The 57,671-nt window shown below is 43.6% G+C and carries 62 protein-coding genes and 3 tRNA genes (2 of these 65 running past the window's edge); 25 read left to right on the top strand and 40 right to left on the bottom strand.

The window, feature by feature from the left end:
* Positions 1 to 650, top strand: the final stretch of a protein-coding gene (locus tag DFP76_RS09310; RefSeq protein WP_113874367.1) for a hypothetical protein. Its footprint begins 667 nt before the window's first position; only the last 650 of its 1,317 coding nucleotides appear in the window; its start codon lies beyond the left edge, outside the window; it ends in the stop codon at positions 648 to 650.
* A 34-nt stretch (positions 651 to 684) separates the two neighbouring features.
* On the opposite strand, the gene DFP76_RS09305 is transcribed toward DFP76_RS09310, so the two are convergent.
* Positions 685 to 1,254, bottom strand: coding sequence for a KilA-N domain-containing protein (locus DFP76_RS09305; RefSeq protein WP_113874366.1), 570 nt, complete (start codon positions 1,252 to 1,254; stop codon positions 685 to 687).
* Between the two features lie 350 nt (positions 1,255 to 1,604).
* Between DFP76_RS09305 and DFP76_RS18105 the strand changes: the two genes are divergently transcribed.
* Positions 1,605 to 1,754, top strand: coding sequence for a hypothetical protein (locus DFP76_RS18105; RefSeq protein ID WP_181799817.1), 150 nt, complete (start codon positions 1,605 to 1,607; stop codon positions 1,752 to 1,754).
* Here DFP76_RS18105 and DFP76_RS09300 read toward each other — a convergent pair.
* The 10 genes from DFP76_RS09300 to DFP76_RS09255 form a co-directional block, all read right to left on the bottom strand.
* Positions 1,715 to 2,008 (bottom strand): hypothetical protein, encoded by a 294-nt coding sequence (locus tag DFP76_RS09300; protein ID WP_113874365.1) that lies wholly within the window; start codon positions 2,006 to 2,008, stop codon positions 1,715 to 1,717. The genes DFP76_RS18105 and DFP76_RS09300 overlap by 40 nt on opposite strands.
* 12 nt (positions 2,009 to 2,020) lie before the next feature.
* Positions 2,021 to 2,257 carry a hypothetical protein gene (locus DFP76_RS09295; RefSeq protein WP_113874364.1) on the bottom strand — a complete coding sequence of 79 codons (237 nt, stop codon included), beginning with the start codon at positions 2,255 to 2,257 and terminating at the stop codon, positions 2,021 to 2,023.
* Between the two features lie 54 nt (positions 2,258 to 2,311).
* Positions 2,312 to 2,698, bottom strand: a complete 387-nt coding sequence (locus DFP76_RS09290; RefSeq protein ID WP_113874363.1) for a hypothetical protein — start codon at positions 2,696 to 2,698, stop codon at positions 2,312 to 2,314.
* A gap of 2 nt (positions 2,699 to 2,700) precedes the next feature.
* Positions 2,701 to 2,955, bottom strand: a complete 255-nt coding sequence (locus DFP76_RS09285; RefSeq protein WP_181799816.1) for an ogr/Delta-like zinc finger family protein — start codon at positions 2,953 to 2,955, stop codon at positions 2,701 to 2,703.
* Positions 2,939 to 4,744: a replication endonuclease gene (locus tag DFP76_RS09280; protein WP_113874361.1), complete on the bottom strand. Its 1,806-nt coding sequence runs from the start codon at positions 4,742 to 4,744 to the stop codon at positions 2,939 to 2,941. Before DFP76_RS09280 ends, DFP76_RS09285 begins: the two co-directional genes overlap by 17 nt.
* Positions 4,741 to 5,289, bottom strand: a complete 549-nt coding sequence (locus DFP76_RS09275) for a hypothetical protein (protein ID WP_113874360.1) — start codon at positions 5,287 to 5,289, stop codon at positions 4,741 to 4,743. The genes DFP76_RS09280 and DFP76_RS09275 overlap by 4 nt, the downstream gene beginning before the upstream one ends.
* Positions 5,255 to 5,425, bottom strand: a complete 171-nt coding sequence (locus DFP76_RS18100) for a hypothetical protein (protein ID WP_181799815.1) — start codon at positions 5,423 to 5,425, stop codon at positions 5,255 to 5,257. The genes DFP76_RS09275 and DFP76_RS18100 overlap by 35 nt, the downstream gene beginning before the upstream one ends.
* 183 nt (positions 5,426 to 5,608) lie before the next feature.
* Positions 5,609 to 5,902: a hypothetical protein gene (locus tag DFP76_RS09265; RefSeq protein WP_113874358.1), complete on the bottom strand. Its 294-nt coding sequence runs from the start codon at positions 5,900 to 5,902 to the stop codon at positions 5,609 to 5,611.
* Positions 5,903 to 5,912: 10 nt separating this feature from the next.
* The gene (locus DFP76_RS09260; RefSeq protein WP_181799814.1) at positions 5,913 to 6,341 is read right to left on the bottom strand and encodes a phage regulatory CII family protein; all 429 of its coding nucleotides are present in this window, start codon (positions 6,339 to 6,341) and stop codon (positions 5,913 to 5,915) included.
* A gap of 37 nt (positions 6,342 to 6,378) precedes the next feature.
* The gene (locus DFP76_RS09255; RefSeq protein ID WP_113874356.1) at positions 6,379 to 6,609 is read right to left on the bottom strand and encodes a DNA-binding protein; all 231 of its coding nucleotides are present in this window, start codon (positions 6,607 to 6,609) and stop codon (positions 6,379 to 6,381) included.
* 107 nt (positions 6,610 to 6,716) lie between these two features.
* Here DFP76_RS09255 and DFP76_RS09250 point away from each other — a divergent pair, with 107 nt between their 5' ends.
* A complete protein-coding gene (locus DFP76_RS09250) occupies positions 6,717 to 7,433 on the top strand; it encodes a S24 family peptidase (protein ID WP_147084188.1) in 717 nt (238 codons plus the stop codon).
* 154 nt (positions 7,434 to 7,587) lie between these two features.
* Positions 7,588 to 7,884: a helix-turn-helix transcriptional regulator gene (locus DFP76_RS09245; RefSeq protein WP_113874354.1), complete on the top strand. Its 297-nt coding sequence runs from the start codon at positions 7,588 to 7,590 to the stop codon at positions 7,882 to 7,884.
* A gap of 214 nt (positions 7,885 to 8,098) precedes the next feature.
* Here the strand turns inward: DFP76_RS09245 and DFP76_RS09240 are convergent, their stop codons facing one another.
* The 12 genes from DFP76_RS09240 to DFP76_RS09185 form a co-directional block, all read right to left on the bottom strand.
* A complete protein-coding gene (locus tag DFP76_RS09240; protein ID WP_113874353.1) occupies positions 8,099 to 10,075 on the bottom strand; it encodes a hypothetical protein in 1,977 nt (658 codons plus the stop codon).
* A 78-nt stretch (positions 10,076 to 10,153) separates the two neighbouring features.
* Positions 10,154 to 11,032 (bottom strand): YDG/SRA domain-containing protein, encoded by an 879-nt coding sequence (locus DFP76_RS09235; RefSeq protein ID WP_113874352.1) that lies wholly within the window; start codon positions 11,030 to 11,032, stop codon positions 10,154 to 10,156.
* 234 nt (positions 11,033 to 11,266) lie between these two features.
* On the bottom strand, positions 11,267 to 12,169 hold the full coding sequence (locus DFP76_RS09230; RefSeq protein WP_113874351.1) for a pentapeptide repeat-containing protein: 903 nt from the start codon (positions 12,167 to 12,169) through the stop codon (positions 11,267 to 11,269).
* An 85-nt stretch (positions 12,170 to 12,254) separates the two neighbouring features.
* Positions 12,255 to 13,268 carry a site-specific integrase gene (locus DFP76_RS09225; RefSeq protein ID WP_113874350.1) on the bottom strand — a complete coding sequence of 338 codons (1,014 nt, stop codon included), beginning with the start codon at positions 13,266 to 13,268 and terminating at the stop codon, positions 12,255 to 12,257.
* 179 nt (positions 13,269 to 13,447) lie between these two features.
* Positions 13,448 to 13,534: transfer RNA gene (locus DFP76_RS09220), tRNA-Leu, on the bottom strand.
* Between the two features lie 10 nt (positions 13,535 to 13,544).
* Positions 13,545 to 13,618, bottom strand: a tRNA-Cys gene (locus tag DFP76_RS09215).
* Between the two features lie 21 nt (positions 13,619 to 13,639).
* Positions 13,640 to 13,714, bottom strand: a tRNA-Gly gene (locus tag DFP76_RS09210).
* A 96-nt stretch (positions 13,715 to 13,810) separates the two neighbouring features.
* The gene (gene pgsA, locus DFP76_RS09205; protein WP_113874349.1) at positions 13,811 to 14,371 is read right to left on the bottom strand and encodes a CDP-diacylglycerol--glycerol-3-phosphate 3-phosphatidyltransferase; all 561 of its coding nucleotides are present in this window, start codon (positions 14,369 to 14,371) and stop codon (positions 13,811 to 13,813) included.
* A gap of 87 nt (positions 14,372 to 14,458) precedes the next feature.
* Positions 14,459 to 16,282: an excinuclease ABC subunit UvrC gene (uvrC, locus tag DFP76_RS09200; RefSeq protein ID WP_113874348.1), complete on the bottom strand. Its 1,824-nt coding sequence runs from the start codon at positions 16,280 to 16,282 to the stop codon at positions 14,459 to 14,461.
* 12 nt (positions 16,283 to 16,294) lie between these two features.
* A complete protein-coding gene (locus DFP76_RS09195; RefSeq protein WP_113874347.1) occupies positions 16,295 to 16,936 on the bottom strand; it encodes a response regulator in 642 nt (213 codons plus the stop codon).
* Between the two features lie 113 nt (positions 16,937 to 17,049).
* Positions 17,050 to 17,871, bottom strand: a complete 822-nt coding sequence (locus DFP76_RS09190; RefSeq protein ID WP_245931908.1) for a replication protein P — start codon at positions 17,869 to 17,871, stop codon at positions 17,050 to 17,052.
* Positions 17,780 to 18,583: a DnaT-like ssDNA-binding domain-containing protein gene (locus tag DFP76_RS09185; protein ID WP_113874345.1), complete on the bottom strand. Its 804-nt coding sequence runs from the start codon at positions 18,581 to 18,583 to the stop codon at positions 17,780 to 17,782. Before DFP76_RS09185 ends, DFP76_RS09190 begins: the two co-directional genes overlap by 92 nt.
* Positions 18,584 to 18,805: 222 nt before the next feature.
* Between DFP76_RS09185 and DFP76_RS09180 the strand changes: the two genes are divergently transcribed.
* From DFP76_RS09180 to DFP76_RS09160, 5 genes are all read left to right on the top strand, one after another.
* Positions 18,806 to 19,465: a Bax inhibitor-1/YccA family protein gene (locus tag DFP76_RS09180; RefSeq protein WP_113874344.1), complete on the top strand. Its 660-nt coding sequence runs from the start codon at positions 18,806 to 18,808 to the stop codon at positions 19,463 to 19,465.
* 87 nt (positions 19,466 to 19,552) lie between these two features.
* On the top strand, positions 19,553 to 19,945 hold the full coding sequence (gene tusD, locus DFP76_RS09175) for a sulfurtransferase complex subunit TusD (protein WP_113874343.1): 393 nt from the start codon (positions 19,553 to 19,555) through the stop codon (positions 19,943 to 19,945).
* Positions 19,946 to 19,949: 4 nt separating this feature from the next.
* Complete coding sequence (locus DFP76_RS09170) at positions 19,950 to 20,297, top strand: DsrE family protein (protein ID WP_113874342.1); 348 nt, start codon at positions 19,950 to 19,952, stop codon at positions 20,295 to 20,297.
* Positions 20,298 to 20,299: 2 nt separating this feature from the next.
* The gene (locus tag DFP76_RS09165) at positions 20,300 to 20,587 is read left to right on the top strand and encodes a DsrH/TusB family sulfur metabolism protein (RefSeq protein WP_113874341.1); all 288 of its coding nucleotides are present in this window, start codon (positions 20,300 to 20,302) and stop codon (positions 20,585 to 20,587) included.
* Between the two features lie 5 nt (positions 20,588 to 20,592).
* Complete coding sequence (locus tag DFP76_RS09160; protein ID WP_113874340.1) at positions 20,593 to 20,910, top strand: TusE/DsrC/DsvC family sulfur relay protein; 318 nt, start codon at positions 20,593 to 20,595, stop codon at positions 20,908 to 20,910.
* Between the two features lie 144 nt (positions 20,911 to 21,054).
* Here the strand turns inward: DFP76_RS09160 and cobA are convergent, their stop codons facing one another.
* The 7 genes from cobA to DFP76_RS09125 all read right to left on the bottom strand — a co-directional run bounded on the left by cobA (position 21,055) and on the right by DFP76_RS09125 (position 29,402).
* Positions 21,055 to 21,798, bottom strand: coding sequence for a uroporphyrinogen-III C-methyltransferase (gene cobA / locus DFP76_RS09155; protein ID WP_113874339.1), 744 nt, complete (start codon positions 21,796 to 21,798; stop codon positions 21,055 to 21,057).
* A gap of 57 nt (positions 21,799 to 21,855) precedes the next feature.
* On the bottom strand, positions 21,856 to 23,157 hold the full coding sequence (gene serS, locus DFP76_RS09150) for a serine--tRNA ligase (protein WP_113874338.1): 1,302 nt from the start codon (positions 23,155 to 23,157) through the stop codon (positions 21,856 to 21,858).
* 56 nt (positions 23,158 to 23,213) lie between these two features.
* Entirely contained in the window at positions 23,214 to 23,585 is a 372-nt protein-coding gene (gene crcB, locus DFP76_RS09145; protein ID WP_181799813.1) for a fluoride efflux transporter CrcB, read from the bottom strand.
* Complete coding sequence (locus DFP76_RS09140) at positions 23,582 to 24,940, bottom strand: replication-associated recombination protein A (RefSeq protein WP_113874336.1); 1,359 nt, start codon at positions 24,938 to 24,940, stop codon at positions 23,582 to 23,584. Before DFP76_RS09140 ends, crcB begins: the two co-directional genes overlap by 4 nt.
* Positions 24,940 to 25,566 (bottom strand): outer membrane lipoprotein periplasmic chaperone LolA, encoded by a 627-nt coding sequence (gene lolA, locus DFP76_RS09135; RefSeq protein ID WP_113874335.1) that lies wholly within the window; start codon positions 25,564 to 25,566, stop codon positions 24,940 to 24,942. Before lolA ends, DFP76_RS09140 begins: the two co-directional genes overlap by 1 nt.
* A 31-nt stretch (positions 25,567 to 25,597) precedes the next feature.
* Complete coding sequence (locus DFP76_RS09130; protein WP_113874334.1) at positions 25,598 to 28,345, bottom strand: DNA translocase FtsK; 2,748 nt, start codon at positions 28,343 to 28,345, stop codon at positions 25,598 to 25,600.
* A gap of 148 nt (positions 28,346 to 28,493) precedes the next feature.
* Positions 28,494 to 29,402 (bottom strand): hypothetical protein, encoded by a 909-nt coding sequence (locus tag DFP76_RS09125; protein WP_113874333.1) that lies wholly within the window; start codon positions 29,400 to 29,402, stop codon positions 28,494 to 28,496.
* A 580-nt stretch (positions 29,403 to 29,982) separates the two neighbouring features.
* Here DFP76_RS09125 and aat point away from each other — a divergent pair.
* The gene (aat, locus tag DFP76_RS09120; RefSeq protein ID WP_113874332.1) at positions 29,983 to 30,732 is read left to right on the top strand and encodes a leucyl/phenylalanyl-tRNA--protein transferase; all 750 of its coding nucleotides are present in this window, start codon (positions 29,983 to 29,985) and stop codon (positions 30,730 to 30,732) included.
* A 229-nt stretch (positions 30,733 to 30,961) separates the two neighbouring features.
* Positions 30,962 to 31,180, top strand: a complete 219-nt coding sequence (infA, locus tag DFP76_RS09115; protein WP_013795500.1) for a translation initiation factor IF-1 — start codon at positions 30,962 to 30,964, stop codon at positions 31,178 to 31,180.
* A gap of 96 nt (positions 31,181 to 31,276) precedes the next feature.
* On the opposite strand, the gene clpA is transcribed toward infA, so the two are convergent.
* Together clpA and clpS are read right to left on the bottom strand one after the other, a co-directional pair.
* Positions 31,277 to 33,529: an ATP-dependent Clp protease ATP-binding subunit ClpA gene (gene clpA / locus DFP76_RS09110; protein WP_113874331.1), complete on the bottom strand. Its 2,253-nt coding sequence runs from the start codon at positions 33,527 to 33,529 to the stop codon at positions 31,277 to 31,279.
* 20 nt (positions 33,530 to 33,549) lie between these two features.
* Positions 33,550 to 33,897 (bottom strand): ATP-dependent Clp protease adapter ClpS, encoded by a 348-nt coding sequence (gene clpS, locus DFP76_RS09105; RefSeq protein WP_013795498.1) that lies wholly within the window; start codon positions 33,895 to 33,897, stop codon positions 33,550 to 33,552.
* A 313-nt stretch (positions 33,898 to 34,210) separates the two neighbouring features.
* Between clpS and DFP76_RS09100 the strand changes: the two genes are divergently transcribed.
* From DFP76_RS09100 to DFP76_RS09060, 9 genes are all read left to right on the top strand, one after another.
* The gene (locus DFP76_RS09100) at positions 34,211 to 34,489 is read left to right on the top strand and encodes a cold shock domain-containing protein (RefSeq protein ID WP_113874330.1); all 279 of its coding nucleotides are present in this window, start codon (positions 34,211 to 34,213) and stop codon (positions 34,487 to 34,489) included.
* Between the two features lie 124 nt (positions 34,490 to 34,613).
* A complete protein-coding gene (locus tag DFP76_RS09095) occupies positions 34,614 to 35,324 on the top strand; it encodes a pseudouridine synthase (protein WP_113874329.1) in 711 nt (236 codons plus the stop codon).
* Entirely contained in the window at positions 35,260 to 35,655 is a 396-nt protein-coding gene (locus tag DFP76_RS09090; protein WP_113874328.1) for an NUDIX domain-containing protein, read from the top strand. The genes DFP76_RS09095 and DFP76_RS09090 overlap by 65 nt, the downstream gene beginning before the upstream one ends.
* A gap of 123 nt (positions 35,656 to 35,778) precedes the next feature.
* Positions 35,779 to 36,900 (top strand): tRNA 2-thiouridine(34) synthase MnmA, encoded by a 1,122-nt coding sequence (mnmA, locus tag DFP76_RS09085; RefSeq protein ID WP_113874327.1) that lies wholly within the window; start codon positions 35,779 to 35,781, stop codon positions 36,898 to 36,900.
* A 66-nt stretch (positions 36,901 to 36,966) separates the two neighbouring features.
* Positions 36,967 to 37,596: a high frequency lysogenization protein HflD gene (gene hflD / locus DFP76_RS09080; RefSeq protein ID WP_113874326.1), complete on the top strand. Its 630-nt coding sequence runs from the start codon at positions 36,967 to 36,969 to the stop codon at positions 37,594 to 37,596.
* A 222-nt stretch (positions 37,597 to 37,818) separates the two neighbouring features.
* Positions 37,819 to 40,038, top strand: coding sequence for an NADP-dependent isocitrate dehydrogenase (locus DFP76_RS09075; protein WP_113874325.1), 2,220 nt, complete (start codon positions 37,819 to 37,821; stop codon positions 40,036 to 40,038).
* A 153-nt stretch (positions 40,039 to 40,191) separates the two neighbouring features.
* A complete protein-coding gene (purB, locus tag DFP76_RS09070; RefSeq protein WP_113874324.1) occupies positions 40,192 to 41,565 on the top strand; it encodes an adenylosuccinate lyase in 1,374 nt (457 codons plus the stop codon).
* A 93-nt stretch (positions 41,566 to 41,658) separates the two neighbouring features.
* Positions 41,659 to 42,870, top strand: coding sequence for a cupin domain-containing protein (locus DFP76_RS09065; RefSeq protein ID WP_113874323.1), 1,212 nt, complete (start codon positions 41,659 to 41,661; stop codon positions 42,868 to 42,870).
* On the top strand, positions 42,867 to 43,283 hold the full coding sequence (locus tag DFP76_RS09060) for a GNAT family N-acetyltransferase (RefSeq protein WP_113874322.1): 417 nt from the start codon (positions 42,867 to 42,869) through the stop codon (positions 43,281 to 43,283). Before DFP76_RS09065 ends, DFP76_RS09060 begins: the two co-directional genes overlap by 4 nt.
* A gap of 102 nt (positions 43,284 to 43,385) precedes the next feature.
* Here the strand turns inward: DFP76_RS09060 and DFP76_RS09055 are convergent, their stop codons facing one another.
* Positions 43,386 to 44,006: an FKBP-type peptidyl-prolyl cis-trans isomerase gene (locus DFP76_RS09055; protein WP_113874321.1), complete on the bottom strand. Its 621-nt coding sequence runs from the start codon at positions 44,004 to 44,006 to the stop codon at positions 43,386 to 43,388.
* 179 nt (positions 44,007 to 44,185) lie between these two features.
* Here DFP76_RS09055 and DFP76_RS09050 point away from each other — a divergent pair, with 179 nt between their 5' ends.
* The 3 genes from DFP76_RS09050 (at position 44,186) to DFP76_RS09040 (ending at position 46,954) form a co-directional block, all read left to right on the top strand.
* Positions 44,186 to 44,407, top strand: a complete 222-nt coding sequence (locus DFP76_RS09050) for a hypothetical protein (protein ID WP_113874320.1) — start codon at positions 44,186 to 44,188, stop codon at positions 44,405 to 44,407.
* A gap of 52 nt (positions 44,408 to 44,459) precedes the next feature.
* A complete protein-coding gene (locus tag DFP76_RS09045; RefSeq protein WP_113874319.1) occupies positions 44,460 to 44,942 on the top strand; it encodes a universal stress protein in 483 nt (160 codons plus the stop codon).
* A gap of 68 nt (positions 44,943 to 45,010) precedes the next feature.
* A complete protein-coding gene (locus DFP76_RS09040) occupies positions 45,011 to 46,954 on the top strand; it encodes a DNA topoisomerase III (RefSeq protein WP_113874318.1) in 1,944 nt (647 codons plus the stop codon).
* A gap of 11 nt (positions 46,955 to 46,965) precedes the next feature.
* Here DFP76_RS09040 and DFP76_RS09035 read toward each other — a convergent pair whose 3' ends face one another.
* The 6 genes from DFP76_RS09035 to exaC form a co-directional block, all read right to left on the bottom strand.
* Entirely contained in the window at positions 46,966 to 47,583 is a 618-nt protein-coding gene (locus DFP76_RS09035; RefSeq protein ID WP_181799812.1) for a LysE family translocator, read from the bottom strand.
* Between the two features lie 84 nt (positions 47,584 to 47,667).
* Complete coding sequence (locus tag DFP76_RS09030) at positions 47,668 to 48,450, bottom strand: hypothetical protein (RefSeq protein WP_113874317.1); 783 nt, start codon at positions 48,448 to 48,450, stop codon at positions 47,668 to 47,670.
* 79 nt (positions 48,451 to 48,529) lie between these two features.
* Entirely contained in the window at positions 48,530 to 49,210 is a 681-nt protein-coding gene (locus tag DFP76_RS09025) for a hypothetical protein (protein ID WP_113874316.1), read from the bottom strand.
* 173 nt (positions 49,211 to 49,383) lie between these two features.
* Entirely contained in the window at positions 49,384 to 50,961 is a 1,578-nt protein-coding gene (locus tag DFP76_RS09020) for an inorganic phosphate transporter (protein WP_113874315.1), read from the bottom strand.
* 305 nt (positions 50,962 to 51,266) lie between these two features.
* On the bottom strand, positions 51,267 to 52,649 hold the full coding sequence (locus DFP76_RS09015) for an L-serine ammonia-lyase (protein WP_113874314.1): 1,383 nt from the start codon (positions 52,647 to 52,649) through the stop codon (positions 51,267 to 51,269).
* Between the two features lie 221 nt (positions 52,650 to 52,870).
* Positions 52,871 to 54,388 carry an acetaldehyde dehydrogenase ExaC gene (gene exaC, locus DFP76_RS09010; RefSeq protein ID WP_113874313.1) on the bottom strand — a complete coding sequence of 506 codons (1,518 nt, stop codon included), beginning with the start codon at positions 54,386 to 54,388 and terminating at the stop codon, positions 52,871 to 52,873.
* Positions 54,389 to 54,596: 208 nt separating this feature from the next.
* Here exaC and DFP76_RS09005 point away from each other — a divergent pair, with 208 nt between their 5' ends.
* A complete protein-coding gene (locus DFP76_RS09005) occupies positions 54,597 to 55,520 on the top strand; it encodes an AraC family transcriptional regulator (protein ID WP_113874312.1) in 924 nt (307 codons plus the stop codon).
* On the opposite strand, the gene DFP76_RS09000 is transcribed toward DFP76_RS09005, so the two are convergent.
* A complete protein-coding gene (locus tag DFP76_RS09000) occupies positions 55,513 to 56,739 on the bottom strand; it encodes an MFS transporter (protein WP_113874311.1) in 1,227 nt (408 codons plus the stop codon). The genes DFP76_RS09005 and DFP76_RS09000 overlap by 8 nt on opposite strands.
* Before the next feature lie 276 nt (positions 56,740 to 57,015).
* Between DFP76_RS09000 and DFP76_RS08995 the strand changes: the two genes are divergently transcribed.
* Positions 57,016 to 57,671 carry the 5' portion of an MFS transporter gene (locus tag DFP76_RS08995; RefSeq protein WP_113874310.1) on the top strand. It continues 568 nt past the right edge of the window, so the window shows 656 of its 1,224 coding nt (coding positions 1-656); the start codon lies at positions 57,016 to 57,018; its stop codon lies off the right edge, out of view.

Genomic DNA, 57,671 nt, shown 5'->3' with positions numbered 1-57,671 from the left:
AAGAGGATGTTCGTAACTTTGTACTCTCTTGCGAGGAAGCCCAAGACAATCTTTATGATAACCACGACTTAACAGAGAAACAGCTAGATAAACTTTCGGACTTACTTTCTGATGCAATGGACTTAGCGGAGTTCAAAACCCTTGCATGGCAATTTGTACCCGATGCTTCCCCCCAAACCCCTTTAGAAGAATTAAAATTAGCTTACAAGGTTTTTTCTAATGATGAATATAAGTCACTACCTAAGAAGTTTAAGCAAGATAATTCATGGTTAGAGCTAACTATTGGGGATGAGCCAGACCTTCCAGACGAATTTTTAGCAAACCTGATCGGATTTCGTGAAATTGTCGAATCCAAATTATCAGACGATCAAATGATTACCGCCATAGATAACTATCTTTCTGAACACCCAATATTCATGGAAGAATACTTTGGCGAACTTGATGAAGATGCAAGCCTAACCCATGGCCAAGAATGGTTTGCTTCAAAACTGTCTCAGCTTGGTTTACCCGCTGCATGGGAATTATTCGCTGAAGGTTACACCACTATTGAAAAGTGTCTGGAAATTGACCCCAATGAGTTTATTAAACGTCGTGGAATCGGCCCAAAGAAAAAACAACAATTAATAGAGTTTCAAGAGAAGCACAGATAAACCAAAACGCCCCATCACAGGGGCGTTTTTCGTTTTATAGCAAGGGTTGTTTCAATTTCTCTAGGCTGTATTCACCTGATAAGGCCATGAGCCGGTGGCGGAAGTCGTCCACTGCGTTTTTGAGCAGTTTGGCGTCTCGCTGGATGTGTCGAACGGTTTCTATGTTGACTAGGGATTTGTTGTGTATGGGCATCATGTGTGTGCCTGTTTCGTCCACATACAGTAGGCAACGTGTGCCAATGGGCAAGTCCGAGATGACGTTGTCTAGGTTTAGGTTGGTTGCTTTGGGCTGTTGGTTTGTGACCTGATCAAAGGCGCGAATGACATGAAGGTGGAATTTCGGACTGATCCACATAGCGTAAGCGTAGACCAGTTCTTTACAAGCCCAAGTGCCTTTATTCGCTCCACCTCTAACAGCTTTAACACTGATACCCATTTCTGGGTAACACTCAATCTCTTGTATTAATTCTTTAATTTTTTCAGTTCGGATAAATCGATTTGGTTCATGTCGCTTTTCATTACCAGATGCCTTATGAAGGTCATTTAGAGAATAGAGTTCATCATGAACACGAACATTTCTAGAAAGGATTGTGAGATTTTCCATAGCGTTTATCTCCTGTGAAAGCTATTTAATTGCTCACCCCAATGCCAATTAGGGTGGGCAAGCTATACGGGTTGGCATACCAGTCACAGGGCTGGCGCGCACGAATGCGCCCCGCACAGCTCACCCATAACAGGAAGCTATACGCCAGACACAAAAAAACCGCGTACGCGGTATGTGTCCGCTGTGAATTCAGAATGCCAATCCCGACGCTGGATTTTGCCAGCGCCCTTGAATGGTAGTCTTAGTTTTCTTGATATTCAAGCTTTGATTCTCCTGTTTACTTTTTGATCAGATCGATCTAATCTTTTAGGTACCCAAGGAATGGGTATTAACCGATCAAGGAGACGATCATGGAACATTTCATTTTGCTTTTGCACGACCTCAAACAAGTAACACTTGAGGACATTGCAGCCCTCCCCGAAGAAGCTCAGCATGTAATCGCCGAGCACCTAGAACAACTTCAAGACGATTTAGACAAGGCGTTGCCCAAGGTGGCATAACTCAGGGTTGGTACCTTGATGGACTGTGACACTTTCTCACCCAATAGGTGTTTGTTTTCACACTCTATGATGGCGAGTCGGTTTAACAGTTCATCAATGGTATGTTTCGGTACCAGGTACGATTCAACGCGCCCGTGGCGAACAATGGCAAGGCTATCGGCACAGGTCACCGCGGTGGCAAGGGTGCCGTTGTCCACTTGGCCAAGGGTGATTTTTTGAGCCTGTTCGATGGTGATTTCTAGGTTGTCGGTCATTGTAGTTTCTCCCTACCAAGACATGTGCTTGCCACTTGCGGAATCACTACACCGTGGCTCTGGTGTGTCGTTGTCTGATTTTTGAGTGTTTAACAATGACAAAGCTTTTTCTGCTTTTTCCATTGCCATATCAACAAAATGACTCGCGGTTTCATCTTCGATGTGAAAGTTCACCATGCCGATAAACTCGGCGGCTTGCTCTATTTCGTGCTTAATATCCTTTACGGTGTGATCACCCATTTTTACCATTGCCATTTCTCCCTAGTGTTAATTTTTAAAAACGTGACGTGTCACGCGGTTGGTTTATAGCCTTAGTTTCTTTTCGTCTCGCGTGTAAAAACATTTTTCCACGCCTTTCAGTCTCGGTATGCCTAGGCCGTTTTTGCAGCCCGTTGGTAATGGCTCGCCGCAAAAGTCGCATGTTCCAAGGTGCGCTTTTTCGTCTTCCATTCGTTGCTTGTCGCGGCGTATCAAAGTGGCGATGAATTCCGCCGCGCCGTATGGCTCAACACCGCCCCGATAAGCGCACAGGTCGGTCAGTGCGTCCGCCTCGGTTTGGGATAATGTCACTCGATATTCACGAATACCGAGTGACGAATTTTTTTCCGCGTCCCGTTGGCGCTTGGCACGCTGGCGCTCTTTGTCTTGCTGGCGCTTCTTATCGGCTTTGGCTTGGTCGGTTTTGGCCACGCTCACACCCCTTTTATGTCCAGTTGTTCTTGCTGCTCTAAAATCTTCCGCGCCATGCTGACAACGTCGGTTTGTGGTGGGTTGATGTAGTGCTTAAATTCCATGCCAAAAACGGCACGCGCACCACAGCCGCCCTCACCTATGCATTGCACGTAAAGCTCCTTGTAAAACACGTCTTTTATGTCTTTTGCGAGATCATTGCTGTTGGTAATGATCGCTTTGCCTTTACACCTAGGGCATTTAACCCGGACTGACATATTGGCCACCTCCACCATATTTGGTTGGCTCATAATTCCGGCCGAAATTCGGCCCCGTACACTTATTGACACGAGTCCAAGGGACGGCTTCGCCGTCCTCCAAAGCCAAAGACCCTTTTTTACGCACTGTCCATTCGTAAATTCGAGTGATCAGCACATCAATCCCCTTTGCCACGCCTTTCACCGACTTCACCATTTCCCCATATTGGTTTTCTTCTGGCTCGCTGTAGTGGGTTTTCAGGGTTTGGTTTTTGCCAGCAAACACCCCGCCCATGAGTTTGACGAACCCGCCAAAGTCCGCCCGGTTGGCCGCGTGGTAAATGTCGGCAAAGGTTTTGGGGGCTTTGTCTTTCCCTAAGCGGCGCAACTCTCGCCACACCGTTACACTGGCACCGCCTAGAAATTGAAACTGACGAATACGATTCAAGCGCGCCCACGACACAATGCGCTTGGCCGCGTCACTACCACTGCGCCCTGTTTCATGGTCTGTATCGACGTGTTTACCGTGAATGTTTTTAGAAATGTATTTGACGATGTAACCAACAGCAGACCCTTTGTCCTTGTCGATTTTTCTCACTTTTATGCGGTGCTTTTTCGCCCCTTGTTCGTTGCCATCTTCCTGCAAGGCGTACTTGGCAAAGGCGCGTAAAAAGTCATTCGAGTGTTTTGGGTCGGTCCATAACATTAGATGCCAGTGTGGGCAGCCATCGTGATGTGGCTCCACTGTTCGCAGACCATAAAAAGGAATCTCGTGGCGATTACACCAAGAACGGAAACGACGCCAAACCAAGTTCAAATACTTTTGTGCGGTTCTTACGCTGGGGCTGCCTGCGCGCCAAAACTTCAGGTTACGTTTACCGCGTGAGATAGGGTGATACTTGGAAGGACACGTCAGTGTGATAAACCAACCATCGTGGCCTAATTCGTCGGCGATTTCTTCCATACCCTTTGCTCTAACGACCATTTCCGCAAAGCGGTTATCTGGGTCAGATACGCCCTTTTTCGATAATTCGGCCAGCGTGAACGACTGCCCCAAATCATTCACCGCTTCCCAGCCGTCCAAAAATGCCTTGTTATTTGCGGCTTGTTTTTCCGCTTTACCCAACGCCCACCAAGACACATAAGGCGACTTATAGCGGTGTACCTGGCCGCATTCTCTCAGCACATTTTCCACCACTATCCATTGGCGCTTGGCTTGGCGAACCCACCATTCATTGGTGATCATCCGCGCGGCGAGCCCCGCTACTCTGTCGTTATCATCCCAGTGGTCAAACGTGGCACCCACTTGCTCAAGCTGCAATGCTATAAAGGCTTTCACCGCACTTGGGGTGCCTTGGGTACCAATGGCATAGATTTCCACTTCAAAGTAATTACTTTTCTCAGCTGCCCAGCGATGAAGTTCCTCGCCGTCCAGTTCCGTAATCAACTTATCGCAGTAGTGCAAGCGCTTTACCACGTCACGCAACCAATCCATGGCCATATCATTACCGACTTCCTTTAACAGTCGCTCAAATTCCCCAGAAACCACAGGGCGCAAAACGGCCAGTTTTTCCAGTAACGTAAAGCGTTCAACCGAACGTGAAAGCCAAGCATTGGCTTTGATATAGCCCTTTGTTTTGTCCAACTCCTGAAGACGCTCACGAAAAACAGAAGCGTCTTCACGACTTAAACCTTCCAGCTGTTTACGGCGCCACTGCTCACACTCATAAGGCCACATAAAACCCGCTGGCGCTGGCGGGATTGCCTGCTCTACTTGTGGGCGACTCCAATAACTCAAGGTACTGCTCATACTGCTTCGACTCCTTGCAAGCGCTCTACCCTCTGCAAAGCAAAGACATACCCACTGTGACCAGAAAACAACCCCGCCACACTGCGCAATAAATCCAACTTTTCTGCCACGGCAATGGCGGTGCTATTGCACGTCCAAGACTGAGTAAAGTGCTGCCCGACTACATCCGCCATGACCCCTTTACCAGTGAGCAAAAAGCGGTTTAGTTTTCCGTGAACGGCAAAGTTCACCATGGCACTAAGCATGTCCAACTCCCAAGTACAAAGCGGGAAAGACACTTGCGCGCCTATGCTGCCCACGTCGTAACATTCAGAAGTAACCCGATCCGTTCTAAAACTCGGCTGTTGGGATAGCTTTTCTAATGTGAATGAAGGGGACCAAACGCTGTATAAGGTCAACCCTACTGGCTCGCCTCTATCGATCTCGTGGCAGGCATACATCTTTTGCCAGTGAGCCGAGATAAGACGCATGACATTGATTTCCGTTTTCGTAAACGAGAATAAAACGGCATCAATTTGTGGTGCGTTTACTGGTTGTGCGGTCATGTTTCATCGCCTCTAATGTTGCTTTTTCGGATACCCAAGACTTATTAATCGCTGCCCGTATTGGCACTGGCGGACATTTACGAACAAAGGCTTTTAACTGCTCGTAGGATTGTTCAATAGACGTTGTGGTAGGCATGTTCCCTCTCCTTTCGTTTGGTGAAACACAATCTCTTCCAACTCGGTTTCATTCACTAAAAAGTCCGCCTTTCCGCACGTTGGGCAAAACTCGTCTTTTGCCCCTATCAAGGTCAGCGACTTTCCAAGTTTGGATTTTGGCCCTTCCCAGCCACAGTTGGCGCAAACGTATTCCATAAGCACCTCAATGAAGTTCTGCCTTAAACACCACAGCCATTTTTAAGCGTGATGCCAGCGCCATATTTTCAACAACCAGCTTTTCTAACTGTTGCTCTAGCTTGCAGATAAAGACCTCTTGTTTTTCCAACAAGGCACCATATCGCACTTCTAACGAGGCCACTGCTTCGTTTTGAGCGTTTAAAAAGCCCATTAACCAATCATGGTTTTCCGCAGGGTTTGCCAAAACCTCTTGTTGAACTTCACACATTTTCACTCCTGCTTTATAGGCAGCAGCGCCTTGCTCAAATGTTCGTTTCATCGTTCCTCCCTCATACTTGGCCATGAGCCAACACCGCCAATTCAGTGCGTTGTAATGACGCAATCGCTTCTCGGATTTCTTTCAAAATCTTGCTGCGCTCACGCTCTGTTAAACGGTTGTCCGCCATGGCTTCCTGCACAGCAGAAAACACGTCTCCGCATTCTTTGCCGTTGGACACTACCGCTTCCACGATGGAGCAAGGCGCGTCTTTTAAGGCCGACAAGATGATGGAACCCTGCATGGCGCGAAGCACCACATCGTTTCCGGTGAGTAATTGAATGGCGTGAAGCTCATGAACGGTTAGCTTGTTGACCGTGTTGTTCGGATTGACCTTGTTGATCAATACCTGGTGGCTCATGCCCAACGCGGCCGAAATGTCTTTAGAAGACTGATTAGATTGGTGAACCAAATCGTGAAGTGATTGCTGAAAGTAATCCATCGTCATTTTCTCCCCAGAAAATCAAATGTTTTTGTGATTAAGCAGATTGCTTATGCTTGGTTTGTTGCAGAAAATCAGAAGCTCTTACACTGCCATTGCTGGCTGCTTCTAACTCTTTTGCATAGGTTGTTTCATTGGTGTATTCGGTTCGTGGCAAGCGGTTCTTTTCAATCCACTTATAAACGGCTCTTACACTCACACGACAAACATTGGCCGCCGTGGGAACACCACCATCAAGACAACTAATAAGCTCTTTCATTGAGTTCATTTTTACCTCCAAATTATGAACTTTAAGTACATATTATATATGAACCGAAAATTCCGCAAGTATGTTTTACAATTGAACTATTGGTTCATTTATTGAAAGGTGGCTGCGTGTCGTTTCCAGAAAGACTTTTAGAGGCTCTTAAACTTGCAGACGTTAAGCGTCATGGCGCGGGTGTATGGCTTGCAAAACAAACAGGCACAACAGTTAAAGCCGCAAACAAATGGCTTAATGGGGAGTCACAACCAAGAAGGGAAAAAGTTTTACAGATCGCTTCCGCCACTGGTGTAAGACCGGAATGGTTAGAATACGGGACTGGAGAAATCATTTCTGATGAAGTTAGAGAAAATACTTCTACCTACAATCTTCATACGGCTGATGCATGGGATAGTGACACCCCTCTCGAACCTCATGAAGTAGAAGTACCCTTTTTTAGTGAAGTAGAACTGGCGGCAGGAAACGGATTCTCTAACGTGCAAGAAATCTCAACTCATAAATTAAGATTCAACTTATCAACTCTACACAAAGCAGGTGTATCAACGGATACAGTTGCATGCTGCAAGGTTACTGGTGACAGTATGGAACCTGTATTACCTGGCGGATCAACAGTGGGAATTGATACGAGTCAGGTAAAAATCCAAGACGGTAAAATGTACGCAATTGAGCATGGTGGGCTTCTTCGAGTGAAGTACCTATACAGATTACCTTTCAACGGTATCAGAATTATTTCTGCGAACCCCGATGTACAAGATGAAGAACTGAGTGGTGAATCTGCTCAAGACGTTAGAATAATTGGTCGCGTTTTTTGGTACTCCGTTCTTCTGTAGAACAAAACACACCCTCAAATCAAACCGCCTTCGGGCGGTTTTTTATTGCCCTCGAAAAAAATGAACCTAAAGTACTTTACAATATGTGTACTTTTGGTTCATATTAATAAGACAAGATATTACTTCATCACTCCAATCAACAAAGGATGCGATCATGGAAAACTCAAACACACCAATGCAAACAAAAGCCGAAAGCGCCCTAGCTGAAAAACTAGAACAACTGATTCAGACGCTAAGCAAACCAAAAGTAGCAGACAACAAAACCCTTTGGGGCTCAAACGAATGCGCCGCCTATCTTGGTCTATCAAAGAAGAAGTTCATGGGTGACGTAGCCTGCAAACGCACCTTTCCAAAAGCACGCAACGTCGGTGGATCAGAAAACCGCACCAACTGGCGCTGGGTCGCCAGCGACGTAATGGCATGGGCACTGGCTCAGAAAATGACACATTGAATTGACTTACAACAGACACAAAAAAACCGCCAAAGGGCGGTTTTTTTATGTCAAATTAAATACTAATAAACATTTAATCATTAACAATATGATTTTTCACTTCACTCTTAATAGCAGCTTCATTTTTCATTTCAAATTTATTAATTGAATAGATCAACTTAGTTTCTCTTTTTAATATTATTTTAGGAATATTAAAAAAATCATTCGAATACAACTACTTCACAAGATTTCTAAAAATAAATAGATCATCTTCAATTTTCAATAAAACAAGAACAAGAAGCTTCATGTAAACATAGTAATTATTTTCATGAAGTTCAGTTTTAGATGGATTAGCTTGAGTACCATGAAGATAACTATTCCTTAAATCTAACCCATTTGTAAATTCACTTTTATTAAGGTAGTAGTTAAAATAATCTTGTTCTGGCTTTGAAAACAGGGTACTTTTAGAAAAAACTAATCCATCACTAATCATTTTTATTACTTCTTCTCTTAAATCTATGGGGTAATGATAGAAAGAAACAGCCTCATTATCATGTAAATCCTTTAGAATAAGAATACGATTAATATTAACAGGCCTTAAAAATCCTAACTCATCAATATATATATGATTATTATCTATCAAATAGTTAATATTAGGTAATTGATACTTTTCGTACGATGAGAATAAAACACTTTTTTCATTAGATAATAAGTCAAAAAATGTACCGTATTTTTTTTCTTTAAATGGCTCAACATACGCTAACATTGTTTGGTCAGAGAAAAAAAGATTCAAACATGAAGTAGCTATAGTGCTTTTTTCATCAACATAAATATACTTCATTTCATTTAAGCTAGGTATATCTCTCATAGAACTTGGTCCAGACGAAATTTGTAAAAGTTCAAAATCTATCTCTCCCTCTTCAACAAACAACTTATATTGCTTTAAGACTGATTCTAATTCAGGAGCTAATGTTCGAACTTTTTCTAAAGCTAAAGCACTTTCAGTCGGCATAGTTAAGCTCGCATTATCTGCATAACCATAGCAATTAGAAAAAAATGATGTATATACAAACTGTAAAATATTTTCTAAAGAATATCCTAATGTTTTTAAAACATCTGAGTAAGTATGAATCTGCGCTTGAGATGACATTTGAAGCTGATTAAATGCGATACCATAAAAGTACTCACTTTTTGAGCGCACTCCCATTATACCTTCCATAAGACCAACCAAACTTCGCTTACTAATTAGATTAATTCTATTAAAATGATCTATATATTCAAAAAGATATTTGAAATTTAAGTAAAGAAAGTAAGGACTAGAATTTCTTTCAATATATTTCATATCATATGAATAATGAAAAACAAAACCTTCAGGTCTACATTCTTTTATAGCCACAGCATTATCAATATAACTAATTGAAACGCCATATTTTAAAACCGATTTATTGGTTTTATCGTTAAAAAACCTTGAACTTTCTTCACCCTTTTTTCTCTTGGCCTTCAACCTAATTTTATCTGACATCCTAAACTCATCACTCTTTTTAGAGTTTTGTATTATCGATAAGTAATTGTAATTACAGTCTTCAGAATCAATATAATCAGATATAATATCTTTTTTATTGTTATTGCTTAATTTTTTTGGCAGGTAAAGTTCAACTTTATTTAATTTATTTTCTACTTCATATATTGAAAGCAGTATTTCAGCAGACCTACTATAGGACAGTAAAAAATTATAGATTACATCTCCATATCTAGAAACCAAATCTTTATATTTTAAAATTTCATCGATTTGACGGGGTGATCTATTTAACATAATCTCAATTTTTTCCGGGGATATTTTTTTATAAACCTTATGATCATTAATCAACTTCCAAAATGTTTTTTCATAATCAAAAATCAAAAAATCAAAAAATGAAAGAACATCCTCATCATTAAATTTCGAAAAAAACCTCCCTATATGCACTCCGTATCCTTTAACCTTGACTTTGAAATCGTCAATTTCTGATTGAGACCAAGATTTAAGATAAACATTGTTTTCGATATATTCTTTAATATTATAAATTTCTAAAATATAATTAATTTCATTGAAATCCTTTTCAAAATCCACTTCTATTTCATTTTTTAGAACAGCTTCAGCCTTTGATAAATAATGTCCACAAGCCATATCATGAACTGAAAGAAGAAGTATTGTTTCCCTTTGATACCCACTCATAAAATATATTCTCATTCATCAAAATTAGAAATTAAAAAAACCTGATCTATAAAATAATTCTAATAGCCCAATCAAGGACTATTCCTTAATTTGGTAATGTTCTCGGTGATACTGGATAAACGCTAGATCAACTGTGTGCTTTTTGACTATCTTCAATTCACCCTCCATGCCGATCAACTTTAGGTCATCAGCAATAGTAAAACCGCCGTTATCAAACAGTACGTGGTGATTGGGGCAAAGACAGAGGATGTTGCTTTCTACATCAGGCCCGTTGTGTGGTTGGCCTAGTGGTTTAATGTGAGCCGCTTCGGCATATAACCCGGCGCTGGTTTGTAACGCAATCCCACATACTTGGCATTGGTAGTTGTGCAGCTGCTTTACGCGCTTGGCTATTTTGGTGTCTCGAACGATACGCTGGACCGTGGCTTGTACTCGCTTGGTTTCACCATGGTCGTTCGATGGTTCGCTAGGTGTTTCTTTAGTAGGTTGTTCATCGCAGGCTATAAGACGGTACCGCCACACATAAAAACCAGAGCGACCTTTTTCTCGCCAGTAGTCATCAACTTTGTACAAGCCTGCGTATTCATAACCCTTTGCTGTTGATTTTGGGTCTTTATGCTTGTTGCTTCTGGAAACACGAACAGGTAAGCCTTCTAGATGGCTTCTGGCTAAGGCAAGATTGGTGGTTATTAGCTGTTGATCGGCTATTTGTTTACCGGTGTTTTCATCTCGACCGCCAGCACCTGTGTAGATGATGACATCGCCATCGTCCTGGTCATCTTCATAACCACCGGACAAAACAATAGAATCAGCACCCTCTTTACCGCTTCCACTAATGCCAGCTTGGATTGGCTTATGAATACCAGCTTTTGCTAAAGCGGCGCGATCTTTAAAAATTTGACCTACTGTAGTCCCTGGGATATGACCGAAGACTCGTCTCGTTTTGTTGTTAGCCATAACTTCCCTTTTGTTATAGGTGTGGTTGCACTGCAATCTGCTGTGTATAACAGCTTCACATTGTTATCATTTCCTTTACAGTAAAAGGTTTTACCCTTTTGCGCTAGTAGAGCCACGCACAATCAACAGTCAACTTAATATTGACTGAGCATTAATTTGTTGCTAGTTTAATTACATTAAGGGCATGCTGTCAGTCAGCAGTTCATATAATGAACTGTGTGGAGGTTAAATTCCTCAATTGCCGGCCTGTATCTCATATTGCTTCATATCAGGACGTAGCTTAATCAACTCGTTCATTATTTCTATTGGAACTTTGATATGATCAATATTTTCAGCCTTTACCAGAATTTCTGCAGTTAAATTAACAGCATCCTTAAAACTTGACTGCTTTAGATTGGCTCCTTCAAAGTTAATAAATCTAACATCACACCCTCTAAATGTAGCACTCTGTAAATTTGAATTAGTAAAGTTTGCTCGCTCTAGACATGAACCTGAAAAATTTACCCCTTTACAAATTGTATTAGTGAAATCATTTTTCAATAGGTCACATTTTATAAAACTAGTACCTTTCAATGTGCTACCTTGAAAGTTAGAAGACCGCATCTTCACAGAATTAAATAAGCAGTTTATTACAGAGCCCTCTATAATTTTCAGACCTATCAGCCTAGTCCCCTCTATAGAAACCCCCTTTACTTTAAGGTGATTCAAAATCAAATTTTGAACGTCTATATCCTTAATTTTATGAGCATTTAATCTTTTAATGTGACCAAGTTTTTTTACATTAATTTCCGGGAAGTCTAGAGTCGAAAAATCATCAAGGTCCTCTCTCAGCCTAGCTATATCATTGCTTTTACTTCTCTTTGAATCCAGCCAAATAATTAAGACACCCACGATGGATAGTTCAAAAACAATTCCATGCATTTCAACCAAAAAGTTCTCCCAAAAGCTTTTATCATATAGCCCTAGTTTTGTATTTGGAAAAACGGTATCGCTAACCCATCCCCAACAGGCTGTAATGAAAAAAATAATAACCACTAAAATAGCAGAAAGAGTTATAAGTGTTTTTACTGGACTCACAAAAACTTCTGCAATTTTTTTTCTACATGAAGCTATATTGCTACTAATTTTCATATCCATTTAACATCCTGTTGCATTTTACTAACCATAGGTATTAGAAAATAATACTAAAAAATTAACTTTATAACCCATCTACTAATATCCATCAGTCTAGCATTAGTGCTATATCACCCATATCTGGTGCGTAATAGACGCGCTGCAGAATTCTTAGGTCTGTATGGCCTGATATTTTCGCTAGGTTAAGCACATCTACTTTGGTGGCGAGTCGTGTCAGTGCTTCTCGCCTTAAGTCATGAAAGTGTAGATCATCAATCAGGCACTTGTTACGAATCTTTCTGAAGTTCACGTCAAGGGAATCTGACTTTAGGTTAAAGGCTTTGCGCTTGCAGTCTTCAAGCGTTTTAAGTTGTTCTAACACTTTTACCGCGGTTTTAGATAATGGCACTGTTCTTGGGTTGCCATTTTTGGTTTTGGGTAGGTATACGGTTCGCTTGGTTAGATCTACGTCTTCCCATGTGATGCCGCAAATCTCACCGGCACGCATGGCGGTTTCTATAGCAAAGACGATGGCAGCGCCTATTCGTTCGCTTTTGGACTCTGGTGGGGTGTCTATGTCGTATTGTGTGGCGATCATGAGTTGTTCAAACTCACCTGGTAATAATCGCCTTGTTCTGGCTTCTGGTTCTGCTGGCCGTTTTACTTTGGACATGGGGTTGTCCTTTAGCCATCCCCATTCTTTTGAGCAGGCGCTGCAAATGGCTGACAAGACATTCCATTCTCTTAGTACGGTACCCACAGCAACTTGCTGTAGGCGTCTGTCACGCCATTCTGCAAAGTGTTTTGCTTGTAGGTTCTGCAGTGAGATAAAGCATAAAGGGTCTGTGTCGTCCGCTCCGTTGCCCAGCCATCGGTCAATTCGTCGTATTTCAAACTTTTGTCCGCGCTTGGTCACGCTTACGGTATCACGATAACGCTCTAGAGCTTCGCTGAAAGGACGATCAGGGATTTCATCCGATAGTCTCTCTTTGTCTAGCTTTTCAGCCTCTACAGCCCAAGCGAGTGCCTCTCGCTTTGTTTTAAATCCGTCTCTCGTCTTGCGGCCTGTTGAAAGCTCAAACTGCGCTCTCCACTTATTCCCTCGTTTATAGGCACTAGCCATTATTCGTCCTCAATAAATGGTGCTGGAAATGGTGCTCAAATGGTGCTGAATTTTAGAAAACATAGCACAGGATAGGAAAAATAAGCAATTTGAGAAAATCGAGAAAACGCCTGAAAGGCTTAGTATAGAAGGGATAGAAAGAATTTAGAAAGGTGCAGAAACAAAAAAGGCACCATAAATGGTGCCCGGGACCGGAATCGAACCGGTACGCTCGTTAAAGCGCAAGATTTTAAGTCTTGTGTGTCTACCAATTTCACCACCCGGGCAATCTGATTATGGAGGCCGGAGTCGGAATCGAACCGGCGTTCACGGAGTTGCAGTCCGCTGCATGACCACTCTGCCATCCGGCCTCTATCAGAAATCTTTAAAGATGGAGCGGGAAACGAGGCTCGAACTCGCGACCCCAACCTTGGCAAGGTTGTGCTCTACCACTGAGCTATTCCCGCGTCTCAAAAGACGGTGCCTATTCTATGTATTTGAGCTTTCACGTCAAGGAAAAATTCTAAATAAATGGCTAACTTAGCCACTTTTTTGCATTCTGATTAGTTTTTATCCGATTCCTTCGACATCAGCTCAGGCCAAGCGGCTTTTAGATAAACGTACATTGACCAAAGTGTGAGCAAGGCCGCCGCGATCAATACCCCTTCACCAATATGTGCAACCAAAGTGTCTGGACGAGAACCCAATAAAATAAAAATAGCCAGCATTTGCATGGCGGTTTTTAGCTTCCCAATATAAGACACCGCCACGCTGGCGCGTTTGCCCATTTCAGCCATCCATTCACGCAAAGCGGAGATCACAATCTCTCGACCAACAATGACCGCGCTGGCTAACGTCATCAAGGGATTGGAATAGCTTGCCACCAATAGCACTAAGGCAATGGAGACCATCAGCTTATCTGCGACTGGATCAAAAAAAGCACCGAAGGCTGATGTCTGATTTAACTTTCTCGCCAAATAACCATCTAACCAATCCGTAATCGCCGCTAAAGCAAAAATGATGGCACAGGTATGATAACGCCCTTCCCATGGTAAATAATAAATGACCACCAATACCGGAATCATCAAGATGCGAACGGAAGTTAAAATATTCGGTATATTCATTTCAAATCCAATTAATGCTGGGGCAAACCTGCCCAGTAAAACATAACGTTTAAAAACTTAGCTTTTGCTAACTTTAATGTAGCGAGCTTAACTCTTATGCAAATAGAGGTAGATTTCTTCGGCTTTTTTCGCACTAATGCCTTTTACCTTAGCAATGTCTTCCTGACTGGCGGATAACAACTCCTGATAACCACCAAATGCGGTGAGCAATTCTTTTCGACGATTTGGACCAATTCCAGGAATATCCTCTAAAACCGAATGTCGCCGCTTTTTATCACGACGTCGACGATGGCTTTTCACGGCAAAGCGGTGTGCCTCATCCCGAATATGCTGAATCAAGTGGAGTGCCGCTGAATCAGGCGGTAACACAACCTCATCTTCCTTGGATCCAATGTACAAGGTTTCCAGCCCCGGCTTACGAGTGTCTCCTTTCGCTACCCCTAACAAAAAGATATTGACCAAACCTAACTCTTGTAACACCGCTTCTGCTTGGCTTAACTGACCTTTACCACCATCAATGAGTAAGACATCTGGTGCAGGGTTTTCACCACTTTTCACTCGCTTATATCGACGAGTTAGCGCTTGCTTCATGGCGGCATAATCATCCCCCGCTTCGACGCCTTCGATATTGAAAGACCGATAACGCTTTTTGTCTGGTCCATCGGGTCCAAACACAACACAGGAAGCTACTGTCGCCTCACCGCTGGAATGACTAATATCAAAACATTCCATATGAGCTGGCGGCTCAGTGAAGCCTAACAATTTTTGCAAGGCAGTTATACGGCTAAAATGATTTCGTTTATCAGAAAGTCGCGCCTGCAGGCCTTGCTCAGCATTCAATTTTGCCAGCTCTAACCAACGCGCCCTTTGGCCACGAACATTTGAAACAACCTCGATTTTTTTACCTGTGGTTTCAAAAATACCTTCCTTAAGGCTGTCGATATCATCCAACTCATGACTTAGGATCAATGCTTTTGGTAGTTCTTGTGCACCGCCTAAGTAAAATTGAGCAATAAAGGAAGACAGTAATTCTCCTTCACTGATCTCCAACGGCATTTTTGGATAATGGCTTTTACTGCCAACCACCTTACCATTTCTCACCATCATCACATGGACGCACAAACCACCAGGCTGAATAATAGAAGCAATCACATCCGCTTCGCCCGACTGACCGTAAACATGTTGCTGCTCTTGAATATGCTTGAGCTGAATCATTTGGTCACGCAGCTCTGCGGCTCGCTCAAACTCCATGTCTTTTGCAGCATCCGTCATCTGCAGACTGATTTCATCCGTTAGCTCTTGATTACGGCCTTGTAAAAACATTCTCGCATGACGTACATCAGCCTCGTATTCTTCATCACTGATTAAACCGACACAGGGACCAGAGCAACGCTTAATCTGATATTGCAGACATGGTCGTGAGCGATTGGCATAAGTACTGTCTTCACACTGACGTACTTTAAACACCTTTTGCATGGTGTTCAGACTTTCTTTGACTGCCGTGCCACTCGGAAAAGGACCAAATAAGGTACCTTGTTTGGCTTTATCACCACGACGAAATAACAAAGCAGGATGCTGATGGTTCGACAGTAGAATATAAGGGTAGGATTTATCATCCCTAAGCAAGATGTTATAAGGCGGTCGATGCTGCTTAATTAAAGTCTGTTCAAGCAATAAGGCTTCGGTTTCGCTTTTGGTCACCGCGATTTCAATATGGTGAATTCGACTCACCAGCGCCATGGTTTTTGTGGTCAAACCTGTAGGACGAAAGTAACTGGCGACCCTATTTTTGAGATTTTTTGCTTTACCAACATAAAGCAATTCCCCTTGCTCATCATACATACGATACACCCCTGGACGGGTCGTAAGATGACTAACAAAGTGTTTAGAATCAAATTCGGAGTGGCTCAAACAAACCTCGTTCTAGCCCATGCCGAGTACATTATAACGTACGGCCAAATGAATAAGCTCAACGTCGCTATCGATATTCAATTTAGCGAAGATTCGAGTACGATAAGTGCTAACCGTCTTAGGGCTAACATTAAGATGTTCTGCGATTTCACTGGATTTTTTACAATCCACTATCATCTGCGCAACTTGCAACTCTCGGTCAGATAGCTCGCCTAAAGGAGAACCCTGATCATCAATCGAGAATTTAGACAAGGCCATCTTCTGAGCAATGTCTTTGGAAATGTAATGCTCGCCTTTCGACACCATACTGATCGCGTCTAATAACTCGGAAGCATTTGTCCCCTTGGTGACATAGCCAGACGCCCCCGCTTCAATCAATTTTACGGGATACAGGTTGTCATCTAAAGCCGACAGAGCAATCACCTTAGTCTTTGGCAAAATGCGTTTTATTTCTTTCGTCGCACCCAAACCACCAATCCCCGGCATATGCACATCCATCAATACAATATCAGGTGTTGTCGCTCTAGATTGTGCAATGGCTTCCTCACCACTGTGTGCGACGCCGACCACCTCGACACCTTTAACGTCCTGTAATACGAGGCTAATACCTTGGCTGACCATATCGTGATCATCCACAATTAAAACTTTTAACATAACCACCTCTGTCATCTTTCAATACAGGTTTCGTTATCTCTATGATGCTTATGACAACCTGCTATTGTACCTTTGTCAATAAAACAGAAAGTCTAATTTACTGCCTCGTCCACCTAATTAGGCAAGCGGCCGTGAAAACCGAGTTTAGTCAGCTTTGCTTGACTCAGCTCACGATAACGCTGCCGAATACCAGACCCTGGTGTTTTTTGAGTGTAATAAAGCAATGGAGCAACAGCTTCTTCTGTCATCTCCATTTGCTCAGCAATCTGTTGCGCCAAGGTTGTAATATCCAGTGTGTGTTTATCTTCAATCATCACCACTTTCGGCACGCTCAAACGTTCACCAGCAATGACACGATCGATAATCTTTAAATAAGCTTGCTCAAACAACGGCCAAGTAACTCTTTCTTCTTCTGATTTGAGCTTATACCAACCCGTATCTGCACCTGCAAAATACACCGCGGGGTGACTCCAGCGGAAAGTTAATGGATCAACTCGACAAGCACAGGCTTCTTTGTAAGCCGAACGAGGATCGATTAAACCATAGGCTTTATAAGCCGTATTAATCAGTTTTAGAAATTCGGATATGGTTGGCGGCCAAGCATAGGTTTCCTTTGTACGCTCAACAGCATAAGCCAACAAAGGCTCTTGAAAACCTTTTAACGCAATAGCCCACTCTCGCTTTGCCAGCTTTACTTCATCTGGATTGCTATACGCCGAGGCAAACTTGTGAGTGTAAATGGCTTTAAAACGGGCAAACAGCATATTAACCAACACACGAGTCTGTTGCTCCGCCTCTGATGGTCCCGAATCTCTCGCCCCACCGTAACCGCTTTCTGCTTGATCACCAGTCTGTGTCGTGTATGTTGCTGAGGGCGTCGCTAACTTGCTCTCGAGAGGTTTTATTAAATTTTGAACTGACTGAGGTTCCTTCATATGAAGCCCGATCCGATTGTTTGTATTGCCACTGACGTTTTACGTATTTGAAAAACTCGCTATTCCAAGTTCTGACGTTTTTACGTTGTTCTTTGATACGTAACAAAAACTCTGTTTGTAATCCCATCGCAAACTCACGCGCAATGCCTGCTTGCAAAATTTGCTCAAATGTTGCTTCTTCGGGTTGCCATTGATCTGGCTGACGCGCTCGCTCTTTCTGCTCTAAATATAAATCGAAATCAGTGACGCCACGGCGATCTTTCGCCACTGGTGGCGACGTCTCATAATGTCGAGTTGGCGCTTGTGTCGTATAGGTTTTTGGTTGCGGCGTGAATTCTTCCGTCTTTTGACGCGACGCTTTGTGCAAACGATCCATCTTGTCCATCAATTGATCGTCTTGCACCGCCACTTTGGGTGACGCAACTTGTGCTGCTTGGTCTGACTTTTTTGCCACCAATTGCACTTCTATCAAATCATTTTGACGCTGAAAGCTCAAAAACTGACTGAGCTGAAGGTTGGCCAATAAACGTAAAATCATCGGCACGGTCCAAAAAGGCAATTGACGGCTGAGTAAACGCATATCCAATCTCAGTGTCTGAGCGTTTTGCGCATAAAATTGCTGCTGCAGATACGTCAGTAGAACAGTTTCTTCTAAGCCGATTTGAGCCGCCATAGAAAATGAGATGGGTAAGGAATAATCGTGTTCCAACATAAGTCTCGCTTCGCCTAAGTAGGTTAGTTAGTCTATCAAAAGCCCGTTCCATAAGCACGGCCAGCCTTCATCAATCTAACGACTAAAAACCAACATTTTTTACTAATAAGTCTCTCACTTGTCGCTTTTCCATTATAAAACAAATATTCTTACTTGAACTTTGGAACTTTCCACCTCATATTAAGTCCATAGTTAAACATAAACTTTATAGGAGTTACTCTAATGCGTTACTCAGAAGCCCTTTCGACACACACGTCCCAAGCGGCAAACAAAACGCTCCGCAACACATACGGTTTGTTGTCGCTAACCCTTTTGTTCAGTGCCTTTACGGCAGGTTTGAGCATGGCCTTCAACTTACCTCACCCTGGTTTGATTTTAACCTTGGTTGGATTTTACGGCTTATTGTTCCTAACTCATAAATGCCAAAACAGTGCCGCTGGTATTCTTTGCGTATTCGCGTTAACTGGCTTCATGGGCCTCACACTAGGTCCTATTTTAAGTGCTTACCTAAGCCTTTCAAACGGTGCTAGCTTAATCATGAGTGCGCTCGGCATCACAGGTTTGTCTTTCATGGGATTATCCGCTTACGCGCTTATCTCCAAAAAAGACTTCAGCTTCCTGAATGGCTTCATCACAGTTGGTTTCTTTGTACTTTTGTTCGCGGTAATTGCCGGTTTCTTTGTACAAATGCCAGCTCTGCAAATCTTCATCTCAGCAGGCTTCGCACTGTTCTCTGCAGCCATCATTTTGCTGCAAACCAGTGAAATTGTGCGTGGTGGTGAAACGAACTACATTATGGCAACCGTAAACCTCTATGTTGCCTTATACAATATGTTCATCAGTATCTTGTCTTTGCTAGGCATGTCTAGCAGCGACGACTAATATTGAGTCAAAAAATGAAAAGGCCGCTGACTGCGGCCTTTTTTATCGGTAAAATCCGCATCTGATCGACGATTTAAGGTTCAAACCATGCAACACACCCTTCTCGTTACCGGCTCTCCTTACCAAAGCAAGGCTTGTCATTCTGCCTTATGCTTTGCCAGAGCAGCGTTAACAGCGCAGCCTGACAGTATCAAAGGGGTGTTTTTTTATGAAGATGCGGTCCTTATTGGCAACGACTTAGCACAGCCGCCTCGTGATGAGATAAACCTTAAACAAGCATGGCAAACTCTCGCCAGTGAATTTAATCTGCCTTTGTATTTATGCATTGCTGCTGCCGTTCGACGTGGCGTAATCAACGAAACAGAAAGCAAACGCTATGAATTAAACCACCACTCATTGTCTAGTGGTTTCCAGCTTGAAGGCCTAGGCACGTTCGTCGAGCTGATGAACTCTACACAAAAAATCATTCAATTCAGGTAAGACGATGAAGAATACCTTAATCCATTTAACATCGAGTCCTTACAGCAGTATTGCCTGTAAAGAAGGGTTAGATCTCGCCTTGGTATTGGCGACATTCGAACAAAAAGTCGACCTTTGCCTGTCTGATGCCGCACTTTCGCTTCTTACAAAACACCAACAACCAGAACCAGAACAAGGTAAAAACCTGCACAAATTACTCGACGGTCTGGAATTTTATGACATTGAAAACGTTTTTATTGAGTCTTCTAGCTTAGCCCCAGACCCAGCCACTCAATGGCCTGGTATTACTTCACTGGATTCAGCCGCATGGTCTGAGTTGTTCTCAAGCTATCAGCAGGTATTTCGCTTTTAATTATGACCCTCCATCAGATTAACCAATTGAGCTACTCAAGCAACACCGAATCCCTTTGGCAACGCAGCTTAAAACAGGGAGATTCCGTCCTGCTCATTGAAGAAGCGATACTAAGGCTAACGCCCCCCCACTCAACGCACCTGAAGTCACTGGAAGAAAAGCATATCCGTCTTTATTATTTACAGCGAGACGCAACAGGGTATGGCGTTCAACCTAGCCTAGGCGAAGCAATCAGCGACACAGAATGGGTTGAGATAACCTTTTCAGCGTCCAGTCACATTAGTTGGTAATTGTTATGTTAGATTCGATCTTATTAGATGAAGAAGGCTATTTATTAAACCTAGACGATTGGACACCTGAGCTAGCGCAACAGCTGGCCACTCAGGAAGACATTACCCTGACTGAGCAGCATTGGGAAATCATTCACCTGCTACGTGATTTTTATCACGAGTTTGAAGTGTCTCCTGCTATGCGCCCATTAACGAAAGCGGTGTCCAAAAAATTAGGCGCTGAAAAAGGCCGAAGTATCTATTTGATGACTCTCTTTCCTGGTAGCCCACCAAAATTAGCCGCAAAGATTGCCGGCTTACCAAAACCTGCGAACTGCTTATAGCCAGCTTATCTTCTCATGACGTATAAGACATAAAAAAAACGGAGCCCTTCAGTAAAGAAGAAACTCCGTTATCATGTCTTGGAAAGCTACAAACAAGTTCACTGGTTTCAGAAGACTTATTCGCACCTTCCCTAACAACAGAGACTAGTACTTACCATACCAAGCCAGCTTATCTTGTAATGTCACAACTTCACCGATAATTAATAAGGCAGGCGATTTTACTTCATTATCTGTTGCCACTTGGTATACCTCACTAATTGTCGAAGTAAACACTCGCTGAGATTTCGATGTGCCTTTTTCGACGACGGCCACCGGCATCGTCGCCGACATACCAAATTTCAACAAAGATTGGCTAATATCCTGAAGACCAGTTAACCCCATGTAAATCACCAAAGTTTGAGCAGGATGCACCAACTCTTCCCATGGTAAATCCGTCGTGCCATCCTTCAAATGGCCCGTAAGAAAACGTACTGATTGAGCATAATCACGATGTGTTAAAGGAATACCTGCGTAAGCGGCACAGCCTGCGGCTGCCGTTACCCCTGGTACAACCTCAAATGGCACACCTTCTTCAATCAATTCTTCCAGCTCTTCTCCTCCACGACCAAAAATAAAAGGATCACCACCTTTTAGTCGCACCACCTGATGACCCTGCTGTGCTTTTTCTGCGAGCAAAGAATTGATGTCTTCTTGTGGCAAGCTATGTAAAGACTTGGCTTTACCTACATACATTTTTTCAGCAGTTTCCGGTATCAGTTCGATGATCTCCTGCCCAACCAGTCGATCATATAACACCACATCCGCCTGCTTTAATAGTCGATATGCTTTGAGCGTCAGTAACTCAGGATCACCTGGTCCCGCTCCAATCAAATAGACTTTACCTGTCATAATGTTGTCTCACACAAAAAAAGCCTCAACGAGAGGCTTTTTTATTAAAAGCGCAGATTACGCCTTACTTAATAACGTTTTACCGCCCATATATGGCACCAATACTTCAGGAACTCGCACACTGCCATCAGCATTTTGATAGTTCTCAAGTACAGCAACCAAGGTACGGCCAACAGCCAAACCAGATCCATTCAAGGTATGTGCCAACTCAGGGCGACCAGTTTCAGGGTTACGCCAGCGAGCCTGCATTCGGCGAGCTTGGAAGTCCCACATGTTAGAGCAAGATGAAATCTCGCGGTACTTAGCCTGACCTGGTAACCAGACTTCAATGTCATAGGTCTTGTGAGCAGAGAAACCAAGGTCACCACCACACAAAATAACCGTTCGATAAGGCAACTCAAGCTTTTGCAAAATGGCTTCAGCGTGACCAACCAATTCTTCCAAAACGGCTTCTGAACGATCTGGACGACAAATATGCACCAACTCAACCTTTTCAAATTGATGCTGACGAATCATGCCACGCGTATCACGACCATAACTGCCCGCTTCGCTACGGAAACAAGGTGTGTGTGCAACAAATTTCTTGTGTAAATCTGCGTCGTTAAAAATTTCATCACGAGCCAAATTGGTAACTGGCACTTCTGCCGTTGGAATCAGATAGAAATCGCTGTTTCCACTGTCTTTATCAACCGGCACTTTAAACAAATCTTGCTCGAATTTAGGCAACTGCCCCGTTCCTTTCAAAGAATGAGCATTGACCAAATACGGCACATAGACTTCGCTGTAACCATGTTCATCGGCATGAGTATTGATCATAAACTGAGTCAAAGCACGATGTAGACGCGCCAAATCAGAGCGCATTACCGCAAAACGTGAACCGGTAATTTTAACCGCAGCTTCAAAATCCAGCATCTCCAACGCTTCGCCAAGATCAACATGATCTTTTGCTTCAAATTCAAAGTTTTTTGGTTCGCCCCAACGACGAATTTCAACATTATCGTCTTCCGACACACCAGCAGGAACAGACTCATGAGGAATATTAGGAATGCCTTCAAGCAACGCATCCATGTCCGCTTGAACTTGAGTTAACTGCTCTTTGGCTGCGTTTAAGTCATCACCTAGTGTCGCGGTTTGAGCTTTTAAGTCAGCGGCTTTTTCTTTATCGCCAGACTTCATCGCCTGACCAATCTCTTTGGATACCGAGTTGCGAGACTGCTGCAGCTGCTCTGTTTCAATCTGGATGGCTTTACGACGCTCTTCTAGCGACGAAAACTTAGCCACATCCAGTTCGTAGCCTTTCTTTTTAAGTTGAGCCGCAATGGCCTCAGGGTCAGCGCGCAATGCTTTAATATCTAACATTTCAGCAACAATATCCTCTAATATCCAATAAAAACCAATCTGTCTAAACCAACAGATTAAAAGAAGCGAGTTAACGCCATACCAATGGCGAGCCCAAGCACACCTAAAATGCAGCTCAATAATAAATAGCTTAATGCCGTTAGCCAAGCCTGCATGTGAATTAATGAGACAATTTCCAACGAAAAGGTAGAGAAGGTGGTAAATGCCCCAAGAAAACCGACAATAATTAAAGGTCGATAAGCTTCAAGCGAAGGCATTTTCTCACTGATGACCACGAAAGCAACCCCCATCAGCACACAGCCCAAGAGATTGACCATCATAGTTGCGAATGGAAAGTGATGATGCCAATAAGCATTGATCCATTTAGTCATACCGTATCGGCTAACAGCACCCAGTGCTCCGCCGAACGCAATCATCAGATACATCATGACTCCTCTCCCCAATCGACTGCAGCATAACGCTGCTGCAAACTTTGACGGTCTAGCTCTGATAACCAATCCATCTTCTCCGCAATTTTTTTCTCCAACCCTCTGTCCGAAGGCTGGTAGTAGCGCATTGCAGCGACTTCTTGCGGCAAGTAATTCTCCCCCGCAGCATACGCATTGGGTTCATTATGCGCATAACGATATTCATCCCCGTGCCCCATACTTTTCGCTAACGATGTGGGCGCATTACGCAGATGAATCGGCACCTCATAACTCGGCTGAGCAGCCACATCCGACATAGCTTGATTAAACGCTTGATACACGGCATTACTTTTGGGAGCACAAGCCATATACACAGCCGCTTGCGCAATCGCCCGATTGCCTTCTCCAGGACCAACTCGTTCAAAGATATCCCAGGCATTTAAACCTACTTGCAATGCCCTTGGATCCGCATTACCAATGTCTTCAGACGCTATGGCCAATAAGCGACGAGCAATATACAAAGGATCGCAACCACCATCTAACATGCGCGCCATCCAGTATAAAGCGCCATCAGGGGACGAACCACGTACCGACTTATGAAAAGCAGAAATTTGATCGTAAAAGACATCACCATTGCGGTCAAAACGACGAATGCTACCGCCTAACACATCTTCTAACTGAGCCTGAGTAACCTGCTCTCCTGGCTCGATTAAATCCGATAAAATCTCTAAGAAGTTTAACCCTCTACGAATATCACCATCCGCCGCTAGAGCCAAAACTTCAACATAGTGTTCATCCAGAGCGAACTTCATATTAGCCAAACCTTTTTCTTCATCGTGCAAGGCTCGCACCAATACCTGTTTCACATCCTCCACACTCGGCGTTTGCAAACGATACACTCGAGCTCTCGATAAAAGCGCCGAATTTAGTTCAAAAGCAGGATTTTCTGTGGTGGCACCGATAAACAAAAAAGTGCCATCTTCGATAAATGGCAAGAAGGCATCTTGCTGCGATTTATTAAAGCGATGGACTTCATCCACAAACAAAATGGTTTGAGTGCCGTTCATTTGACGTAATTGTTTAGCCTGATCTACCGCTGTACGAATCTCTTTGACCCCAGACATCACCGCCGAAATTTCAATAAAATGGCCGTCTAATGCCTGACATAATAGCTGAGCGAAGGTGGTTTTCCCTACCCCTGGCGGTCCCCACAGAATAAAAGAGTGGCAATGACCTGTTTCAACCATTCGTCGTAGCGGCTTACCTGGCCCAACCAGATGCGATTGTCCAATATAATCCTCTAAACGAGTGGGTCTGAGTCTAGCCGCCAGAGGTTGATAGGCACCGTTACTCAGATCCGAAAACAGGTCTTTCATTATTGTCCTTCTACAATTAAATCAACATCATCCGGTAAATCTAATTTAAAATTCTCTTTTGCCACACCATCATGGGCTTCAACATTATTAAACTCGATGACCGTGGTCTGCCCCAAAGCATCTAAGATACTCATGGCATCAATCACTTGATCACGAAATGACAAGGTAAGTGTCTGAAATAGATCCTGATCTGCTTTCGGAGATAAACGAAATTTTTCCTCTCCCAAAGCTGTAATATTATAAAGTGGCAATACCGTCTCTGCCGGCTGCCCCAATAAAGCAGCAGGCGAAGAACCAATTTCACCAGACAAAGGGCGCTGCGTTGCTTGCTCTAGATCAACATCCCAAATGGTGATCGTACGACCATCCGACACAATACGCTGAGCAAAAGGCTTAATACTGTCCCAAACAAACTGATTTGGCTTAGCAAGAAGAAACACCCCTTCACTGACCTGCAATTGCTTACCCTGTTCATCATACGTAACTTGTCGAAATTCCCCTTCGACATTACGATTCTGTTCCAACAAAGTAGCCACTTGCTGAGCAGATGTCTCCTCAGCCTGTACCACACCTTGGAATAATAATCCTATGAATAAGGAAATCAGCGCCAGCATTCGTGTTTTCAAAACAATTCTCCTATGGAAATGATCGTCGCGACTATTCTGGAATTAAGATATCGCGCTGCCCATTGGTGCCCATTGGCCCAACTAAACCAGCCGCTTCCATCGCTTCTACTAAATTTGCGGCTCTGTTGTAACCTATTTTCAAGCGGCGCTGAATAGAAGAAATTGAGGCTTTACGTGTTTCAATAACAATCTTTACGGCTTCATCATACAAAGCATCTTTCTCTTCACCGCCATCGCCTGACATCAAATCCTCAGGGTTGACCACCACATCATTGATGTAGTCTGGCTCACCTCTTTGTTTCCACTCTTCTACCACCGCATGCACTTCTTCATCCGAAACAAAAGCACCATGCACACGAATCGGCGTGGGTAAGCCGGCAGGGAGATACAACATGTCTCCCATCCCCAGTAACTGATCCGCTCCACCTTGATCAAGGATGGTCCGAGAATCAATTTTTGAAGACACTTGGAATGCCATACGCGTCGGAATATTGGCTTTAATCAACCCAGTAATAACATCCACCGAGGGACGTTGAGTAGCGAGAATTAAGTGAATCCCCGCCGCACGGGCTTTTTGTGCAATACGAGCAATCAACTCCTCCACCTTTTTACCAACAATCATCATCATGTCAGCAAACTCATCGACAATAATAACGATGTAAGGCAAGGGCTCAAGATGCGGTACAGTGCGAGCCACACCGTCCTCAGAGAACATCGCCATTTCCGGTTGCCATAATGGGTCTTCAATAGGGCTGCCCGCTTTAATGGCTTCACGCACCTTCTTGTTATAACCTGCGATGTTTCTCACCCCAAGCTTAGACATCAGCTTATAGCGACGCTCCATTTCATCGACTGACCAACGTAAACCGTTAGCGGCGTCTTTCATATCAGTAATGACCGGCGTCAACAAATGCGGGATGCCTTCGTAAATAGACAGCTCCAACATTTTTGGGTCGACCATGATCATACGTACCTCATCCGGTGTGGATTTTAGCAACATACTCAAAATCATGGCATTTACACCAACGGATTTACCTGACCCTGTCGTACCAGCAACCAATACATGCGGCATTTTAGCCAAATCCACCACCACAGGCTCGCCCGATATGTCATGCCCCAAGGACAACGTTAGACCAGAAGAGGCATTATCGTACATGTCACAATTAATGACTTCGGAAAAATAAACGGTGTCCCTGACTTGGTTGGGGATTTCTATTCCTATGGTGGATTTACCCGCAATGACTTCAACCACCCTCACACTCATCACACTTAACGATCGTGCTAAGTCTTTTGCCAAATTAGTGATACGAGACACTTTCACACCTGGGGCAGGCTGAATCTCAAAACGCGTAATCACTGGGCCCGGATTCACTTCTACTACTTCAGCTTTGACGCCAAAGTCTTGTAACCTTTGCTCTAACAATGACGACAAAGAAAGCAACTCTTCTTCAGTATACCCACCCTGTTTTGGCTTAGGCTGCGTTAAAACAGAGCGATCCGGCAAGGTATAACCTTTTTCTTGCGGCTTCACAGACTCCTCAGAGGATGATGGCCCACCAAGACGATCAAGTTGTTTAGCTTCCGATAATGTTCTTACTGCCGGCTTGTGAGCTGGAGGAATAGCCGCCTCCTGGTTATCGCCAAACAACAACTCATCGGCCTTTTCCTTGTTAAGAACCTCTGCAGGTGTTTTTTCTTCAACAATCGATTCCGTCACTTGAGCCTGAGCAGGTTCTGATACAGGCTGCTTTTCAGGTTTAGGTGTTGAAGACCACTCTTCTTCAATATAAAGCGTGTCACCAAAATTAATCTCTGCATCATCGACTGCAAGAGAGTCTAACCCATCAAAGTCTGGCTCTCTTTGAATTTTGTCTGTGGCATTTTCTGGGGTCGCCTCAGCTGACGATACGTTTGATTTCGAAAAAAGCGAAGCCAAAGAAAATTTCCCCTTAGACTGTCGCGCTTCGCTTGAGTCCGGTTCAAGCAAATGATCTTGAAACTGGTCAGCTGAAGCTTCATTGTGCTGAGAGGCGGCTTTCTCTTCTGCCACCTTTGATGTGACTTTCTGACGATTTTTTTGTTTACGAAAAATCGCTGGCTCTTCTTCGGCAAAATCTTCAGGCAAAGCGTCTTCGTGCATTGCCGCTTTGTTGATTCTATTTTCCTTACTTGTCTGCCACTTTTCCTTTAGCTTAAAGATGAAGCGGTAAACACCTTCCCCTAACTTATCCATCAAGCTAAGCCAGTGAACTTGGGATAACAGAGTAAAGGCTAAAATAACAAATGCGAGACTGACCAGAGTGGCACCATCATAACCAATGACACCATAAAGCAGGATACCTAAACTCTGCCCTAAAATTCCTCCTGCACCGTATTGCAAATCCTGCTCACCGACTGTGTGCAGAAAACAAAGCGCAGAACCAAAACATAAATAAAGAATACTGCCCAGCACACTAAGCAAAGCATTATTGAGAGGTAAAAGCTGATGGGGGTTACGCCATACAATAATGGCCACCCAAAAGAACAAAGGTGGTAGAGAATAGAATAAAGTACCGAAAAAAGCGGACATCAAATCGGCTAATGTCGCACCGATGGGCCCCATGGAATTTTGAATGGCGCCGCCAGAGCCAGAATAAAACCACCCTGCATCTTGCGGGTTATAGGAATAAGTGGCTAAACCGAAAAAAAACAACAGCAATAAAGCCGCAATAAACGCTGCCTGCTTTGCAAACATATCCCAAATTGGTGATCGTGCCGACTCACTCATCTCTTCTGACAAAACTGCCTTCCTATCTTATGCTAACCAAAACAAACACATGCTTAATCCACTGCATGCCAAAACACGTTAAGCTTACCATAAAAAAAGCCAGCCCCAAGGGCTGGCTTTCGTATTTACTAAGAAAGACTTTCTTTACGAAAGGGGAATCTTAGAATTCAGCTTTAACACCAACTTTAGTAAGCTCAGTATCTAGATCACCAGCGTAGTTTTTCACGTAGTAGATCAAGTCACCAGCTGCATACTCACCTACGAAGTAAGTACCATCGGTTTCAGCTTCCAAGTTGCTAGAAAATTCTAGAGTCAAAGTAAGTGCTTCAGAAGCTGCGTATGCTACAGATGCTGTCATTAGTTCAACATCAGTATCACCAGTAACACCAGATGCACCTGAACCGTAGTTCAAAGAGACAGTTGCAGGACCGGCCATTGTTTGAACGCCAACGTTTACAGCATTCGCATCACCTACCGAACCACCAGAGATACCTGCTTTAAATGCACCGAAGTCTTTTACATAAGAAAGAGCAAAACCGATGTCAGAATCCTGAGCTTCAACCGCATCAACAGTTTCATCAGCATTTGTGTTTGGATCATCAGCTACGGCCGCTACAGCATCTACACTTTCCGTTGCTTCAATTGCCACAGTAAGCTCAGGAGATACTTGGTAACGGATACCAGTATTATCAGTATCACCAGAAGTTTTAAGATCAACACCGCCGAAGTACTCATCCATACCCATGAATGAACCAGTTGATACTGAACCATCAAAGCGACCGAAAGAAACTGCACCTTGTTTTACGTACAATTTTTCCATGCCAATCTTAGTACCTTCATCACCACCAGAAGTTGCAATTTCAATTTCTGCGTAAACGATGCCAGTATCAATAGCAAGCTCAACTTCACCCTCGTTAGTTCCGCTAAGGTCGTTATTTCCGTCATCTACAGCAACGTATTCAATACCCGCGTTACCTGAAAAAACGCCTTCAGCAGCGATAGTAGTAGTAGAAACAGCAGCCGCAACAGCAGATACTGCAAACACAGAAGCAAGTTTAATCGCTTTCATTCAAGATTCCCCTTTATATTATATTATGTGGTCTTGTAGACCCTTTGATAGATTTTCGTCTAACCAAGAAACGTTGTTAAATCAACGACTCATGTATCTTAAAACCGATCAGTTTCACTTTTGTGACAATTGCCAAAAAAGCAAATTATCTAGTAGTTCCAAAACTGCATCCAACAATTTTTCGAATTACCGTTTAGGACTGCATCGATTAAAACCAAGTTTTCCTTTACTGGTCAAGCACTCCTTGCACTTTTTTTCTATTTTTTTTCAATTTATACCCTTTTTCGAACAAAAAACAGTCAATCACATTCAAAAAGACCATTTTTCTTTGTTCATCCGTGCACAATTAAACAAAATAGATCACAAAGTGTGTCAGGAAGTCGCAACCCGAATATCTTTTCTTCCTCATTGTGCATATCGGGTAATAAAAATAAAGCTTTAGACTTTTTTTGACCTTTTTATCAAAGGTGGCTTTTACTCCTAAAAAAAATATAATACTTTTCGATCATGACGTTAGGCAGGTTTGGGCGTTATATTGATTTGAATTTAAGAGAAATCTGAACAACAAAGAGCGAATTCAATGACCGATGTCCATGCAAATGAAGAGTGTGAATTAATGATTCTATCTGAATCGCCCTTTGACACACCTCAACCTCACAAGGCACTCCAAGACCCAGAAGGGCTATCCGCCATGGGAGGGGATTTGTCGACCCAGCGACTAATACATTTGTATCAGCATGGCTTTTTTCCTTGGTACAGCGAGCCAGATCCTATTCTTTGGTGGCATCCGGAACAACGCTGCGTATTATTGCCAACTCATTTCCACCTATCAAAGTCCTTAAAAAAAGCTTTAAAAAAATCAAACATGCAATTTTCGATTAACCAAGCTTTTCACCAAGTGATTAGCCATTGCTCTGATTTACGAGCTCGAAATGAAGGAACATGGATTTCAGACGATATTAAGCAAGCCTATTCTCGTCTTCATGACTTAGGCTTCGCCCATTCCATTGAAGTATGGCAAGAAGAACAGCTTGTTGGTGGCTTTTATGGAGTCGCAATGGGGCAAGTTTTTTTTGGCGAATCTATGTTTTCATTACAGCCAAACGCCTCTAAAATGGCACTTAAGATCTTCTGCGATCACGCAGAAGCATTCAATATTGCCTTAATTGACTGTCAGGTTGAGTCTGAGCACCTGATCTCATTAGGCGCTAATCTGTGCCCAAGAAAGCAATTCATTTCACAACTACAAAACCTCATTCCCACCCCAATAACGAACTCAAAACTGATAAATTTCTCAAAAAATAAGCTTAAGCAGCCAATTAAGGTCTAAAAATAGCCTTAAATAAAACAGGGAATTTGCCTTGTGGCGCGTTTTTAGGCAAAATATGCCTCGACAAAATTTCAGGTGCTGCTAAACATCGCTCTTAGCATTTTTGAGACCGTATTATGCGTTTAGCGCTCATTAAGCTAAGAAGTCTCTCTTCTAGGCTTACAGCTCTCGAACAAATTCAGGTCGGCGCCTACCAACCAAAATAAGTTAACACCATAGGACACATATTGTGGCAAAAGAAGAAGGCTTAGAAATGGAAGGCACTATCATTGATACGTTGCCGAATACCATGTTTCGCGTCGAGTTAGAAAATGGACACGTTGTTGTTGCACACATCTCAGGAAAAATGCGCAAAAACTACATCCGAATCCTAACAGGCGATAAAGTAAAAGTAGAACTAACACCATACGATCTATCTAAAGGTCGCATTGTCTACCGAGCTCGTTAATTTCATCGATCGCTGAACCTTCAGTGAATTGATATAAAAAAACCACAATCCATAGGACTGTGGTTTTTTTTGGTCTAACAAAAAACATTAAGGCAATTAATGGACAACGGCTTCCTTGATGACGTCAAATTTCAACTCATCTTTCTTTTCATCTAAGGTCACTTTAACCGTACCACCTTCGCTCAGGTCACCAAACAATATCTGATCAGCCAGCGGCTTCTTCAGATGCTCCTGAATGACTCTGGCCATTGGTCGAGCCCCCATTTGTCTATCATAGCCCTTGTGGGCCAACCAGCCTCGTGCTGTATCGGAGACATCCAGCAAGACACCTTTTGGATCTAACTGCGCCTGAAGCTCCACAAGGAACTTATCGACCACATTGAAGATAATGCGCTCGTCCAACTGCTGGAACTGAATAACAGCATCGAGACGGTTTCTAAACTCCGGTGTGAAGGTTCGGTTGATCACCTCCATACCATCAGTCGAATTATCTTGGTTAGAGAAACCAATAGAGCGACGAGCCAATTCCTCTGCCCCTGCATTTGACGTCATGATCAAAATCACATTACGGAAGTCCGCTTTTCGACCATTGTTATCCGTCAAAGTACCATGGTCCATCACTTGTAAAAGCAAGTTAAAGACTTCAGGGTGAGCTTTCTCAATCTCATCTAGCAAAACAACACTGTGTGGGTTCTTAGTCACCGCTTCCGTTAGCAAACCGCCTTGATCAAAGCCCACATAACCTGGTGGCGCACCGATCAAACGGGATACCGCGTGACGCTCCATGTACTCAGACATGTCGAAACGAATCAACTCAAGACCTAATTGCTTGGCCAACTGTTTGGTCACCTCAGTCTTACCGACCCCAGTAGGACCAGCCATCAAGAAGGAACCAATTGGCTTCTGCTCTGCTTTTAAACCAGCACGAGACAACTTGATCGCGGAGGACAACGAATCAATAGCATTGTCCTGTCCAAACACCACCATTTTCAAATTGCGCTCTAGATTAGACAACACTTGTCTATCATCTGAATTCACCGCTTTCACAGGCACGCGCGCTATTTTCGAGACAATGTCTTCTATGTCTGCCACGGTAATCGAAGCTTTGCGTTTGTCTTCTGGTTGTAAGCGCTGATATGCACCAGCTTCATCCACCACATCAATAGCTTTGTCAGGCATATGACGATCTGTCACATAGCGCTGAGCGAGCTCCGCCGCCGCCAACAAAGCGGGTTCTTCGTATTTGATTTGGTGATGCTCTTCAAACGCACCAATAATACCTTTGAGGATTTGATAAGTATCATCCACACTTGGCTCGTTCACATCAATTTTCTGGAAACGACGGGCCAAAGCATGATCTTTTTCAAACACGCCACGGAACTCTTGGAAGGTTGTTGAGCCAATGCAGCGCAATCCACCTGAACTCAATACAGGTTTCAGTAGATTCGAGGCATCCATCACGCCACCTGACGCCGCGCCAGCTCCGATAATGGTGTGTATCTCATCGATAAACAGAATGGCGTTAGGCAGCTTCTTCAACTCACCGAGCAATTGCTTCAAGCGCTTCTCAAAGTCACCGCGATATTTTGTTCCAGCCAGCAAAGCCCCTAGATCGAGCGAGTAAACTACCCCGTCAGCAATCACATCAGGCACTTGCCCGTCCACAATGCGCTTCGCCAACCCTTCAGCAATGGCTGTTTTACCAACCCCAGACTCACCAACAAGCAAAGGGTTATTTTTTCGGCGGCGGGATAGAGTCTGAATAACGCGCTCAACTTCGTATTCCCGACCAATCAATTTATCAATTTTGCCGTTTTTGGCTTCTTCATTCAGATTTAAAGCAAATTTCTGCAAGGGTGCCGTACTGGTGTCTTCTGCATCGTCTTCTTGATCCACTTCTTCAGAAGAATCACCTAATTTGGAAATGCCGTGAGCCACGTAATTGACCACATCAATTCGAGCAACCCCATGACGCTTCAACAGATAAACAGTTTGACTCTCTTGTTCACTGAAAATTGCCACGAGCACATTGGCACCCGTTACTTCACGCTTTCCTGAGGATTGAACATGGAAAACGGCTCTTTGGAGGACACGCTGAAAACCCAGCGTTGGCTGAACCTCTCGCTCTTCATCATCTTCAGGGATCAAGGGAGTGGTGCTGTCGACAAACTCTTCGAGTTCTTTACTCAACGTCTCTAAATTCACGCCACAAGCCTTTAACACACTAGAAGCGGCACCATTTTCAATAAGTGCTAGCAACAAGTGCTCTACCGTCATAAATTCATGACGCTTGTCTCGGGCCGCTTTAAAAGCTGTATTCAGGGTTTGCTCTAGTTCTTTATCTAACATTGCTATTCCCTCTCTCTGAATCAGTCAACCTTTTGTAGGTCGCACATTAAGGGGTGCTCGTTTTGCTCTACGAACTGTTGAACCATTGCCACTTTCGTTTCCGCAATATCAAAAGGATAAATGCCGCAGACACCTTTCCCCTTGGTATGCACTTCTAACATTACCTGATTAGCTTTCTCTCCATCCATTGAAAAAAAACGCTGTAATACAAATACGACAAAGTCCATTGGCGTATAGTCATCATTAAATAACACCACCTGATACATGGACGGTGGTTTTAATTCTGTTTCTTCTGGCGCAATCGCTATACCAGAGTGACCATGCTGCTCATCTTCTGATGTTAGTCTAATTTGCTGATTTACAATCATTCTATGCCTCTGAGGCTACAATTTTTCACGTAATTTGCCAAATTTGACTCATTACCACTTATTTACGCTACACATTCGCACTTGGATTTTACAAATCCCAAAACGGCTTCTACGCTCATTATTAGGGTAACTAAAAGTGCAATCAATGCTTATTGAGGTTGATTTTAACACTGTTTAACAAAAAACAGTTTGCACTTATTTAGCATTCTACCCTAAACAGATAACGCTGAAGCAGCCAAAAGCTCGAGCCCTAAGGCATGCCGACGCAATTTTTAACATCGATTTAATATCTTGAGTGGATAAGGAGTGACTCATGCATCATGGATCCGTAAAGTGGTTCAACAATGCGAAAGGCTATGGCTTTATTGTGTCTGAGGATTTTAATGAAGACTTATTTATTCATTATTCCGCCATTAATGTTGAAGGCTATAAAACCTTAAAAGCAGGCCAGGCTGTCACCTTTGATGTTGAGCCAGGAGAGCGCGGCTTGCACGCAATTGACATAACCCCCATCTCAACGGACGTGGACAATAAGCCTCCAGAAAATGAGAGTGTAAAAGAAGAACACAAAAAGGAAGCTCACCCCGCCTAAACTACGCTGCCATTTCCATCGTCGATATTTGGGGCCGATTTTGATATCTTACTTCCTTTCAACAGAAGTAAGATATTTCCCTTTGCCTTCTATATCACTGATATAAGCGAATCTTTAGCCCAATATGCCAAGCCATTTAATTAGATTTAATAAACCCTTCCAAGTATTAAGCCAATTTACCTCTGAAGACGATAAAATGGCGCTATCCAGTTTTATTGACGTTCCAGATTTTTACTCAGCGGGACGCTTAGACTATGATTCAGAAGGTTTGTTGTTACTGACCAACCAAGGCCCCCTGCAGCACCTTATCGCATCACCAAAATTCAAAATGCCTAAAACCTATTGGGTACAAGTCGAGGGTGACATTTCAGACCAAGCACTTGAACAACTGAGACACGGTGTTGAACTAAAAGATGGCCTCACTAAACCCGCTCAAGCCAAGCGTATGACGACGCCCGACATTTGGTCTCGAACCCCTCCGGTAAGAGAGCGTAAAAACATCCCAACAAGCTGGCTTAGTCTGCAAATACACGAAGGAAAAAACCGCCAAGTTCGACGTATGACTGCGGCGGTTGGATTCCCTACCCTAAGATTAATTCGCTACGCTATCGGCCCATACACACTCGACGACCTAGCCCCTGGAGAATGGCAATACACGGATACCACTAGCGAATTGCAATATGAGGTTAATCAGTTTGAGCAACAAAGAAAGAAACAGGCTACCACACCTAACCGTCGCGGCCCTCGTCCAGAAAGACCAAAAGTATCTCATGGTAAAAGAGTGGCAAGACAACCAGGTCGTACTCAATCAACCAGCAGGGCACGTCGAAAATAACGAGGACGTATTACAAGCGGTGATCCGTGAAACACAAGAAGAATCTGGCTGGTTAGTGGAACCGATTGGGCTAGTCGGTTTATACGCGTTTACCCCCTACAAAGGCGCCGACACCTATCATCGACTGTGCATCTTATGCCGCCCAGTCCAATACATCAGTGATCAATTGGACGACGACATTATCTCGTCACACTGGCTTAGCTGGGAAGAGATACAAAGCTTCCCTCATCGCAGCCCACTCATTAATGCCTGTATTGAAGATGCACAAAACAACCCCACATTGCCTTTAACCTTTTTATCCAAGCAATTTTTAACGCCAGCAAATAGTTAAAAAGATAGGAATAAGCCGTCAATATCTTTGCGCTATTCGCATCCATGGAAATGAAAATGGTACAATCTTCGCCAATAAATGTATTTGAGGCCAAGCCTCTCTAACAATGAGAATAGAGAAAGAATGAACGACAGCTCCCTTGTGAACAACACAAACAGCGCCCAAAAAGTCATCGTCGGTATGTCAGGCGGTGTTGACTCCTCTGTATCAGCTTTAATCTTAATGCAGCAGGGTTATCAGGTTGAAGGCCTGTTCATGAAGAACTGGGATGAAGATGACGGCACAGAATACTGCACCGCCAAAGAAGATTTAGCCGACGCTCAAGCCGTCTGCGATAAGTTAGGCATCAAACTTCATACTGCCAACTTTGCTGCTGAGTACTGGGACAATGTCTTTGAACACTTCTTGGCCGAATACAAAGCAGGCCGAACGCCTAACCCAGACATCTTGTGCAACAAAGAAATCAAATTCAAAGCCTTCCTTGAATACGCTGTCGCTTTGGGCGCTGATTTCATCGCCACAGGTCATTATGTTCGTCGCGGCGAGCAAAATGGCGAGCCAGTCTTGCTAAAAGGTTTAGACAACAATAAAGATCAAAGCTACTTTTTACACGCGGTAGGAAAAGACGAAATTGCTAAATCTCTTTTCCCTGTAGGCGAATTAGAAAAACCAGAAGTACGTCGTTTAGCAGAAGAACACGACCTAATCACCCACAACAAAAAAGACAGCACTGGTATTTGCTTCATCGGCGAACGTCGCTTCAAAGACTTTCTTGAACAATATTTGCCCGCCCAACCCGGCGACATCGAAACACTTGAGGGCGATAAAATTGGCCGCCACCACGGTTTGATGTACCACACAATTGGTCAGCGTCAAGGTTTGGGAATTGGTGGTTTGGCAAACTACTCGGATGACCCTTGGTACGTAGTGGAAAAAGATTTAGAGCGCAATGTACTTATGGTGACTCAAGGGGGCCAGCATGAGTCACTTTTTAAAACTCATTTAATTGCCGATAACTTTGATTGGGTAGCGCGTGAAAAACCAAACTTCCCACTGACCTGTAAAGCAAAATGTCGTTACCGTCAGCCAGACCAAGAATGTACGCTTAGCGAATTAGCCGATGGCCGTATAGAAGTGTCGTTTAAAGAACCACAAAGAGCCATCACTCCTGGCCAGTCCGTGGTATTTTATCTAGACGATGTCTGCTTAGGCGGCGGCATCATTAACATTGCTTTTAATAAATAGCCCTGAGTTCAAAACGCTTTAATTTCATTACCGGATAACACGCAAAATAGAAAAAGAGTAGATAACGTGAGTAACAGAGAAAAAGAGCAAACCATTGCCCTATCTGCCGTTTTCCAAGCTGCGGAGTTGGTCGCCAATCTAGCTAAGACAGGTCAAGCAGACAAGACCTATCTGCAACCCTTAATCGACAGTGTGTTGATGCTCAATGCAGATCAAACCGAAGACATCTATGGTGGTCAGTGGGATTGTCAAAGCAACCTAGCGATTGGTCGCAAGATTACCAAACAAGCGCTGGGTAAAGACCGTAACAGCGTGAACCCTGATACCTTAAGATACACTCTGAGTTTGATTCATCTTGAAAATAAATTGGCAAAGCACCCTGAGATGTTGTCCCAAATTGGTCAGCAAATCACTCAGATCGCGGGTAAAAAAGAGCATTATGATTCGGTGTTACACGAAAACATCATGGCCTCCATCTCCGGCATGTATCAGGACACCCTCAGTAAATTGCCATTTCGAATTCAAGTGCATGGTGACAGTCGCTTTTTACAGCAGGCCCACGTTGCCAACCAAGTTCGCGCTATTCTGATGGCTGGCGTCAGAGCCGCAATGTTATGGCGTCAATTAGGCGGTAAACGCTGGCATCTTATTTTTAAACGAAAAGCCCTGTTGAACGCATTAGATTCACGCAGTTAATTATTAAAAAAGGTCGCAAAGACCTTTTTTAATGCGCAAAAATACACAAGAATAACTTGCGTTAATTACGAGTATAGTTTGCAACCGATATCTCTGAATGCATTTTTTCGTTAGTATGTCGGGCAAATTTTTAACCATCTCAGTTTTGTTAAAATTAGGAATGGCGGGTAAAAGTCATCTTCGATCCAATGGGCATAACGCCTGAAATGTTAGGGGAATTACATGTCGAAACAAACCATCTACTACACGTTGACCGATGAAGCACCAGCATTAGCAACATCGTCTTTGCTGCCAATTTTTGGCACTTTCGCAAAAGAAGCAGACATCGAGCTAGAATTAACAGATATCTCTTTAGCAAGCCGTATCATCGCTGCTTTTTCTGATACTTTACCAGCTGACAAACAAGCTCCTGATGGCCTTAAATTTCTAGGTAAACTTACCGCTTCTCCAGAAGCAAACATCGTAAAGCTGCCTAACATCAGTGCCTCTTTGCCTCAGCTAAACGCAGCAATCAAAGAATTGAATGCACAAGGTTACGACCTTCCTGAGTACCCAGAGAATCCAACCACTGACGCCGAAAAAGACGCTCAAGCACGTTACGCTAAAGTACTTGGTAGTGCCGTTAACCCAGTTCTTCGTCAAGGTAACTCAGACCGTCGCGCACCTGCTGCCGTAAAAGGTTTTGCTCGCAAAAACCCTCATTCAATGGGCAAATGGAAGAAAACATCAACTTCTCACGCTGATTACATGCGTGGCGGCGACTTCTTCTCTTCTGAACAATCCATCACTATGGAAAAAGACCAAACTGTTCGCATCGAATTTGTTGGTCAAGACGGTTCCGTTGAAGTGAAGAAAACTCTGCCTTTGATTGCTGGAGAAGTACTAGACAGCATGAACATGAGCAGCAAGAAACTACGCGCTTTCTTTGAAGACACTCTACAAGATGCCAAAGAAAACGACATCATGTGGTCTCTTCACGTAAAAGCGACCATGATGAAGGTATCTCACCCAATCGTATTTGGTCATGCTGTAACAGTTTTCTACAAAGACGTATTTGAAAAATACGGTGAACTTTTCAAAGAAATCGGTGTTAACCCAAATAACGGTCTAGGCAGTGTTTACGACAAAATCAAAACACTTCCAGAAGCACAACAAGAAGAAATCAAACAAGCGATCCAAGACGTCTACAACTCACGCCCAGAGCTTGCGATGGTAGATTCTGATAAAGGCATTACTAACCTTCACGTACCAAGTGACGTAATCGTCGATGCTTCTATGCCTGCGATGATTCGTAACTCTGGTAAAATGTGGGGCCGTGACGGTAAAGCTCACGACGCGAAAGCGGTCATGCCAGAAAGTACTTACGCGCGTATTTACCAAGAAGTTATTAACTTCTGTAAGACCAACGGTGCATTTGATCCAGTTACCATGGGGACTGTGCCAAACGTTGGTTTGATGGCGCAAAAAGCGGAAGAATACGGTTCACACGATAAGACATTTGAACTGCCAGCAAACGGCACCATGCGCGTTGTTGATGAGCAAGGCAATGTGTTGATGCAACATGACGTTGAACAAGGTGATATTTGGCGTGCTTGTCAAACCAAAGACGCACCAATCCGTGACTGGGTGAAATTGGGTGTGACGCGTGCACGTCAATCAAACACACCAGCTGTCTTCTGGCTAGAAGAAGAACGTGCTCACGATGCGCAATTACGTAAAAAAGTTGAGAAGTACCTACAAGAACACGATCTTGAAGGTCTAGATATTCGCATCATGCCTTACAACGAAGCAATCCGTTTCTCAATGGAACGTATTGTACGTGGCCTAGACACCATTTCTGTGACTGGTAACGTATTACGTGATTACCTAACCGATTTGTTCCCAATCATGGAATTGGGCACCTCTGCGAAAATGTTGTCTATCGTACCAATGCTAAATGGCGGTGGTATGTATGAAACAGGCGCGGGTGGTTCAGCACCAAAACACGTTCAACAATTGATGGAAGAAAACCACTTACGTTGGGATTCTCTAGGTGAATTCTTAGCAGTCGCCGTATCTTTCGAAGAGCTTGGTATCAAACACGGCAACGAGAAAGCAAAAATCTTGGCAAGCTGCCTAGACAAAGCAACTGGTAAATTGTTGGATACCAACAAGTCACCATCTCGTAAAACAGGTGAAATCGACAACCGTGGTAGCCACTTCTATTTGGCCATGTATTGGGCACAAGAATTGGCTGCACAAACAGACGATGCCGCTCTGGCTGCGAAATTCGCTCCATTAGCAAAACAGCTAACAGACAATGAAGCGAAAATTGTTGCGGAATTGGCGGAAGTACAAGGTAAACCTGCGAACTTGTCTGGTTACTACCACATGAACTTAGACGAAGTTGCTAAGATCATGCGTCCGAGTGCAACCTTCAATCAAGCGTTGGCGTCACTATAAGTTTTCGCTAACCGCGTAATACCAAGCCCTGTATTGTCGAAATGACAATACAGGGCTTTTTTATGCCTAACCTCGCCTCATATCCCTGTATTACCGTCTTGCTTTTGCCTATAATAGCCGCTCCCTGAAAACCATGTTCGAGGCGTTATCTCAATGGAATTAACTAGCTTAAATGCGATTTCCCCTATCGACGGTCGTTACGGATCGAAAACCAACGTACTGCGTCGCTCAGTCAGCGAGTACGGTTTACTGCGTATGCGAGTCATCGTTGAAGTTCGCTGGCTACAAGCTCTTGCTAACCACCCACAAGTTACTGAAGTACCGGCTCTTAGTGAGTCAGCCAATGCCGTTTTAAATCAACTGGCCGATAGCTTCAGTGAAGCTGATGCTCAAGCAATTAAAGACATTGAGAAAACCACCAACCACGATGTCAAAGCGGTTGAATACTTCATCAAGAGCAAAATGGCTGACAATGCCGAATTGGCGGCCATTTCTGAGTTTGTACACTTTGCTTGTACATCTGAGGACATCAACAACTTATCTCATGCCTTGATGTTGCGTGAAGCTTTGGAGGAAGGCATTACTCCAGAACTGAAAAACGTCATCACAGCCATTGAGAATTTGGCGATTGAGCACGCTGAACAACCTATGTTGTCTCGAACTCACGGCCAAACCGCTTCGCCTTCAACAGTAGGTAAAGAAATGGCGAACGTGGCGGCTCGTCTAAGTCGTCAGTTGAAACAAATCGAGCAGGTAGAATTTTTAGGCAAAATCAACGGTGCGGTCGGTAACTACAACGCCCACCTTTCAGCTTACCCTGACGTTGATTGGCAAGCGCATGCAGAAGCCTTTGTGACCTCTTTGGGATTGTCTTGGAACCCTTACACAACTCAGATCGAACCACATGATTACATCGCAGAGTTGTACGATGCTATTAGCCGTTTCAATACCATCTTGATCGACTTTGATCGCGATGTTTGGGGCTACATTTCCATGGGCTTCTTCAAGCAAAAAACCATTGCAGGTGAAATTGGTTCTTCTACCATGCCGCATAAAGTTAACCCAATTGACTTCGAAAACTCAGAAGGCAACTTGGGCATTGCCAATGCCATCATGAATCATTTGAGCGCTAAACTGCCAATTTCTCGTTGGCAACGCGACCTAACCGACTCGACGGTATTGCGTAATCTTGGCGTCGGTTTAGCACACAGCTTAATCGCTTACCAAGCGACGTTAAAAGGCATTAGCAAGCTAGAAATCAATGCGCCTCGCCTAGAGCAAGACCTAGATGCCGCATGGGAAGTATTGGCCGAGCCAATCCAAACTGTGATGCGCCGTTACGGTATCGAGTCACCTTATGAAAAACTAAAAGAGCTGACTCGTGGCCGCACAATTGACCAAGCTACGATCGAAGCGTTCGTTGATACTCTGACACTTCCAGAACAAGCGAAAGATGAACTCAAAGCACTTACACCAAGTACTTACATTGGTAATGCTGTCGCTCAAGCCAAAGCCATTCGCGGCTAAGGAAACGACATTGAGTTAAGAGAAAAAGGGCCGATTTATCGGCTCTTTTTTGTCTCTAATAACAGATTATTATTCATTCTAATGAGCAACAATATGATTGACCTTCATTCTCCATTGTCTATTTTGGGTGGCATGACAGCGCACACTTTTATCACTGAATATTGGCAGAAGAAACCTCTGCTGATTCGTGCTGGTCTCGCGGATTTCACGCCACCACTTGACGCCAATGAACTGGCTGGCATGGCCATGGAAGAAGAAGTTGAATCACGTATTGTCATTGAGCATGGTGATCGCCCTTGGGCATTACAACAAGGCCCATTTGATGAAGAACACTTTACTCAGTTACCGGAGAAAGAATGGACTTTACTGGTGCAAGCGGTTGATCATTGGGTGCCAGAGATCCAAGCTTTAAAAGAGCAATTCCAGTTTTTACCGAGCTGGCGATTAGACGATGTCATGGTCAGCTACGCCACTGAAGGCGGTAGCGTTGGACCACATTACGATCAATACGATGTCTTTCTTGTACAAGTCTCCGGTAAACGCCGCTGGCAAGTCTTAGGGCCCGACAGTTATCAAGACTCAGCTTTGGCCAATATTGACTTACACATCTTAGATAACTTCCAAGCTGATCCTGAGATGGATTGGACATTAGAGGCTGGCGACATTTTGTATTTGCCGCCCAACTTTGCTCATAATGGCCGAGCGCTTGACGATGACTGCATGACCTATTCCATTGGTTTTAGAGCACCGAGTCTACAAGATGCGCTAACCGGCATACGCGATAAACTCTGTGAAAGCATCAATGAAAAAAGCCGTTTTTCAGCCCCCGAACCAGAGCAAAGAGCACACAGTGCGGAAATTCATCAGGACGATATTCGCTACTTACAAGAGGAGTTAAATCGCTTATTACAACAACCTGATCTCTTGGCTGAATGGCTCGGCGACACCATGAGCGAAAGCAAATATCCTGAATACTTATCACCATTGAACCAAGCTGAACAAGATCAAGCTTTCTCTTCCGCCAAACAAGGAAAGACCTTTATCCGTCCTGGTGATGCTCGTATTTGCTATTATCGACAAGCCAATACGACTGACGCCATTAAAGTATTTTGCAATGGCGAACACATCATAGTAGCTCAAACATTAACCACGTTTGTTCAAGCGATTTGCGATCAGAGCGAATTTGATTTTTCTGGGTTAGACTTATCTCAACATGAGGATCTAGAACCTCTTGTTCGTTTCCTAATGGGTCAGCAAGGACTGATTGAACTTACCGCACCAGAACCTGAAGAGGACGAGGAATGAACATCCTAACGTCTGATTGGAACAGCAGCAAAGAACAACTTAAATTCGTTCGCACCCAAGTCTTTATCATCGAGCAAGGTATAGACCCGATTGATGAATGGGATGATGAAGATCAATACGCTGTACACTTTGTCTCTTTTGGCACTACTGCTGTGCCGACTGGTACCTGCCGCTTAACTGAAAAAGGCCAAATTGGTCGACTGGCCGTTTTACCTGCTTATCGACATCAAGGCTATGGGGAACGTCTACTACGAAAAGCGGTTCAAGTGGCAAGAGAAATGGGAATTCAAACTGTATTTTTAAATGCACAAGTAGAAGTACAAAGCTTTTATGAAAAGCAAAACTTTCGCTCAGACGGCAAAGTCTTTTTAGAAGCAGGAAAACTTCACGTGCGTATGGAAAGAAGTATATAAATAAGGCCTATTCATAGGCTTAAAACAATCGATATTGCTATAAAAAATGAGCAAAAAAAAAGCGAGCCACTTGGGCTCGCTTTCATACAACCAATCTAACGATTAAACAATCGCGATCAATTCAACATCAAACTGAAGAACAGAATGAGGTTTGATCATAGCGCCAGCACCTTGTGCGCCGTAAGCCAATTCAGCTGGGATAGTAAGACGGTATTTAGCACCTTCTTTCATCAACTGTAGACCTTCAGTCCAACCGGAAATCACGCCAGTTAGTGGGAACTCAATCGGCTCACCACGAGCAATAGAGCTATCAAAAACTTGGCCGTCAGTTAATCGACCTTCGTAATGAACGCGAACCGTCGCATCACCACTTGGCACGTTACCTGTACCTTCTTCAAGTACTTCGTACTGTAAACCTGATTCAGTTACCTGAATACCTTCTTTCGCTTTGTTTTCTGCTAGGAAAGCTTCACCCGCTGCAATGTTTTCTTCAGAAGCAGCACGGCTTTTCTCTTCCATTTTTTGTTGAAGTTCAGCAAATGCCGCTTCCAACTCAGCACCAGGAACACGCATTTCAGCATTGTTCAAAGCGTCTTCAATCGCAGCGAACAAATGCGTTAAAGACAACTCACCTAGATCACTACCACGTAGCTGATCACCGATTTGACGACCAATGCCGTATGCAATTTTTGCTTCATTTGAGTCGAACGACAGTTCTGACATGTTTACACTCTCTTTTTATCGCTTAAAAAATTAGGCCGCCATCATAACATAGCCAAACCGCTTGGAACATGGCACAGCCCCCTCCGTCAGCAGTTGAAAATAGTTATCACAGAGATAGCTTTTTTAAATGATATTGATTATCATTAATTAACTATAAACAGATACAGAAGGAGAATGTCATGAAGACGAAAGCCTTTGTTCCAGCAACCAAACTCAATAAACGCGATAGCAAAGCGACTGATTACTGGAGCATGTTGTTTATCAGCTTTATTTTTATCTCATCAATCAGCTGTTTTCTGTTTGCCAATCACGTCAACAAACCTAATACCTCCAGCGCTTCCAGCACATCACTCAAAATCAGTACACAAATAATTGATGCAGATCAGCAAAGAAAAAGCTAAAGAGACTAAGCTAAAAGGATCCGATCAAGGAACATAACAAGAGGGCCTTAATATGTTACCGAAAATCAACACGCTACTTTACGCTTGTGATCTAGAAAACCAAACTCAATCTGCGATTGAATTGGTTTTCAGTTTAGCGCTAACTCATCAGGCTAAAATCGTTTTAATGCACGTTATGGAACCACTCAACCCTCAAGCTGCAAGCATGATTCATAACTACATCAGTGACGATGTCTTAGAAACCATGCGCAATGAAGCCAATAGTGGCGTGCAACAACGCATGAATACCCTATTAAAAGAATTCATAGAACGTCATCAAGATGAGCTGAGCGAACTTACCATAGAACCAGAAACCCTTATTACTAGCGGTCTTCCAGCTGAAGCTATACAGCAGGCCGCCCAGCAACAGGGAGCAGATTTAATCATCATGAACAGTCGTACTCACAGTACCATTGGGCAAATGGTGTTAGGCTCAACTGCTAACAAAGTCATTCACTCCAGCGACATTCCCGTCATGGTTGTGCCAATAAAATAGCCAGATAGACTGGTCTTAATTTCGACTCTTAGTTACACTTACTGTATATATAAACAGTAAGTGTAACCATGATTCTTTATATTGCCGAAAAACCCAGCTTGGCACGAGCCATTGCCGCCGCCCTACCAGGTCCACAAAAAAAACAGGAAGGCTGTATTTGGTTGCCAAATGGCGACTGCATTAGTTGGTGCATTGGCCACTTATTAGAGCAGGCCGAACCTCACGTCTATAACCCCGCTTTTAAAGCATGGCAACTTGATCACTTGCCCATCATACCGAATGATTGGCAATGGCAAGAAAAAACCAACACCAAAAAGCAACTCAGTATTTTAAAAAAGTTAATTAAACAAGCTACACAGCTGGTCCACGCTGGTGACCCTGACCGCGAAGGTCAACTACTGGTTGACGAAGTCTTGCATTACACCAAGGTGCCCGCTCAGAAACTGCAACAAACTCAACGAGTCCTCATCAGCGACCTAACTCCAGCAGCGGTCAAAAAATCCTTACAGCAACTTAAATCCAATGCTGAATTCGCCGCCCTATCACGTTCTGCCTTAGCCAGAGCGAGAGCCGATTGGCTATTTGGCCTAAACCTAACACGCGCTTACACCATTAGAGGTCGTCAAGCAGGCTACCAGGGAGTTTTATCCATAGGTCGAGTGCAAACACCAGTACTCGGTTTAGTTGTGGCAAGAGATACGGAAAGAGAAAATTTTGTCGCTAAAAACTATTATCAAGTTTGGGCACAAATCACCACCCAGGAAGATCAGCACTTTCAAGCCAAATGGCTACCAAGTGATGCTTGTCGCCCCTACATGGATGAAGAAGGCCGAGTGCTTCATCGAGCCCTTGCAGAAAATGTTGCCTCACGAATCGCCAACCAACCCGCTGTTGTAACACAAGCAGATTACAAGCAAAAAAAGCAGCCACCGCCTTTACCTTATAATTTATCCTCATTGCAGATTGATGCTGCGAAAATTTTCGCTATGTCGGCACAGCAAGTATTAGACACCTGCCAAGCTTTGTATGAACGCCACCAGATCATTACTTATCCTAGGTCTGATTGTCGCTATTTACCGACCTTGCAACATAAAGACGCCAAAGCCATTATTAATGCTCTTAGTAAAGGTTCAGAAGCACTCGCTAACAGCGCGGAGAATGCCAACGCTAAACTTAAAAGCAAGGCGTGGAATGATAAACAAGTCACCGCCCATCACGCTATCATTCCAACATCACAAGCACATAAAGCCGCTTCGCTTAACAAAACCGAAAGCCAAATATTTGGTTTGATTGCACGTCAATATCTGATGCAGTTTTATCCAGACTATCAGTATCTTTCCACGCTTATTCAGCTCGATATCGCGGGAGGGAAATTTGAAGCAAAAGGCAGCACACCGGTATCGTTAGGTTGGCGTTCACTTCTTCCTGCTAAGAAAAAAACCGATCAAGAAGAAGATCAAGAACAACTGCCCAATGTAAAAAAAGAGGATTCCCTTTGGTGCAATCAAAGCATCATTAAAGATAAAGTGACCACGCCACCTGCCGCCTTCACGGACGCAACTTTGCTAGCGGCCATGACTGGTATTAGCCGCTTTGTTTCCGATAAAAACATCAAAGCCATCTTAAAAGAAACTGACGGCCTCGGCACAGATGCAACGCGTGCTGGCATTATTGAGATTTTATTTAAGCGAGGTTTTTTAATCAGGAAAGGCAAACAGATTCATGCCAGTCAAACAGGCCGAGCGTTTGCAGACACGTTACCTTCTCAATTAGTCACACCGGATATGACTGCGCAGTGGGAAGCTCAATTGAATGCCATGAGCTTAGGAGAGAGTCGCTATCAAGACTTTATGATTGGACTCACCGACAACCTAACAGAACTCTTAAATCAATCCAGAAGCGTCTCAACAGCGTCATTACAACACTTACCAGCACCGAAGAAGAAAGCGTTCAAAAAGCGCTCTGCCACCAGAAAGAGAACCCCGAAAAGCAAAGCCAAAAAGCCAGCTTAGCTGGCTCACCTTTAACCCGCTGCCAACCAAACACCAACACCAATCATTAAAGTGCCCGCAATGCGGTTCATAATGCGTACATTGCCGCTTTTCATAAGTAAGGATTTCAATGTTCGGCCGCCAGCTGCATATATGAGCAAACAGCTAAACTCTAATGTCAAAATGATAGTGATCAACACAACTAATTGGCTCGCTAATGGCTGATCAGCCACTAAGAAAGGCGGCAACAAGGCCACAAAAAAAGCCCAGCCTTTAGGGTTAGCAATCGCAGTAACAAAACCTTGAGACATTAACTCTTTACGTGATGCTGGGGTGCTGTCGTCATCTGTTTTGATGGCCATCTTCCCTTTAGACAACCACATTTGAACACCAATAAAGGCCAAATAAGCACCGCCTAGGTATTTAAGTACCATGAACACGCTTGGGTAATTCAGTAATAACGCCGCCACGCCAATGGCTGACAAGGTCGCGACAGTCGCAACGCCGACTAACTCACCAACCATCATCCATAATGCGCGTTTAATGCCAACCGTCATGCCCAGAGTCATGGCTAGCGTCATGCACATACCTGGTGTCACAGAAACAAAAAAGAATGTGGGGACAAAAGCAGAAAGTAAGGCCAGATTCACTGAGCGGATCCTTTTAAAATAAAAACAAAGCGAGTGTGGAGAATTCACTCTAGGATATGGGATACGAACTTAAAAAGAAATGCCTCAAAAACGTTTTTTCTCTTGAAAAGTAGAACCTTCAATAAACTTATTCCATTCATCATCAAGCTCTTCTTCCTCTTCACTGTCCATGCTTTTGGTCAGCTCTTCTTCGGCCTTTTGTAGCGCTAAATCTTCTTCAATTTCTTGTAATATATCCTGGTATTTTTGGATAATAGGTTGAGCTTCTACCTCTTCCTGAATAGGGTTCAACTGCACCAAAGCCTCTTTATAAAGGTCAATCGCACTTTCCATTTTCCCACTTAGGAATGCTCGTCGTGCCAAATAAGCGTGGTAATCCGCATTGACCTTATAATGATAAAAATCCATCAATTTTTTATAACGGTGAGCAACATCTGATCCCACAATTTTATCTTTTTGCGCTTGTATTAAAAAAGATTTAAACGACTCGAAAAGACGCTTCACTTCGATGATTTTTAACTCATCGTTCATGGGTTGAGCACGACGTTTTTGTTTGCTTTCTTGAAACTCTGACAGCTCTTCCGCCAAATGGTTTCGACGACGACTTAGACTCGCATCAGGTTGTAAGGAGAGTAGTTGATCATAAATGGCCAGCATTCGAGTAAACAACCATATTCGCATGTCTTTTGGTTGATATTGAGGCGGCATTTCATCCAAATAACGACGTACTTGGCGCAATTGGTTGTTCAGGGAAGCTATTTTTCGAAGCTTTTCCAAACGAGCCTGCTCTTTTAATTGCAGCACGATGGCAAAAGCAATAAAGCCTCCGATCACTAACAACAGCACGGTAATGGTAACAGCACTCATATAATACGTCGTTTACTAGGTTAATATTCAGTCGATGATTAGTCGATTCAAACTAAACACCCACTCTTTAAAGATAATACTACTCTTTATTTTCTTCTTTTTTATCTAATAACGCTTCTTCGACATCCAATATCATATTTTGCAAACGCGAAGATTCCTTTCGCGCCAAACCGAGTGTACTGTGTTTATCCATCACCGTTAAAGCCAAACGATACTTTTCCAGCGCTCGGCTTCTTCTTTCATGCTCTAAATCTTGTTTCGCCTGACTTACCAAATGATCTCGATAAGCCAAGGAATAAGTAAAACGAACTAAACCAATATGATGACGTATCATCACTCGGCTCATACTATTCCCATTCAACAAGCTGCGAAGCTCTTTAAGGATAAATTGCAACGCCCCCTGAGTTTGCTCAAACTCTACTTGGCTGTTTACTCTGCGTTTCTCTGATACGTTTTTACCAGACGCAATTTCAGAGTATAACTTGGTCAAATTATATTGCTCGTAAGTAAATTCCGTATTAATGCCCGCACGCTTTAACTGTTGAATGACGGATAACAGATACTCAATTAAAAAAAGCTTCGTCTCTTTTAAGAAATATCGGTCAGACAACATGCTAAACGCATGCAGCATTTTCTCTCCGCGGCTTGATAATCGTTCTAATAAACGTTTTCTCAGTTCATCTTGTTTCTGTTTCCAGCGTACAAAGAAAAACAAGCCACTTACAGCAATCGTGACAAGAATGGCAGTAAAACCTAACAAGCGTAATTCCCTTAACTAAGACATTCCAATGGGCCAAAACAAATCTGTGCATTAAAACTTTACATTTATATACCACAGACAGAGCCATTAAAACAGAAAAAGACCAGAATACTGGTCTTTTTATCACCAACTTTGCTCGTTAAAACAAAATTTAAAGGTCTATTTTGACAAACTTATGAGTGGGTAACTGAGAAGCCCAACAGCATGTAAAAGATTAGACCCGCTAAGGTTGCCGAAGCTGGAACCGTAATTACCCAAGCCGCTGCAATCTTCAAGAGTGCGGAACGTTTAACCAACTCTTTCTTGGTCGCTTTCTTCAAACCTTTACGCTCAGAAGAACTAATTGGCGATGACGCTTTAGCCGCTTTTAGCTCTCGTAAAATGGCACGTTTTTCAATCACATCCGCCACTTCGAAGCGCTCAACAAAAGCTTGCGTTTGTTCAGCATCATGACCAGCCGACTCTGAATGAGAAATAATGGCTGCCAGTTTTTTGTTGTAAGACAACTTCAAGTATTCGCGCAAGAAGCCTACGCCAAAGATGCCACCAACAGCGATGTGTGTCGAACTCACAGGCAAACCTAATTGAGAGGCAATAATGACGGTAATGGCAGCCGCCATCGCTACACAGAAAGCACGCATTTTATCCAGCTCAGTAATTTCTGAGCCCACTGTGCGAATCAGCTTTGGTCCAAATAAAGCCAAACCAAAGGCAATACCAACACCACCAATTAGCATCACCCAAATCGGGATAGCTGCTTTGCCAGACACAGTGCCTGAGATCAAAGCATCATTAATCGCCGCTAATGGCCCAATCGCGTTTGCCACATCATTGGCACCATGAGCAAAACTCAACAGAGCAGCCGAAACAATCAAAGGAATGGTAAACAAGCTATTCACTGAATCTTTATCGTTTTTCAAACTTGACGCAGCTTTATCAACAATTGGGCGAACAATAAAATAAACCGTCAAAGCAATAGCCAAACCAATCAAACCTGCGGAAATAATGTCTAATTTCCAGATTTTCTTAAGGCCTTTGAGGATTAAGTAGGTCGAAAATGCCCATACCATGATGCCAACAAGTAACGGAACCGTCTTCTTTGCCGCTTCAATCATATCGCTCTTGTAGGTGACAGCACGCTTAATATAAATCAAGAACACCGCCGCAATCACACCACCAAATACAGGTGAAATTACCCAACTAGCAGCAATTGCAACCATTTTATCCCAGTTAGCAATATCCCAACCACCAGCAGCAATACCAGCACCTAGAACACCGCCGACAATAGAGTGCGTCGTTGACACAGGTGCACCAAGGTAGGTGGCAAGGTTTAACCAAATCGCACCAGCCAATAATGCTGCCATCATCACCCAGATAAAGGTTTCTGCATCGGCAATCGCATTCGGATTAATAATGCCCTTTTTGATCGTACCAACCACAGTACCACCAGCGATAAGCGCACCAGCCGCTTCAAAAATTGCCGCGATCAAGATCGCCCCTGTCATCGACAAGGCTTTTGAACCCACCGCTGGACCAACGTTATTGGCCACATCATTAGCACCAATATTAACTGCCATATAAGCACCAATCGCCGCAGCAATGGCTAAGATGGACAGATTAGAGGCGGCAACACCATTCACTGAAGCATAAAAGCCACAAGCAAGAATAAAGGCAAGTGCAACCAAAACTCGGATAAAATCATTACCGGCTAGTAAACCGGACGTTTTTTTGGAATTGTTTGTAAGATCCATGAGGCTCTACTATCTATAATTAATTTCTACCAAATCTTTGAAATATGAGTTTTCTCAATTCAAACGAATGCTTATCCCAGCATTACGACGTAATTTGGTGCTTAAATCATCCCGTCACATTTCTGTAAAATTCAATGCGGCGCCATTCTACACTGAGCATTAATAGATAAAAACCCCAGTCAAGACAGAAAGACAGCGACATTATTTACAGGTAAAAAAAAGTGCCCCGAAAGGCACTGAAAATCAATATACTACAGTTATATGACAGTTTTGTTACTTGTCATATTTTTGCCACAAAAGTGTCATCAACATTCAATCACATTCACTGCAAGACCGCCTCTAGAGGTTTCCTTGTATTTGTCATTCATATCCTTGCCTGTTTCTCTCATGGTACGGATCACCTTATCCAAAGAGACATAATGCGAGCCATCTCCTCTCAACGCCATAGTCGCAGAGTTAATTGCCTTCATCGCAGCCATGGCATTTCGTTCAATACAAGGCACCTGAACTAGGCCACCAATTGGGTCACAGGTTAACCCCAAATTATGCTCCATACCGATCTCAGCCGCATTTTCAATTTGTTCTGGTGATCCACCTGTTGCCGCCGCCAATCCAGCCGCCGCCATCGCACAGGCCGAGCCCACTTCACCTTGGCAACCGACTTCTGCCCCCGAAATAGACGCATTTTCTTTAAATAACAAACCAATCGCAGCAGCGGTTAACAAAAACTCAATCACACCTTCTTCGCTGGAACGTGGGCAAAACTCCCAATAATAATGTAGAACCGCAGGAATGATGCCAGCCGCACCATTGGTTGGTGCCGTCACAACTCGACCTCCCGCTGCATTTTCTTCATTTACCGCTAAAGCGTATAAGTTCACCCAGTCCATTGCGCCCAAAGAGGGGGTAATCATATCCATACGTGTTTTGCTCGACAGATCTCGATACAAACTGGCGGCACGCCGTTTAACCTTTAAACCACCAGGTAAAATGCCTTCATTTTGAATGCCCTTCTGCACACATTCCTTCATCACCGACCAGATCGACAAAATACCTTGCTTCACTTCGTCTTCCGTTCGCCATGCCAGCTCATTTTCCAACATGATGTCAGCAATGGACTTACCGGTTTCTCGACACAAGGCCACTAGGGTTTCAGCATCATGGAAAACATGAGGCAGCTCTGTTGTATCCTCAACCAAAGACACCTTGCCTTGCTCATCCTCTTCAACAATAAAACCGCCACCGACCGAGTAAAAAGTCGCTCGATGCAGGTTTTCGCCGTTTTCATCAAAGGCTTCTAATACCATGCCATTGGCATGAAACTCTAAACGATCAATACGATGATATGTCAAATCTTGCGACACATTCAGAGCAACACTGTGTTCCCTTAAAATACGAACCATCGAAGCAGACTCAATTTGCGCGACTCGTGCAGACACACTGCTCGGATCAATGCTTTCAGGAAGCTCTCCTTCCAACCCCATTAGTACAGCAACACCCGTTCCATGACCCTTGCCTGTTGCGCCAAGAGAACCATATAAATCCACTTTTAAATGCGCGACTCTGCCTAGAAGGCCAAGCTCTTTTAACTGATGAGAAAATTGATTCGCTGCGACCATAGGGCCGACAGTATGCGAACTGGAAGGACCAATTCCTACTTTAAAAAGATCGAATAAACTGATTGCCATAGTAAGTCCTCGCCATTTAGCGACCTAATCTGTGATGAACAGACAAAATGAATACGCTGAAATTATCATTTATGAAAGATAGTTTCCAATAGGAAACAAGAAAAGTATTCGATGATAGGCAAATAAATGACGCGACAAGACCAAAAAACTCGGTCAAGCAACACAAAAAAGCCAGAGCTTATGCTCTGGCTTGAGATACTAAATGTACCGTTCGCTGCTTGTTAGAAGAAACCAAGCGGATTGACATCGTAACTAATCAACATGTTTTTCGTTTGTTGATAATGCTCTAATGCCACTTTATGGGTTTCACGACCAACCCCAGATTTTTTATAACCACCAAATGCAGAATGAGCTGGATATTGGTGATAACAGTTCATCCACACTCGACCTGCTTCTAGGTTTCTTCCCATGCGATAGGCCAAGTTAGTATCACGTGTCCATACTCCAGCGCCTAAACCAAATTCACTGTCATTGGCAATCGCCAAAGCTTCCGCTTCATCTTTGAAGGTCGTCACACTGACTACAGGTCCAAAGATTTCCTCTTGGAAAATACGCATTTCATTAGACCCTTTAAACAAGGTAGGTTGCACATAGAAGCCATTGTCCAAGCCATCGATGTTCTCCACCTCTCCACCAATCAGCAACTCAGCCCCTTCTTTTTTACCGATATCAATGTAACTCAAAATTTTATCGAACTGCTCTTTCGACGCTTGCGCTCCCACTTGCACATCAGTATCAAGCGGGTTACCACGTTTAATGGTTTTGGTTCTTTCGACCACCAGCTTCATAAAGTCATCATAGATGGATTCATGAATCAGAGCACGTGAAGGACAAGTACATACCTCTCCTTGGTTAAAGAAAGCCAATACTAAGCCTTCCACACATTTACTAATGTAAGACTCTTCTTGCTGCATGATGTCACCAAAATAAATATTGGGTGACTTACCACCTAGCTCGACGGTAGAAGGAATAATGTTTTCAGCAGCACATTTCAAAATGTGAGAACCAACAGGCGTAGAACCAGTAAAGGCGATTTTGGCAATACGTTTGCTCGTTGCTAAAGCTTGACCGGCTTCTTTACCAAAACCGTTGACTATGTTTAAAACGCCTGCAGGCAATAAATCTTGAATCACCTTAACCAGCTCCAAAATAGACGCTGGCGTTTGTTCTGCAGGTTTCAATACCACACAGTTACCCGCCGCCAAGGCTGGTGCAAGTTTCCACGCGGCCATCAAGATAGGAAAATTCCAAGGAATAATTTGTCCTACCACACCAAGAGGTTCATGAAAATGGTAGGCCACAGTATGTTCATCTAGTTCTGCCGTACTGCCTTCTTGAGCACGTAAACAACCTGCAAAATAACGGAAATGATCAGCTGCTAGAGGAATATCTGCATTCAGTGTTTCGCGCACCGCTTTACCGTTATCCCAAGTTTCAGCGACGGCCAATGCTTCTAGATTTGCTTCGATTCGATCAGCAATTTTGAGCAGAATATTGGAGCGAGTGGTGACAGAAGCTTTACCCCATTCAACTCGTGCTGCATGAGCGGCATCAAGTGCTAAATTAATGTCTTCTTCAGTAGAGCGCGGAATACGACAAAATACCTGACCATCGACAGGACTTGTGTTATCGAAATACTGGCCTTTTACGGGCGCAACCCATTCACCACCAATAAAGTTACCATAATCACTTTCAAAAGAAATTAAGCTACCACTGGTACCAGGTTTAGAATAAATCATACTTTCTATCTCCGTTATCGTTTCTGTTTTTGTTGTTTTTGACTAACAACTAACTGTAGAAACAAACTGAGGAGAAAACTTGCCTGCCAGTCCATGATATTTGTCTGGTGATCCAAATTTTAGGATTGACCCTTAGCTCAGCTCGGGCGATGATGAACAATAGAAAGCGCAACACGCCAACATAACAAGTTTAACAAGAGGTGTGATTATGAGTGTTTCAACCCTATCTACAAAAGCCATTTTGGCGCGAAAACGTTCGCCAGTTCAACTGGTTGAGAATCGAGTCTGTTTTGCTGGCCCTCATTCAGAATTGAGTATCTACGATACCTATGAGCAGGCCAATCGAGTCAGCTTGAAAGCCGATAGCTTACTCTATTGCGGTATGGTGACGGGTGCGAAAGTCATGCATACCAAAGACCAAGACAACATCCCTTTTCTACCACATGAATCTTTCATCCTGGCACCAGATGAAGAAGTCTTCATCGATTTCCCAGAAGCAGAACTGACTAAGCCAACGACTTGCCTGACCATCGCCATCTCAAACGAAAAAGTGGCACAAATTTGCGATCGTATGAATGATGTAATGCACACTTCATTGCCAACAGCTCAAGCAATTGATCCCAACCAGCATTTACATACCATCCACACCCAAGCCACTCAGCAAGTGCTAGACCGCCTCGCGAGTGACTATGTGCAAAATGACCCTGATCGAGATTTACTGGTGGACTTTGGTGTGAGTGAACTCATTACTCGAATCTTACGCCACCATGGTCGCGAAGCATTACTGCAATTTACCAAAAATGCCCCTGATACTAATGGCATCACCCATGTGATTCATTGGATCGAAAACAATTTATCACTGCCTCTGGATACCTGCCAACTGGCTAAAATGGCGTGCATGAGTCGCAGTCGTTTTTACGACTGTTTTAAACGCCAACTTGGTTGTACGCCATTAGAATATCAGCACCAAAGAAGAATGAGTAAAGCCTACCAACGACTCAAAGAAAACGGTTCTGTCACCCAAGTCAGCTATGAATTAGGGTATTTGAGCCTAAGCCATTTCAGTCGGCGCTTTCACCAACATTTTGGTGTCACACCACGTCAAGTGGCTCAGGCTAAATTGATTAACTAGTTTTGAAGGCGGCACCAAACTTGGCTTTGCAGTAGGCAAATACCACACACAAGAAAAGCAGCCCGATGATAAGTGCCATAAAAGGCACCCATTGTTCCAGTTGATACAGCGACGCCATAATGACGGGGCCAAGGGCAGCTCCCAACCCTTGCATTGACGCATTCATACTGGCCAAACGACTTTGTTGATCGTCTTTCACAAGTAAGGTTTGTGCGGTCACAATACCGGGAAAAAGAAAGCCAAAGCCGGCACCGAAAAGGGCCATGGCAACAAATACACCGACCATCGAATGCCAGAAAATAAAGGCTAATTGAGAGGATACACCCAATATCACGCCAGCCGAAATCAATGTGACCACACCGAGCCGGAAGCGCGGCACAAGAATCATCTGCACCAAGATACTAAAACAAGACATGGTCATCATCACAAATCCCAGCTGATGTGTGGTTTCTGCAACGTCTAACTGGAAACGGTCTTGAATTAGAAAGCTCATAATCTGTTGAATGCCAGTTACCGACAAAATCGCCAGAGTCGACATTCCCAGAAACGGCATGACAGGCTGCTTCAGCCAATTAATTCTGGGCGGTTTTTGAAACTGACGTACATGTTTGCCATCTTTCACAAAGCAAGCCACTAAAATCGCCGCACAGCCTGCAAGGCAGGCAATAATGTAAAAAGGCACCGTCAAACCTAGGTTACTTAACAAAGAAGCAAATGCAGGCCCTAAAATCATACCAATACTGAAAGCCGCGCCAATCATAGCAATCGTGGCACTGCGATGTTTAATGTCTGTGTGAGCAATCAGAAACGTTTGGATAGAAGGTAAAATACCCGCAATCCCCATGGAAAAAATGATCCGCAAGGTAAACACAAAGACATAGGTCTGCTCGGCAGAAAGGTGTCCCGCTAGTGCCTCTTGTAACACAAACCCAGTCGCTGAAATGGTCACTGCGTAACTGCTCATACCAAAGATAACTGAGCGCACCCGACCAATACGATTAATAATACTGCCCCAGAAAAAAGCCGCTATCACAAACGTCGCCGCCCCTGCGGTGATCAGTGTACTGATGCGAACGTCTGCCAAGCCGATTTCACGACCAATTGGTGGCAAGGAAGTAAATACAAATGACTGTCCAATGCCCACTGCCACTAAGCAAATCAGCAATAACCAACGGGATACAGACTCATGCATTGAGGTATAGGTTTCTGAATTGATCAAGATCTGTCCTTATAAAGTTATAACACCATAAGCCAGAGTGGCTTATGCAATAGGGCAAAGGGGAAGTGCCTATTGTTTTACCTTGTTAAAAGCAAGCCATCCAAGCTTGCTTATATCCACTCAGCATTATTCCTGATTCACCGAACAAAAAGGCTGTTATCAGAAAAAAGATTATAAAATTCACAATTCTTAAACTTTTTCTTAAGACCCAATACCCTTTATTCAACCTCAAAGCAGGATAGAATATAAATTCAGTAACCTAATGAGTATACTAACTTGAGCCAAGACCTACCCTCCCTCTTCAAACACAGTAACTTCTTACACTACTGGATCGGCCAAATAGCGTCCTCCTTTGCCTTTCAAATGCTCAGCGTTGGCGTTGGTTGGCAGATGTATGATTTAACAGACAGTCCTTTAGCTCTTGGGCTTGTTGGGTTATGTCAATTTTTACCGCAACTTGTACTAACTTTGGTGGTCGGCCATGTGGCTGATCGCTACAATCGTCGTCTAATTTGCGTGTTTACGCGCCTAACCATGGCCGGCACTGTCGCAATTTTGGTCTATGGCAATTTTACCGATACCGTATCCGCTAATATGATTTATGCTTGTGCCGCATTACTTGGTACAGCAAGAGCCTTTGAATTACCTGCCAATCAGGCCATTCTGCCGAACCTAGTGCCCAGTGAACAACTTTCCCGTGCGGTCAGTGCGATGGCATCTGCTCGAGAAATCTCCGTCATTGCCGGTCCAGCTCTTGGTGGCGTCATTTATTTGTTAGGGCCGACCACCTTATTTGCGACCAGCATGAGCTGTTTTCTTATTTCCTGTGTCATCTTGTCCTTCTTGCGCTACAACTTTACCGTCAAACATAAAACGCCTGTTAGCTTAGAGCACTTACTCGGCGGCTTGATGTTTATCAGAGGTAATAAGGT

It is taken from the genome of Marinomonas aquiplantarum (assembly GCF_003314975.1).
GTDB lineage: Bacteria > Pseudomonadota > Gammaproteobacteria > Pseudomonadales > Marinomonadaceae > Marinomonas > Marinomonas aquiplantarum.
The sequence above is the reverse complement of the archived record's forward strand: the minus strand, read 5'-3'. Positions and strand labels throughout refer to the sequence as shown.

Coding starts and splice junctions, on each gene's coding strand:
- DFP76_RS09305 (WP_113874366.1), bottom strand. CDS start 1,254: ATGGAAAATCTCACAATCCTTTCTAGAAATGTTCGTGTTCATGATGAA.
- DFP76_RS18105 (WP_181799817.1), top strand. CDS start 1,605: ATGGAACATTTCATTTTGCTTTTGCACGACCTCAAACAAGTAACACTT.
- DFP76_RS09300 (WP_113874365.1), bottom strand. CDS start 2,008: ATGACCGACAACCTAGAAATCACCATCGAACAGGCTCAAAAAATCACC.
- DFP76_RS09295 (WP_113874364.1), bottom strand. CDS start 2,257: ATGGTAAAAATGGGTGATCACACCGTAAAGGATATTAAGCACGAAATA.
- DFP76_RS09285 (WP_181799816.1), bottom strand. CDS start 2,955: ATGTCAGTCCGGGTTAAATGCCCTAGGTGTAAAGGCAAAGCGATCATT.
- DFP76_RS09280 (WP_113874361.1), bottom strand. CDS start 4,744: ATGAGCAGTACCTTGAGTTATTGGAGTCGCCCACAAGTAGAGCAGGCA.
- DFP76_RS09275 (WP_113874360.1), bottom strand. CDS start 5,289: ATGACCGCACAACCAGTAAACGCACCACAAATTGATGCCGTTTTATTC.
- DFP76_RS18100 (WP_181799815.1), bottom strand. CDS start 5,425: ATGCCTACCACAACGTCTATTGAACAATCCTACGAGCAGTTAAAAGCC.
- DFP76_RS09265 (WP_113874358.1), bottom strand. CDS start 5,902: ATGAAACGAACATTTGAGCAAGGCGCTGCTGCCTATAAAGCAGGAGTG.
- DFP76_RS09260 (WP_181799814.1), bottom strand. CDS start 6,341: ATGGATTACTTTCAGCAATCACTTCACGATTTGGTTCACCAATCTAAT.
- DFP76_RS09255 (WP_113874356.1), bottom strand. CDS start 6,609: ATGAACTCAATGAAAGAGCTTATTAGTTGTCTTGATGGTGGTGTTCCC.
- DFP76_RS09245 (WP_113874354.1), top strand. CDS start 7,588: ATGGAAAACTCAAACACACCAATGCAAACAAAAGCCGAAAGCGCCCTA.
- DFP76_RS09240 (WP_113874353.1), bottom strand. CDS start 10,075: ATGAGTGGGTATCAAAGGGAAACAATACTTCTTCTTTCAGTTCATGAT.
- DFP76_RS09235 (WP_113874352.1), bottom strand. CDS start 11,032: ATGGCTAACAACAAAACGAGACGAGTCTTCGGTCATATCCCAGGGACT.
- DFP76_RS09230 (WP_113874351.1), bottom strand. CDS start 12,169: ATGGATATGAAAATTAGTAGCAATATAGCTTCATGTAGAAAAAAAATT.
- DFP76_RS09225 (WP_113874350.1), bottom strand. CDS start 13,268: ATGGCTAGTGCCTATAAACGAGGGAATAAGTGGAGAGCGCAGTTTGAG.
- pgsA (WP_113874349.1), bottom strand. CDS start 14,371: ATGAATATACCGAATATTTTAACTTCCGTTCGCATCTTGATGATTCCG.
- DFP76_RS09195 (WP_113874347.1), bottom strand. CDS start 16,936: ATGTTAAAAGTTTTAATTGTGGATGATCACGATATGGTCAGCCAAGGT.
- DFP76_RS09190 (WP_245931908.1), bottom strand. CDS start 17,871: ATGAAGGAACCTCAGTCAGTTCAAAATTTAATAAAACCTCTCGAGAGC.
- DFP76_RS09185 (WP_113874345.1), bottom strand. CDS start 18,583: ATGTTGGAACACGATTATTCCTTACCCATCTCATTTTCTATGGCGGCT.
- DFP76_RS09180 (WP_113874344.1), top strand. CDS start 18,806: ATGCGTTACTCAGAAGCCCTTTCGACACACACGTCCCAAGCGGCAAAC.
- tusD (WP_113874343.1), top strand. CDS start 19,553: ATGCAACACACCCTTCTCGTTACCGGCTCTCCTTACCAAAGCAAGGCT.
- DFP76_RS09170 (WP_113874342.1), top strand. CDS start 19,950: ATGAAGAATACCTTAATCCATTTAACATCGAGTCCTTACAGCAGTATT.
- DFP76_RS09165 (WP_113874341.1), top strand. CDS start 20,300: ATGACCCTCCATCAGATTAACCAATTGAGCTACTCAAGCAACACCGAA.
- DFP76_RS09160 (WP_113874340.1), top strand. CDS start 20,593: ATGTTAGATTCGATCTTATTAGATGAAGAAGGCTATTTATTAAACCTA.
- cobA (WP_113874339.1), bottom strand. CDS start 21,798: ATGACAGGTAAAGTCTATTTGATTGGAGCGGGACCAGGTGATCCTGAG.
- serS (WP_113874338.1), bottom strand. CDS start 23,157: ATGTTAGATATTAAAGCATTGCGCGCTGACCCTGAGGCCATTGCGGCT.
- crcB (WP_181799813.1), bottom strand. CDS start 23,585: ATGATGTATCTGATGATTGCGTTCGGCGGAGCACTGGGTGCTGTTAGC.
- DFP76_RS09140 (WP_113874336.1), bottom strand. CDS start 24,940: ATGAAAGACCTGTTTTCGGATCTGAGTAACGGTGCCTATCAACCTCTG.
- DFP76_RS09125 (WP_113874333.1), bottom strand. CDS start 29,402: ATGAAAGCGATTAAACTTGCTTCTGTGTTTGCAGTATCTGCTGTTGCG.
- aat (WP_113874332.1), top strand. CDS start 29,983: ATGACCGATGTCCATGCAAATGAAGAGTGTGAATTAATGATTCTATCT.
- clpA (WP_113874331.1), bottom strand. CDS start 33,529: ATGTTAGATAAAGAACTAGAGCAAACCCTGAATACAGCTTTTAAAGCG.
- clpS (WP_013795498.1), bottom strand. CDS start 33,897: ATGATTGTAAATCAGCAAATTAGACTAACATCAGAAGATGAGCAGCAT.
- DFP76_RS09100 (WP_113874330.1), top strand. CDS start 34,211: ATGCATCATGGATCCGTAAAGTGGTTCAACAATGCGAAAGGCTATGGC.
- DFP76_RS09095 (WP_113874329.1), top strand. CDS start 34,614: ATGCCAAGCCATTTAATTAGATTTAATAAACCCTTCCAAGTATTAAGC.
- DFP76_RS09090 (WP_113874328.1), top strand. CDS start 35,260: ATGGTAAAAGAGTGGCAAGACAACCAGGTCGTACTCAATCAACCAGCA.
- mnmA (WP_113874327.1), top strand. CDS start 35,779: ATGAACGACAGCTCCCTTGTGAACAACACAAACAGCGCCCAAAAAGTC.
- DFP76_RS09075 (WP_113874325.1), top strand. CDS start 37,819: ATGTCGAAACAAACCATCTACTACACGTTGACCGATGAAGCACCAGCA.
- purB (WP_113874324.1), top strand. CDS start 40,192: ATGGAATTAACTAGCTTAAATGCGATTTCCCCTATCGACGGTCGTTAC.
- DFP76_RS09065 (WP_113874323.1), top strand. CDS start 41,659: ATGATTGACCTTCATTCTCCATTGTCTATTTTGGGTGGCATGACAGCG.
- DFP76_RS09060 (WP_113874322.1), top strand. CDS start 42,867: ATGAACATCCTAACGTCTGATTGGAACAGCAGCAAAGAACAACTTAAA.
- DFP76_RS09055 (WP_113874321.1), bottom strand. CDS start 44,006: ATGTCAGAACTGTCGTTCGACTCAAATGAAGCAAAAATTGCATACGGC.
- DFP76_RS09050 (WP_113874320.1), top strand. CDS start 44,186: ATGAAGACGAAAGCCTTTGTTCCAGCAACCAAACTCAATAAACGCGAT.
- DFP76_RS09045 (WP_113874319.1), top strand. CDS start 44,460: ATGTTACCGAAAATCAACACGCTACTTTACGCTTGTGATCTAGAAAAC.
- DFP76_RS09040 (WP_113874318.1), top strand. CDS start 45,011: ATGATTCTTTATATTGCCGAAAAACCCAGCTTGGCACGAGCCATTGCC.
- DFP76_RS09030 (WP_113874317.1), bottom strand. CDS start 48,450: ATGAGTGCTGTTACCATTACCGTGCTGTTGTTAGTGATCGGAGGCTTT.
- DFP76_RS09020 (WP_113874315.1), bottom strand. CDS start 50,961: ATGGATCTTACAAACAATTCCAAAAAAACGTCCGGTTTACTAGCCGGT.
- DFP76_RS09015 (WP_113874314.1), bottom strand. CDS start 52,649: ATGGCAATCAGTTTATTCGATCTTTTTAAAGTAGGAATTGGTCCTTCC.
- exaC (WP_113874313.1), bottom strand. CDS start 54,388: ATGATTTATTCTAAACCTGGTACCAGTGGTAGCTTAATTTCTTTTGAA.
- DFP76_RS09005 (WP_113874312.1), top strand. CDS start 54,597: ATGAGTGTTTCAACCCTATCTACAAAAGCCATTTTGGCGCGAAAACGT.